Source organism: Mesorhizobium sp. P3_A2, assembly GCF_056403115.1.
Genome location: NZ_JBFUGC010000010.1, coordinates 220,521 through 278,191 on the forward strand (window position 1 = coordinate 220,521; position 57,671 = coordinate 278,191).

Consider the following 57,671-nt stretch of genomic DNA (forward strand, 5'->3'; position numbering starts at 1 on the left):
GCTGCGCGGCCTGCACGAAAAAATCGTCATCTATGATTGCCACTCGATCCGTTCGGTGCTGCCGCGTCTGTTCTATGGCACGCTGCCGGTGTTCAATCTCGGCACCAATGACGGCCAGACCGCCGACCCGGCGCTGCAGGCGCTGGTCGGCCAGATCATGGCCGAAAGCGGCGAAAGCAATGTCATCAACGGCCGTTTCAAGGGCGGCTGGATCACGCGCTATTTCGGCAACCCGCAAGGCGGCTACCATGCGTTGCAGATGGAACTCGCCGATCGCGGCTATCTGCGCGAGCCCGAAGGCAAGGGTGAACCCGATAATTGGCCGGTGCCATACGATGCCGAGTTCGCCGCACCGATGCGTGCCACACTGACGAAAATCCTCCAAACCGCCATTGACTGGGCCGGGCGCTGAGACGCCGCCTTACGCGAAAGGGACAATGATGAACAATCCTCGCCACAACATCCGCGAAGTGCGCGCGCCGCGCGGCGACAAGCTCAACGCCAAATACTGGACGACCGAAGCGCCGCTGCGCATGCTGATGAACAACCTCGATCCGGACGTCGCCGAAAATCCCAACGAACTCGTCGTCTATGGCGGCATCGGCCGTGCCGCGCGCACCTGGAACGATTTCGACAGCATCGTCGCCTCGCTGAAAACCCTCAATGAGGACGAGACGCTGCTGGTGCAGTCGGGCAAGCCGGTCGGCGTCTTCCGGACGCACACCGACGCGCCGCGCGTGCTCATCGCCAACTCCAACATCGTGCCGCACTGGGCGACCTGGGACAAATTCAACGAGCTCGATAAGAAGGGCCTGATGATGTACGGCCAGATGACGGCCGGCTCCTGGATTTATATCGGCACGCAAGGCATCGTGCAGGGCACTTACGAGACCTTCGTCGAAGCCGGCCGCCAGCACTACAATGGCAACCTCAAAGGCAAGTGGATCCTGACCGGCGGTCTCGGTGGCATGGGAGGCGCTCAGCCATTGGCCGCCGTCATGGCCGGCGCCTGCTGCCTCGCTATCGAATGCAATCCGGACTCGATCGATTTCCGCTTGCGCACCCGCTATGTCGACGAGAAGGCCGAGACGCTGGACGAAGCGATGGAAATGATCGAGCGCTGGACCAAGGCCGGCGAAGCGAAATCCGTCGGCCTGCTCGGCAATGCGGCCGAGATCGTGCCGGAAATGTTCCGCCGCGGCATTCGCCCCGACATGGTCACCGACCAGACCTCGGCGCATGACCCCATCAACGGCTATCTGCCCAAGGGCTGGACGATGGCTGAGTGGCGCGAGAAGCGCGTCTCAGATCCCAAGGCGGTCGAGAAGGCGGCGCGCGCGTCGATGCGCGAGCATGTGGAGGCGATGGTCGCATTCTGGAACGCCGGCGTGCCGACGCTCGACTATGGCAACAACATCCGCCAGGTCGCCAAGGACGAAGGCTTCGAGAACGCCTTCGCTTTCCCCGGCTTCGTGCCGGCCTATATAAGGCCGCTGTTCTGCCGTGGCATCGGCCCGTTCCGCTGGGCAGCTCTTTCGGGCGATCCCGAGGATATCTACAAGACCGATGCCAAGGTGCGCGAGCTCACCCCCGGCAACACCCATCTGCACAACTGGCTCGACATGGCGCGCGAGCGCATCGCCTTCCAGGGCCTGCCGGCGCGCATCTGCTGGGTTGGCCTTGGCGACCGCCACCGCCTCGGCCTCGCCTTCAACGAGATGGTAGCCAAGGGCGAACTCAAGGCGCCCGTCGTCATCGGCCGCGACCACCTCGATTCCGGCTCGGTCGCTTCGCCGAACCGCGAGACGGAAGCGATGAAGGACGGCTCCGACGCCGTCTCCGACTGGCCGTTGCTCAACGCGCTGCTCAACACCGCGTCGGGCGCCACCTGGGTGTCGCTGCACCATGGCGGCGGGGTAGGCATGGGCTTTTCGCAGCATTCCGGCATGGTCATCGTCGCCGACGGCACGCCGGACGCCGCAAGGCGCCTGGAGCGCGTGTTGTGGAACGACCCGGCGACCGGCGTCATGCGCCACGCCGATGCCGGCTACGACATCGCCATCGCCTGCGCCAAGGAGCACCAGCTCAATCTGCCCGGCATTCTCGGCTGATTGGCTGAACCGATGCGCATCCTTCGTGCCGCCGACTACCGCACCATGCCGTGGAAGAATGGCGGCGGCACGACCACCGAAATCACCGTTTCGCCTGACGGCGCCGGGCTCGACGATTTCGACTGGCGCGTTTCGATGGCGCGTGTCGAGGGCGGCGGCCCGTTCTCGGGCTTTGCCGGCGTCGACCGCACGCTTGCCGTGCTGGAAGGCGGGGGCATCGTCCTCGATATTGGCGGCCGGCCGCCGGAGCGGCTGACGGGAGCCTCCGCACCACTGTCGTTCCCGGCCGATGTGCCGACCACGGCCGCGCTGATCTCTGGTCCGATCACTGACCTCAACGTCATGACCCGCCGCGGGCGGGCGACCCATACGGTCGAGCGCCTCATGGTTTCAGCCCCGACCGATATCCGTCCGACGACCGCAACGACCCTTATCCTGCCGCTCGACGGCGAAGTCGGCGTGACCGACCCGATACCGTCCCGGCTTGGACCTCGTGACACGCTCGTGATCGGCCCAGACCTCGCGCAATTGCACGTGGAACCGGTGCGGCCGACGACCGTGTTCGTGATCCGGATCGCCAGCCTGGGCTAGCCGCGCTAGCAGCAACGATTAACGCCTGTTGCCAAACATGATCGCACGCCGGAGAAATCTGGCGTAAGCTGTTGCCGGGATCACGAAAAAGCCTGAATCCTTCCGTCGTTCCAAGGCGGACGGGAGGGCAGGGGTGCTCGTCCTTGTTTGTCGAAAGCCCCTCCTTGAAATGTCGAAGGGATAACGCCCCTGGCGCGCTGCGAAGCAAAACTTTCGGCCAGTGTAATCATGCAACCAATTGCATTTGAATCGGTTTTAGGGACATTGCCGTGGCGGTGACGCCGCATCGCGTCCCCCATGCGGAATTTTCAATGAATATCCAGACGAATCCTGCCCAGATCGAAAAGACCAGCGCCAGCTTCCCGGCCATCACTGAAGAGCCGATACGCTCCAATTTCCTGCCAGAAGAGCGTCTGCGCGCGCTGGGCGACAGCCTCGCCAAGGGCGACGTCAAGGACCTGTTCGGCCTGACGCCGTTCGAGTTCCAGGCCCGCATCCGCGACAGCGCCAAGAAGATTCTCGAAGTTTACCGTTCGACCAATGCCGCGCAGACCAGGGGCGAAACCATCACGCCTGCCGCGCAGTGGCTGCTCGACAACAATTATCTGGTCGAGGAGACCATCTTTCAGGTCAAGCGCGACCTGCCGCGCCGTTTCTATCGGCAGTTGCCGACCCTGAAACTGTCCGATGGCGCGGCTGTGCCGCGCGCGCTGGCGCTCGCCTGGAGCTATGTCGCCCATTCCGACAGTTCGGTCTCGGCGACCATGTTCAAGGCCATCGTAGAGGGCTTTCAGTCGGTCGAGCCGCTGAAGATCGGTGAACTCTGGGCGCTGCCGTCGCTGCTGCGCTTCGTGCTGATCGAAAACCTGCGCCGCATCGCCGTGCGCGTCGACCGCACCAGGCAGATGCGCCACATCGCCAATGAGGTTGCCGACCGGGTTCTGGCGACCGACGACAATGCCGACCGGCAGAAGATCCTGTCGAGCTATAGCGCCCATGCCCAGGACACCACCTTTGCCACGCAGTTGCTCTACCGCCTGCGCGACGGCTCGCAAAATGCCGGCAGGGCGCTGGAATGGCTGGAGGTCGAGCTCGAGAAAACCGGCTCCGACGCCGAGGAAATCATTATTTCCGAGCATCGCACGCTGTCCAGCGGCAATGTCACCACCGGCAACATCATCCGCGGCCTGCGGCTTATCAACGACGTCGACTGGACGGTCTGGTTCGAAGGCGTCAGCCGCATCGACACGCTGCTGCGCGAGCGCACCGATTTCGCCGCGCTCGATTTTTTTTCGCGTGACCAGTACCGCACGTCGATCGAGCAACTGGCGCGCCGTTCCGACCTTTCCGAATTCCGCGTCGCCGAAAAGGCGATCGAGCTTGCCAGCCATGTGCCGGGCGTCACCGATGCCTCCGGCGTGCCGGATGCATCAGCCGATCCGACCATGCATACCGATGTCGGCTTCTTCCTGGTCGGCCCGCGCCGGCCGGATCTGGAAAAGGCAATCGGCTACCGGCCGCCTTTCTATGTGACGTTCAAGCGCGCCTTTACCAGCACAGGCTGGCTCGGCATCGTCGCGCCGGTCTTCCTGCTGACGGTGCTGCTGCTGGTGCTCTCCGGCAATGCGCTTGCCCATCTCGGCCTCTCGGTTCCCTCGATCACGTTGATGCTGGCGCTGTTTGCTGTGCCGGCCAGCGAAGGTGCGCTCGCTTTCTTCAACACCGTCGTTTCGCTGTTTCTGAAGCCGACGCGGCTTGTCGGCTATGACTACAAGCACGGCATCCCGACCGCTTCACGCACGCTGGTCGTGGTTCCGTCGCTGATCGGCTCGCGCGACGATGTCGAGGAAAACATCCGCAACATCGAGGTGCATCACCTCGCCAATACGGCCGACGAGATCCATTTCGCGCTGCTCTCCGATTGGCCGGATTCCAAGACTGAGATCGATGCCGCCGACATCGAGATCCTGCAATATGCGCGCGACGAGATCGCCAGGCTCAATGCCCGCTACCCCTCCGAAGGCGCGCCGCGTTTTTATATCCTGCATCGCCGCCGGCTCTACAACCAGGCGCAGGGCGCCTGGATGGGCTGGGAGCGCAAGCGCGGCAAGCTGCACGAGCTGAACCTTCTCTTGCGCGGTGACAGCGACACCACGTTCCTGCCGCTCGACGTGCCGCTGCCGGAAAAGGTCGTCTACGTCATGACGCTCGACGCCGACACGCGCACCACGCGCGACGCCGTGTCGTCGCTGGTCGGCAAGCTCGCCCATCCGCTCAACCGGCCGCATTTCGACGCGGCAAAGCGTGTCGTCACCGCCGGCTACACCATCCTGCAGCCGCGCATCACGGCCTCGCTCACCAGCGGCGACGACGCCTCCTTCTTCCAGCGCGTCTTCTCGGCCAACAGCGGTCTCGACCCTTACGTCTTTGCCGTCTCGGATCTCTACCAGGACGTCTTCAGCGACGGCTCCTTCACCGGCAAGGGTCTCTATCACGTCGACGCCTTCGAGGCGGCGCTGAAGGGACGCATCGAGGAAAACACCATCCTCAGCCACGATCTGCTTGAAGGTGCGCTGGCCCGTGCAGCGCTCGTCACCGACGTCGAACTGGTCGAGGACTATCCGACCCGCTATTCGGTCGACGCCTCGCGCCATCACCGCTGGGCGCGTGGCGACTGGCAGTTGCTAAGCTTCATCTTCAGCCCGCGTTCCGGGGTGCCGGCGCTGTCGCGCTGGAAGATGATCGACAATCTGCGCCGTTCGCTGACCCCGATCTTCTGGGTGATGGCGGCGATCGCCGGCTGGACGCTGCTGCCCTTCACGCAGGCCGCGCAATGGCAGGCGCTGCTCATCCTCTCGCTGTTCATGGCGCCGACTTTCGATGTCATCAACGCCATCTTGCCCAAGAGCGGCGACCAGACGCCGCGCGGCCATTTCTCGGCGCTGGCGCGCGACACCGTCTTCGGCACGGCGCTGGTCGCGCTGAAAGTGCTTTTGATGGCGCACAATGCCTGGATGATGGGCGATGCCATCGTGCGCACGCTCTACCGCCTGTTCGTCAGCCGCCAGAATCTTTTGGAATGGCGCACGGCGTCGCAGGCGCATAAGGGCGGCGACAACGACCTCGGCTCCTATTACAGCATGATGTATGGCGCCGTGATCATCGGCGTCGTCGGTCTCGCTATCCCCGTGCTGGCCGATTCCACCGGCGCCTTCGTTGCCTTCTTCTTCGCTTTGTTCTGGATCGGCTCGCCGGCGGTTGCCTGCTGGATCAGCCGTTCTGCCGAGACCGAGGACCGCCTGCGCATATCGCAGGCCGACATCCATGCGCTGCGCACAGTGGCGCGCCGCACCTGGCATTATTTCGAAACCTTCGTCACCGCCGAACACCACAATTTGCCGCCCGACAATTTCCAGGAAAGCCCGGCGCCGGTGGTGGCGCCGCGGACATCGCCGACCAATATCGGCGTCTATCTGCTGTCGGTGGTATCGGCGCGCGATTTCGGCTGGATTGCGCTCTCCGACGCCATCACCCGCATCGACGCGACGATGACGACCATCGAGAGCATGCCGCGCAACCGCGGCCATCTCTTCAACTGGTATGACACCACCACACTGAAGCCGCTCTATCCGCTCTACATCTCGGCGGTCGACAGCGGCAATCTCGCCGGCCATCTGGTCGCGGTGGCGGCAGCTTGCGCCGAATGGGCGGAAGCTCCGTCCGTCCATCTGCAGGGCGATTTCGAAGGCGTCCTCGACACGGTGACCATCCTCGACGAGAGCCTCGAGGACCTGCCCGATGACCGCCGCCAGCTCCGCCCGCTGCGCCAGCGGCTCGCCGACCGCCTCGACGGCATGCGGCGTGCCGTCCTGACCATCAAGGCGCAGCCGGAGATGGCCTCGATCCGCACCATCAATCTGGCCGTGCTTGCCGGCGAAATCCGCAAGCTCGCCACCGCCATCCACACCGAGGCCGGATCGCAGCGCAGCGACGTCATCGCCGACTGGGCAGCGCGGTTGGAAGCGACCTGCGAAGCGCATGTGCACGACTCGCACAGCGACGAGAACGCCGTCGAGGCCTTGCGCGCCAAGCTGCTCGCGCTGCGCGAGCGCTGCCGCCGCTATGCCTTCGAGATGGATTTCTCCTTCCTGATGCGGCAGGAAAGAAAACTGCTCTCGATCGGCTACCGGGTCGAGGAACACCAGCTCGACGAGAGCTGCTACGATCTGCTGGCGTCAGAGGCGCGGCTGACCAGCCTGTTTGCCATCGCCAAGGGCGACCTGCCGACCGAGCACTGGTTCCGGCTCGGACGTCCCATTGTCGAGATCGGCTTCCAGGGCGCGCTGATGTCCTGGTCGGGCTCGATGTTCGAGTATCTGATGCCGCCGCTGGTGATGAAGGAGCCGCAGGGCTCGATCCTCAACCAGACCAGCAAGCTGATCATCAAGCGCCAGATCCAGTATGCGCGCTCCAAAAACGTGCCATGGGGCATTTCGGAAGCCGCCTACAACGCCCGCGACCGCGAACTGACCTATCAATACACCAATTTCGGCGTGCCCGGACTTGGCCTTAAGCGCGGTCTTGGCCAGAACACGGTCATCGCGCCCTACGCCACGATCCTCGCGGCGCAGTTCACGCCGCGCGAATCCGTGCAGAATCTGGTCAGGCTGCGTTCGATCGGCGCACTGGGAAGGCACGGCTTTTATGACGCCGTCGATTTCACGCCGCAGCGTGTGCCGGAAGGCACCGACCACGCCGTCGTGCTGAACTACATGGCCCACCATTCGGGCATGTCGATCGCCGCCGTTGCCGACGCCATCTTCGAAGGCCGGCTGCGTGACCGCTTCCACAGCGATCCGGTGATCGAGTCTGCCGAACTCTTGCTGCAGGAGAGGGCGCCGCGCGACATCCCGACCGCCACCGTCAGGACAGAAGCCGACGAGCGCTCGAAGGACGAGACCGAGGTCGAGAGCCCGGATTCACGCATTGTCCTCGACCCGCTGAAGGCGCTGCGCGCCACCAGCGTCATGTCCAACGGCCGCTACTCCGTCATGGTCTCGGCGACAGGCTCCGGCTACAGCCGGTGGGGTGAACTGGCTGTCACCCGCTGGCAGCCCGATCCGACCGAAGACCGGCTCGGTTCCTACATCTTCCTTAGGGATGCCGGCACCGGCGACTGGTGGTCGGCCACCGCCGAGCCGCGGCAGGCGACCGGCGAGAGAGTGCAGACGCTGTTTTCCGACGACAAGGCGAGCTTCGTCAAAACGGTCGGCTCGTTGCGGTCGGAGGTCGAGTGCATCGTCATCTCGGAAGGCAATGGCGAAGGACGGCGCGTCACCCTTTACAATGACGGCGCTACCGACCGGCATATCGAGGTTACCTCCTTTGCCGAGCTGGTGCTGGGCAATGAGGCCTCGGACAACGCCCATCCGGCGTTCTCGAAAATGTTCGTCGAGACCGAGATATCAGCCAACAACGGCGCCATCTTCGCCACCAGGCGCAAGCGCGACAAGAACGAGCCCGACCTCACCATGGTGCATTTCGTCACCGATCCGTCGGGATCGGCACGCGATGCCGAGGCCGAGACCGACCGCCGCGCCTTTATCGGCCGTGGCCGCACCATCGCCGAGGCCGCCGCTTTCGATCCGGGCGCCAAGCTCGGTGGCCATCATGGCTTCACGCTCGACCCGGTCGCGGCACTGCGCCGGCAGGTCCGCGTGCCGGCCAACAAGAAGATATCGCTGACCTTCTGGACCGCCGTCGGCGCCAACCGCGCCGAACTGGACGAAGCCATCGCCAGGCTCGACCATCCCGAAAGCTTCGCTCGCCAGGCGATGCTCGCCTGGACGCGTTCGCAGGTGCAGACCAGGCATCTCGGCCTCAGCCTGACCGACGCCGCCAATGTGCAGAAGCTGGCACGCTATCTGATCTATCCCGATCCGTTCCTGCGCCTGCCGGCCGAATCCATTGCTTCGGGATTGGGCAAGCAGTCCAGCCTGTGGCCGACCAGCATCTCCGGCGATTTCCCGATCTTCCTGGTCCGCATCGGCGACGTGGCCGACCTCGAAATCGTCGCCCAGGCGCTGCGCTTCCAGGAGTATATGCGCGCCCGCGGCATGATGATCGACTTCGTCGTCGTCAACGAGCAGGCCTCATCCTATGTGCAGGACCTGCAGCGCGCAGTCGAGACGCTGTGCGAAAACAGCCGCTTGCGCGGCAAGGAGCTCGGGCCGCGCCAGCATATCTTCGCGGTGCGCCGCGACCTGATGGACGAGGCGACCTACAAGACGTTGCTGGCCGCCGCCCGCGTCGTGCTGCACACCCGCAATGGCACCATCTTCGACCAGATCGAGCGCGCCGAGGCGGCAGCCTTGCAGGCCCGCGATGCCTTGCAGCCGGCGGGTGCTGCGACCCTTCGCGAAACGGCTCTGCCAGTGCCGGTGGCGCCTGCATACCATGCTGCGTCTGACGCCAGTGCCGACGGCAGCGGCCTCAGCCAATGGAACGGCTTCGGCGGCTTCGAAGGCGATGGTCGCCACTACGTCACCCGCCTTGCCGGCCGGCGCACGACGCCGCAGCCCTGGATCAACGTCGTCTCCAACGCCTCGTTCGGCTTCCATGTCTCGGCCGAGGGGGCCGCCTTCACCTGGAGCCGTAACAGCCGCGACTACCAACTCACGCCGTGGTCGAACGATCCGGTCACTAACCGACCGGGCGAGGGCGTCTACATCTATGACTATGCAAGCGGCAAGGCGTTCTCGCCGCTTGCCGCCGTAGTCCGCGATCCCTCGATGACTTACGAGACATGGCACGGCCAGGGCTTTTCGACCTTCCGGTCGAAGCGCGGCCCGCTGTCGATGGATCTGACGCATGTGGTCGATCCCACCGATCCGGTGAAGATCACGCGGCTGCGCATCCAGAACTCGGGCTCGGCACCGGCGCGGCTGCGCGTCTATGCCTATGCCGAATGGGTTCTCGGCAGCCATCGTTCGAGCACGGCGGCCACCATCGTCCCGTCGAGGGATTCGGCGACCGGCGCGCTCTTGGCGCAAAACCCGTACGGGCTCGATTTCGGCGACCGGGTGGCCTTCCTGGCCGCTGCCGGGCCGGTGCATTCGGTGACAGGCGATCGCGGCGAGTTCATCGGCAGGCAGGGCACCAGCGCCTTCCCGCACGCCGTGGTCAGCGGCGCCGGCCTGTCGGGCCGCGTCGAGGCAGGCGATGATCCTTGCGCGGCTGTCGCCAGCGACGTCGACATCCCCGCCGGCGGCGACGTCACGCTCGTCTGGCTGCTCGGCGATGCCGCCAATCAGGCCGAAGCGAGCGCGCTGGTGCAGACCCATTCGGGCAAGGATTTTGACCAGCGGCTGGCCGACAATGAACGCGTCTGGCGCGGCTTCCTCGACACCATCCAGGTCGAGACGCCGGACAAGGCACTCGACGCCATGGTCAATCACTGGTTGCCCTATCAGAGCCTGGCCTGCCGCATCCGCGCCCGCTCGGCCTTCTACCAGGCAAGCGGTGCCTTCGGCTTCCGCGACCAGCTGCAGGACACGCTGGCGCTGCTGGCGCATGATCCGAAGCTGGCGCGCGACCAGATCCTCAACGCGGCGCGTCGGCAGTTCCCCGAAGGCGACGTCCAGCATTGGTGGCTGCCGCGCACCGACGCCGGCGTGCGCACCCTGATCTCGGACGACGTGGTCTGGCTGGCGCACGCCACCAACAGGTATATCGAGGTGACTGGCGATACAGGGATCCTCAAGGAGCAGCTGCCCTTCATCGACGGGCAGGTTCTGGGCGAGGGCGAGCATGATGCTTTCTTCACCCCCGAGATCTCCAAGACGCATGCCTCGCTCTACGACCATTGCGCGCGGGCGCTCGACCTTGCGGTCAAGCGCAGCAGCCCGGCCGGGCTGCCGCTGATCCTCGGCGGCGACTGGAACGACGGCATGAACCGCGTCGGCGAGCAGGGCAAAGGCGAGAGCGTATGGCTCGGCTGGTTCCTGCTGAAGACGCTTGGCGACTTTGCCGCTGTCGCCAAGGGGCAAAGCGACACCAAGCGGGCGCAGGCCTGGACAAAACACGCTGACGTGCTGAAGCGAGCACTGGAAAGCACCGCTTGGGATGGCCAATGGTACCGGCGCGGCAGCTACGATGACGGCACGCCGCTCGGCTCGCACAATTCGGACGAGTGCAAGATCGACTCGATCGCGCAGTCGTGGAGCGTGCTCTCCGGCGAGGGCGACCCGGCGCGCTCGACCACGGCGATGCAGCAGGCGACGAACCTGCTGGTCGACGACAAGCTCAAGATCGTCAAGCTGTTCACCCCGGCCTTCCAGAAAACGCAAAAGGACCCCGGCTACATCAAGAGCTACCCGCCTGGCGTGCGCGAGAACGGCGGCCAGTACACCCATGCAGCGACCTGGTTCGTCATCGCGCTCGCCGAAATGGGCCGCACCGACGATGCCTATCGCTGCTTCTCGATGCTGAACCCGGTCAACCATGCACTCGACGATGCGTCGGCCGAGCACTACCGGGTCGAGCCCTACGTCGTCGCCGCCGACATCTATTCGGGTGAAGGCAAGGGCGGTCGGGGTGGCTGGACCTGGTACACGGGCTCAGCCGGATGGCTCTACCGTGCTGCCGTCGAAGGCATTCTGGGCATCGAGCGGCGCGGCAAGCAGATCACGTTCCGGCCCAAACTGCCCAGCCACTGGGACGGTTACTCGGCAACGCTCAAGATGCTGGGAGCCGAGGTCAAGGTTCGCGTCATCCGCGACAAAAAGGCCAAGACCATCTCGCTCGAAGTCAATGGAACCAAGACAAAGTCTTCCGGCTTTGAGCCGAAAGCCGGTGACAAGACCGAGGTGGTCGTCAAGATACCCGCGTAAAATCAAAGGTTTGAACCAATTTGCGCGCGCCTTTCGGGGCGCGCGTTTCTATTTGGTCATGCGCGTGGCGCAAAGCAGCCCTGCTTCTTATGTATTGGCGCTGCGGGGTGTGGGTGATTAAAAATGTGGCAGCCTTGGGCACGTGCCATGATTTTGCCGCAAGACTGACATTTCACCTTTTATCTCAAACCGTTAGGTGATCACGGCAGATTTCGCAACGTCGTCATCTTTTGTTCGCAGAATGGGAACGGAAGAGCTAGACGGGCATTGTTTTGCGACCCGTTAACCGATACGTGTCAAGAAATGGTGCAGTGCACAATGAATGTTTGGGCGGAGTAGCTGAAGTGTCACTTCTGCAAATCTACTGGAGAGCGCTGGGTTATCTCGCAGCCGACAGGAAACGCGTTGCGTTGATCTGCGGTGCGAATGTCGCGCTTGCCATCATCGCTATCCTCGAGCCGATCATGTTCGGTCGGGTGATCGACGCCATCTCCGATAAGGGTTCGGTGTTTTCGACGCTGGCTCTCTGGGCCGGCCTCGGCGCCTTCAACATCATTGCCTTCGTGCTGGTGGCGCGTGGCGCCGATCGTTTTGCCCACAAGCGCCGCAGCGAAGTGCTGTGCCAGTCGTTCGAGCGCGTGATCACCATGCCGCTTGCCTGGCACCATCAGCGCGGCACCTCCAACGCGCTGCACACGCTGCTGCGCGCTGTCGAGACGCTGTTCAGCCTGTGGCTTGAATTCATGCGCCAGCATCTGTCGACGGCCGTTGCGCTTGCCCTGCTGATCCCCACCGCGATCAGCATGGATCTGCGCATGTCCATGGTGCTGATGGGCCTTGGCGTTCTCTATATCGTCATCGGCCGCCTGGTGATGAAGCGCACCAAGGCAGGCCAGGCCGCCGTCGAGCGCCACTATCACAAGGTGTTCGCGCATGTGACCGACTCGGTCAGCAACGTCGCCGTGCTGCAGAGCTACAACCGTCTCGGCCATGAGGCCGATACGCTGCGCCGCTATGTCAAGAACCTGCTCGATGCGCAGAACCCCGTGCTCGACTGGTGGGCGATGGCCAATGCGCTGCACCGCCTGTCGTCAACCATTTCGATGATGGTCGTGCTGCTGATCGGCGCTTATCTCGTCACCCATGGCCAACTCAAGATCGGCGACGTCATCGCCTTCACCGGCTTTGCCACGCTGCTGATCGCTCGTCTCGACCAGATGTCGGCTTTCGCCAACCAGATTTCGGAAGCCCGCGCCAAGCTGGAGGACTTCTATCATCTCGAGGATTCGGCCGCTGACGCCGCCGAGCCCGATGGCTTGCGCGATCTCACCAACGTCACCGGCCACGTCCGCTTCGAGAATGTCGGCTTCGAGTTCGGCAATTCGGGGCAGGGCATCGACGACGTGTCGTTCGAAGTCCAGGCCGGCCAGACCGTTGCCATCGTCGGCCCGACCGGCGCCGGCAAGACGACGCTGATCAATCTCTTGCAGCGCGTATTCTCGCCGTCCCATGGCCGTATCCTGATCGACGGCATCGACACCCGCACGGTGACCCGCAAGTCGCTGCGCCACTCGATCGCCACCGTGTTCCAGGATGCCGGCCTGCTCAACCGCTCGATTGAGGACAACATCCGCGTTGGCCGCGCCGAGGCGACTTATGACGAAGTGCATGCCGCAGCCGACGCTGCCGCGGCGCAGGACTTCATCCTGGCCAAGAGCGAAGGTTACGATACCGTCGTCGGCGAGCGTGGTGGCCAGCTCTCGGGCGGTGAGCGTCAGCGTATCGCCATTGCCCGCGCCGTGCTCAAGGACGCCCCGATCCTAGTGCTCGACGAGGCGACCAGCGCGCTCGACGTGGAGACCGAGGACCGCGTCAAGGAAGCGATCGATGAACTGCGGCGCAACCGCACCACCTTCATCATCGCCCACCGCCTGACCACCGTTCGCGACGCCGATCTGGTCGTGTTCATGGACAAGGGCAAGGTGGTCGAGATGGGCGGCTTTGCCGAACTGTCGCTGCGCAACGGCCGTTTCGCCAGCCTGCTGCGCGCCGGCGGCCTGCTCAACGACGAGGAAGTCCGCCGCCTCAGCCGCACGGTAAATATCGAAGCGGCGTAATCCGCCGCCCGGCCCCTCGCAGGCCCAGGGTGCTCGAAGCTCGAAAAGCCAAGCAGTTGGCTTTTCGTCCGCTAGCGGACCGCTTCTCACCCTGCGACACTCCTCGATTGCCCCAAGCGCCCCGTCGGTCTATTTAGGTCCGCATGAGCGACACCTCTTCACGCCTCACCGGCTGGATCGACCTCGCCAACCCGACACGCTTCGTCGGGCTGGCCGACAGGCTGGTGCCGTGGCTGGCGTCCATCGCCGCGATCCTGCTCGCCGTTGGCCTCTATATGAGCTTTGCCGCGCCTGAGGATTTCCAGCAGGGCATCACGGTGCGCATCATGTACATCCACGTGCCTTTCGCCTGGCTCGCCATGATGTGCTACACGGTCATGGCGGTTGCGGCGCTCGGCACGCTGGTCTGGCGCCATCCGCTGGCCGATGTCGCGCTGAAATCGGCCGCCCCGATCGGCGCCACCTTCACCGCGCTTGCGCTGGTCACCGGCTCCATCTGGGGCAAGCCGATGTGGGGCACCTGGTGGGTGTGGGATGCGCGCCTGACGTCTGTGTTCGTGCTCTTTCTCATGTATCTCGGTATCATCGCGCTGACGCGCGCGCTGGATGACGCCAGCCGCGCCGCCTGGGCTGCCGCCATCATCACGCTGGTCGGCTTCATCAACATTCCGATCATCAAATTCTCGGTCGACTGGTGGAACACGCTGCACCAGCCGGCTTCAGTGTTCCGGCTCGGCGGCCCGACCATCGATCCCAGCCTGCTGTGGCCGCTGCTGGTGATGGCGCTCGGCTTCACCGTGCTGTTTTTCGCCCTGCATTTGACGGCGATGCGCACCGAAATCCGCCGCCGCCGGGTGATCGCCATGCGCCGTGTCGCGGCGCGACAGGCTAACTGAGCTCCCCTTCTCCCACAGGGGGAGAAGGGAAAGCGCTAGTCACCCCATCCGTCCACGCGCCATCACCGGCAGCGTCTCCAGCACCTTGTCGCCATCGATGAGATGCACCTGGTCGAACAGGTTGGTCACCACGCAGCAGTGGTCCGGCACCACGCGCACGCGCTCGCCGATGCGAAGGCTCGCACCGTTTCCAAGCGTGACCGTGCCGTGCTCCTCGCTCAGGCCGGTGACGCGGGCGCCGGGCATACCGAGCAACTCGCCAAACTCGGGCAATCCCAGCGTGTCGCTGGACAGCGCCTTGCTGCCGCTGTCCAGAATGGCGCGGGTCGGCGTCGGATGGCTGACCACGGTTGCAAGCACCGTCAGCGCGCAGTCGTCGAGCGTGCCGACGCCTTTGGCGACCTGATAGCGGTCGAGATAGATGTAGGTGCCGGGACGGTATTCGGTGACCACGCTGTCTTCGCCGGAGCGCCACATGTCAGGCGTGCCGCCGCTGGAGATACGACCACAGGCGAGGCCCGACGCCGCAAGCGCCTGCTTGGCGCCAACCAGCCATGTCTCGGCCTCCGTTGCGCGGCCAGCCGCGGGGTAGGTCATCAGCCCGCCGAAGGTGAGCCCCTTGGCTTGATCGATCACCTTTGCCAGCGCCAGGGCCTCGGCGGCGCTCTGTACACCGCAGCGGCCCATGCCGGTGTCGCATTCGACCAGAACGGGCAGGGGATGCCCGGCATCGGTGAAGGTGGCGGCGAGCCCTTCCAGCGTTTCACGGCTGTCCGCCGTCACCGACAGCATAATGCGGCCATGCAACGCCTTGAGCCGCTCCAGCTTGGCGCGGCCTAAGATGTTGTAGGGCAGAAAAATGTCGGAGAGCCCGGCATTGGCCATCACCTCGGCCTCGCCGATCTTTTGGCAGGTGATGCCGACCGCGCCCGCCGCCATCTGCTTCTTCGCCCAGTAGGGCAGCTTGTGGGTCTTGATGTGCGGCCTGAGCTTCAGCCCGTGGCGGTCGGCATGCGCCTGCGCTCGTGCGATGTTGGCTTCGGCGCGGGCCGCATCGATCAGGATCGCCGGCGTATCGAGGTCGTCTATGCCTTGCATGAATGTCACCTTGGGAAATTTGGCTGGACTTATGGCCCCGATCGGCCCGGATGTCATGGGGCCAGCATGCAGTTTGCGTCGACACCGCAACGCTGTTCGGCTATGCGCTTTAGGCAGGAACGCGACGCCAAGGGATCACGACCATGAAACGCTCCACCGTCAACGACATCATCCGCGATGCCGACGCCTTCATCCGCTCGTTCGGCTACATCATGCCGCCCTTCGCCTACTGGTCGCCGGAGGAGATGAAGGCGCGCAAGGCTGACTCCGCGGCTATTTTCACCTCGCGGCTGGGCTGGGACATCACCGATTACGGCCAGGAGAAATTCGACGAGCTCGGCCTGTTCCTGTTCACCGTGCGAAACGGCGTCTATGCCGACATGAAGAAGGGCATGGGCATGCTCTATGCCGAGAAGATCATGATCTCGCGCAAAGACCAGCTGTCGCCGATGCACCGCCACAACATCAAGGCCGAGGACATCATCAACCGCGGCGGCGGCAAGCTGGTGCTGGAGCTGTTCATGCACGATCGCGACGGCGGCATCGATCCAAAGGCCGAAGTGTCGGTGCCGGTCGACGGCACCATCCACAGGCTGCCGGCGGGCGGGCTGTTGAAGCTCGACCCCGGCCAGAGCGTCACGCTGATGCCCGGCGTCTGGCACGCCTTCTGGGCCGAGGGCAAGGATGTGCTGATCGGCGAGGTCTCTACCGTCAATGACGATCTCACCGACAACGTCTTCCGCGAGCCAATCGGCCGCTTCTCCAACATCGACGAAGATGTTGCGCCAGTGCATCTGCTGGTGTCCGACTATGAGAAATGGGTGGGGTAAGCGAGAGGCACTCCATTTCATCGGCTGGTGCTGCCCGTCATTGCCCTGCCGGGCATTTCTCCCCGTATAGCGACGGGGAGAAAGATGCTGTCGCGGATGGTTTCGCCAATATCCAGCTTTGCAGAATAGGCGCGGCGCTGCGGCAGCTCTCTTCTCCCCGTCACTATACGGGGAGAAGGTGCCGGCAGGCGGATGAGGGGGCAGCGCTGGCGTTCTGTGATTGTTACCAGGCGCTTAGAGTGCCTTCCTACCGCTGATACTTGTCCGCCTTGCGGGTTCCCAGCAGAAGCTTGCGTTCGAGTTGTGCCCGCAGCTCGCCATAATAGGCGGTGAGGAAGGCCCGGGAATCTCCCGGCTCGATCATTATGCCGATCTTGCGCCCGATCGTCTCGGCCACGGCTTTCAGCGCGAAATAGTCGTCGCGGCGCAGCACCTCTTCCAGCTTGTGCAGTTCGGCAATGCCATAGGCATCGAGCTGCGCCTGGGTGAAGCGGAAGGCGCGTGCGTTCTGGCGTTGCGACAGGTCCTCGACCAGCGCCAGTTTCGGCGCTTCGACCACCCAGGTTCCGGCCAACAGGTCGCCGATCCGCATGCGGTCGCGGTTGAACAGCGGGAACAAGGCAAACAGCAGCGCCCAGACCAGTCCGAAGATCGTCGACAGCGTGTCGGCAAACCCCATCTCGCTGCGGCCAAGGATGATCGACAGCGGCAGGAAGATCTCGATCTCGCGCATCAGATTGCGGGCGATGACTTGGTCGACCGAAAGGCCGGCGCCGCTGCGCGACGCCACCCGGATGCCGAGCATCCGTTTGCCTGGCGTGGCAGCGCGGCGGCCGGCCTCGAAGACGATGAAATAGGCGTTGCGCAGGAAGAAGATCAGGATGATCCAGACGATGAACAGCGGCTGCGCGCCTTCGCCGTTGAGGCCGGCCAGCCCGAACAGCGCGACGATCGTGATCACGATTGCGGTGACGATGATGATGACGAAGTCGAGCAGGAAGGCGGCGGCGCGTGTGCCGGCATCGCCGAGTTTGATCCTGAGATCGACACCTTCCGGCGTGATCAGCGGCCGTATCGTCGAGACGGCAGCGCGCCTAGCGGTCGCCATGCCGCACCACCCTGAACAAATAGAAATAGCAAAGCCACAGCGTCAGCATGCCGCCGCCGATGGCATAGCGTGTGGCGTCGCTGGTGATCACCTGTCTGCCGATGCCTTCGAGCAGGCCGGCACACAAAAGCATGATCGTCACCCCGACCATCGTGGTGGCGGCCACGCGCCCGGCATCGGCTGCTGCCGTCATTCGCGTCAGTTCGCCGGGAAAGGCGATGCGCGTGCCGATGCGCATGCCGGCGGCACCCGCCAACGCGATTGCAAACATCTCGGTGGTGCCATGGATGGACAGCCATCCGCCCAGCTCCACGCCAAGCCCCTTGGCGACGTAGATCTGGAACATCGCGCCGAGCAGGCAGCCATTCATCAGGATCAACAGCACGCTCGGCACCGCGAAGGCAAAGCCAAGCGCGAAGGCCAGGATCGCCACCTGGACATTGTGCGTGAACAGATAGGCGGCGAAGCCCGACAGGAAATTGCTATCGGCGCCATCATAAAGCACCTGGCGCAGCACTTCGACGGATGCGTCCGGATTGCGCCCGCCGGCGAGACTCGGCGGGATGATGGCGTCGTACCAGCCCTTATCTTTCGTCACCAGCCAGTAGCCGGCGCCGAAGCCGACAAAGGTCAGGACAACCGACAGCAAGGTCTCCCGCCACAAATCGCGAATGGCATGCGGCCAGTCATGCAGGAAGAAATCGCCAATGCGCTGCCGGAGGCTCCGGCGCGCGCCATAAAGGTAGAAGTAGCCGCGCAGGCAGAGCGCTTCGAGATAGCCGACCAGCGCATTGTCGAGCGAGGTCGCCCGCGCCACCGAGAGCGAGGACAGCGCCGAGCGGTAGAGCAGCGGCAGCGACAGCAGCTCATCTTCGGACAATGTCCGCGGCGCGCGTTTCTCGACCCGGGCAAGCAGCGCCTCGAACGCCTTCCAGTCGGCCTCGCGCTCCGAACGGAAGCTGGCCAGCGACTGGCGCACGGCATCCTTGCCGACCAGCGCGTTCACAACAGATCCTCCTGCTTGAGTTCGAGATAGCGCTCGACCAGCGCCGGTCCGAGCCTCTGGTGGTCGGCCTCGATGACATGCGCGCCGAGCAGCCGCAGCCGTCCGATGACGACCTGCCTTTCGCGCAACAGCCCACCGGCGACGACCGCGCGCGCCACATCCTCTGGTGTGTCCGGCGGCATGTCGGCCAGTGTCTCCAGCTCGACATCCTTCATCATCATGAACAGCACCAGATGCCGTTCGGTCAGCCGGCCGACGGTGCGCAGCATCAGTTCGGCGCTGATCGGATCGACGAAATCGGTGAAGATGATCACCAGCGAGCGCCGGTCGAGCCGCGCCGCAAGCGTGGTCAGCGCCAAGGTGAAGTTAGTCTCTTCGGTGGAATAGTCGATCTCGGCCGCGCGCTTCTGGATCATGGCGAAGCTGGCCGAGCCGCGCACGGCGCCGCTGGACACGCGCGGCCGCGCATCGAAACCGAACAGGCTGATCATGTCGCCGCCCTTCAGCGCAATGAACGCCGTCAGCAAGGCGGCGGTGACGGCGCGGTCGACCTTCGGCACGCCGTCGACGGGCTCGCACATCAGCCGGCCGCTATCGATGGCCAGCACGATGTTGTTGTTCTCCTCGATGCGGAACTCGCGCGCCAGAAGCCTGCCGTGGCGGGCGCTGCGCTTCCAGTCGATCATGCGCCGGCCCATGCCGGGCTGGTAATCTTTCAGCGCCTCGAATTCGCGGCCCTGGCCGGCGCGGCGTTGCGCATGGCCGTCTGGCAACGACTGGCGCTGCAGAAGCGTGATCGCCTCGTCGCGGGCGCTGCGGATGTCAGGCAACACCGCGACCTTGTTGTCCATCGGCAGCACGACCTGGTTCCAGACCAGACCGAACGGCCCGCGCCAGCGCACCCACAAGCGGTCGAACCTGGCCATACCGCGCCGCAGCGCCTGGAATTTGAGGTCGAGCGATGCGCTGCCGGCCTCGGCAGCCAATGCTCCGCCTGTGCCGCCCAGCGGCTCCAGCCGCTCATCATGGCCGAGACGCGCCTGCACCGCGCGCGGACGTCCGCTGAGCCTGGCGGTGACATTGACAGTGAACTGGCCGCCGACGCTAACCTGCGGCGGCGCATGGATGGTGGCGTCCAGGGAAGCGCGTCCGCGCCCGGCGGCAGCGTCCACAGCCAGGAACGCAAGCAGCACGCAGATCCACAGCAGGCCGAGATACCATAGCGACGGCAGCGCGAGTGCGATCAGGAAGGCCGGTATTGCACCTGCCGCACCTGCCCAGACTGCCCGGCCGCTCGGATAAATCAACGTGGCGCTTCCGTCTGGTCGACAAGGTCGGTGACGATCTGCTCGACCAGGCGGCCGTCGATCTGCGCCGCCGGCGAAAGGATCACGCGATGGCGCAACGCCGGCACGGCAAGCGCTTTGACGTCGTCGGGGATGACATAGGCACGCCCGTCGAGCGCTGCCCGGGCGCGTGCGGCTCTCGCCAGCATGGCGCCCGCGCGCGGGCTGGCGCCAACTTCGAGGTCGGGGCTGGCGCGCGTCGCCCGCACCAGCCTGGCGATATAATCGACGACATCGTCGACAAGCGTGACCTCGCCGACTGTCGCCAGCGCCTTTTCCAGCGTCTTGCGGTCGGCCTGGGCGGTGATGCCGTACTGCTTGATATCGTGCGAGGCGGTGCCGCCGCCGTGATGGATGATGATTGCCTTTTCCTCTTGCGCGTCGGGATAGCTCACCCGGTGCTTGAACAGGAAGCGGTCGAGCTGGGCCTCGGGCAGGGGATAGACGCCCTGGTGTTCGATCGGGTTCTGCGTCGCCACCACCATGAAATTCTGGCCGAGCGAATGGGTGGTGCCGTCAAAGGTGACGGCATGCTCCTGCATCGCCTCCAGCAGGGCGGCCTGGGTCTTTGGCGGTGTGCGGTTGATTTCGTCTGCAAGCAGCAGGTCGCAGAAGATTGGACCGTGCGTCAGCGTGAATTGCCCGGTCTGGAAATTGTAGATGTTGGAGCCGACGATGTCGCCGGGCATCAGGTCGGGCGTGAACTGGATGCGGCCATAGGCGACGCCCAGCGCCTGGGCAAAGCAGCGCGCCGTCATCGTCTTGGCCGTGCCCGGCGGTCCCTCGAGCAGAATATGCCCGCCGGCGAACAATGCCGTCAGCATCAGATCGACCGTATCGTGTTGCCCGGTGATGGCCTTGGCCACCTCTTCCCTGATCTGTGTCGCCAGGGCCTTTACATCATCGACGTTCACCGAGCCTCCTTGCCGTCCAGTCGTGCAGCTTTTCGGCTGCCTCATGCATTTGTGTCAGGGTCTTTGCCGCGTCGGCGGCCTGCAGGCGGGTCGTGAAACCGCCGGTTTCGTCCTTATCGCGGGAATCGAGCCAGCGGTCGAGCGCTTCGCCCTGCAAACCATGCGGCGCACCAAGCAAAGCGCCGGCACGCACCCGCGCCAGCGCGCCGTAGCGATCGCCCAGCTCCTCCAGCCGGCCGGCGCGGCGCAACAGCATCGCCGTGGTGTCGACCAGCGCGCGCTTGCCGAAGGCGATGGCGCGCTGATCGGCCCGCGGCGGACCGAACCGGCCAAGGCCATGCAGGAACGCCAGCGCCGCCGCCGCCAGAATGGTCAGCGTCAGCGCCAGGAAAGGCGGTTCGACCAGAAGCTTGGCGAGGTCGTATTTTCGCCCGAAACCGTGCAGCGTCAGGTCGAACGTCACCGGACCCTCTTCGGACTGCAGGAACTCGATCAGCTTCAGCGCCGCCGCTGCCTTGTCGGGATCCTTGAGCGCGGCATTGTTGATCAGGTCGGGGTCGGTCAGGATATAGAACCGTTCGTCTTCCACCTCGGTCAGCACCGCCTTGTCGTTGCCGGCGGCAATCAGCGGGTGTTCGTCTGCTACCCACTGCAATTGGTCGGGAACGTTGACCATCTGCCCTGAGACGTCGATTTGTTTGACCGTGATCTCGCCTCCGCCGAGCTTGGCCTTGGCGATGCGGCCGAGCCAGTCGTTCACCACGACGGCCGGTAGCCGCTCGATCTTCATCTCCCAGCCCTCATGCTGGAACAGCGGCAAGGTCGCCCATTTGGGCAGCACGAACAGCGTATCCATACCCTTGCGAAGCTTGATGATGTTGGCGAGCGCATCCGGATCGCTGTCGGGTGAGATGGTGACGACCAGCAGCATTTCGGTCTCGAGGTCGCTGTCGGACCGCGCCATGTCGGGGGCTTCGCCGGTAAGCTCCAGCCACTCCGCCAGGCCCGCATAGCCGATGCCGCTCTTCGACAGTGGCGTCGCGCCGCCGACGCTGGGCTGACGGAAGTCGGGGGCATAGGTGGACAGCAGGAAGAAGCCCGCCGCCGCGAGCAAGCTGGCAAAAATGCCCCAGAACAGCGTCCTTCGGCTGAACGGTTCCTGCTGGGCGATGTCGGCGGTCGAAGCACTCACACCCAGGCATCCCTGAAGACGAATCGCTCATAGGCGCCGCGCGCCTCCTGCCAGCCCTCTGGGCCGACCGGCCGGCGCGCGAAAAGCGCCGCCTCGACGATACGCGCGATCTGGGTGAAGGCGCTGCGCGCCCGTGTCGGGATCGAAGCTGCACTGGCGATGTCGCGCGCGGTCAGCGACGGGCGCAGAAAGTCCGGCAGGCGCCCGGCAATGTCGGCGACACTGCGGCGAAGCAGGAGATGCACCGCCTCGTCATACTCGCCGCGGGCAGCCAGCGCATCGGCTTCCGACAACAGGATCTGCGCCGCACCGACGTCGGGACGCCACGTCGCTTCAGCCTCGGTCACGCTCTTCTTGCGCCGCCAGGGCAGGCGCCAGGCGACGCCTTTCACCTCGAGCAAAATCAGCAACAGGATGATCGCGGCACCTGTGATCACGGCGCCCCAGAACAGGTAGATCATGTAGGGGCCAAGCCATTTCAGGAACTCGCCAAACGGCTTCAGCCACTCGGGTGGCTGGGGCTGCACATAGGCCGGCAGGTCGAACTGGATCGAATCGTCCGACAGCAACTGCTTGTGCAGTTTGGCCAGCCATTCGGCTTGCGCAGCGTCCGGCTGTGCAGCAGTCACCTTTTCGCCCCCATGCAACCCGCAGTTCGCGCGCCGACACTGACAATGCAGCGCAACATTTGCAAGTGGGCTAGACGCCGCTCGCCAATCTTGGCAAATTTACTACTGCGGTCGCCGGACAATATTCGGCGGGGGAACAGGGGGCGCATCATGACTTCGGCAACATTTGCACGGCCCGAGAAATTTCAGATCGGCAGGGTCTTCAACAACAGCTTCTCCGTCATCGGCCGAAATATCGTCCTGACGGTCGGATTGGCCTTTCTGTTTTCGGGCTTGCCGACGATCTTGCTCCAGCTGTGGACCGATTCTCGCATGCAAGCGCTCCTGCAGGCCGATCCTGGCGCCGCGGCCGATCCCACCTTAATGTTGCGCAATTCCTGGGTCACGGTTGTCGCCATTTTCGTCAACTCCATTTTCGCGCTGTTGCTTCAGTCGGCGCTTGTGCGGGCCACGATCGAGGACCTGAACGGCAAGCGTCCGACCCTCGGCGACAGCCTGCAGATCGCCATTCGCTTTCTGCTGCCGACCCTGGCGATAGGTTTCCTCGTTGCTTTGGGATCGGGCCTGGCGATGATCGCCTTGATCGTGCCCGGCATCATCCTGTGGCTCGGCTGGTCGGTCTCGGTGCCGGTTTTGATCCAGGAGCGGCTTGGCGTGTTTGGCTCCATGTCGCGCAGCCGCGCCCTGACCAAGGGCAGCCGCTGGTCGCTGTTCGGCCTGTTCGTGGTGCTGTTGATCATCGCCATGGTCATCCAGGGGGCGGTTGGCGTGGTTGTCTACCTGTTTCACGGCACCGCCGCTACGATCGTGGCGGGGCTGGTGCAGAGCGTGACGTCGATGCTGCTGTCGGTCGCCGCCGCGGTCAGCTATGTCGAGCTGCGCCAGGTCAAGGAAGGCACGAGCGTCGATGAGCTGGCGGAGATTTTCTCGTAAGGCGACGCCGCTGCGGTCGGCTGGGCTTCAATGGCAGCAGCTTGGCCCTGCTTGCGCGCTCGTCCGGCACGGGCATGACGAGGTGATCGCCACATCCGCCTTGGCCAACGCAGCTGCAAGCTTCTCCTGCAGTCCCGCCAGTTCCGCGCTCTCGCCACGCCGCTTCAGGCACTCGACCAGCCCGTGCAGCGCCCAGACATTGTCGGGGTGCTGGGCGCAGCGCTGTACCTTGCCGCTGAGGCCCAAATCGTCGCGATAGACCTGCTCGGCCTCGTCGGCATGGCCCTGGTCGAGCAGCAGGGCGGCCAGCGCATGGCGCGGCGGATGCATCCAGGCCCAAGGCTCGGTGTAGGACAGATTGTCGTCGAGCTCGACTGCGTGGCGCAGATGCGTATAGGCCTCGTCATGCTGGCCCTGGTGGTAAGCAAGCTCGCCATCGAGCAGGGCCGCACCAACGGCCAGCGAAGCCCGCGTCGGATTGCTGAGGAAGCGCCGTTCCGGTGGGATGCTCTCGACCTGCCTGCGAAAGTTTTCGCGCTCGCGCTCGGCGGCCGTGAATTGCTTGAGCGTGGCATGAGCGACGCCCTTGGCGTAGTGCTGCATGGCTGATGTCAGCACGTACAGTTCCGGCTCTGCCACCATCGGCTCGTCGATGATCTCCTGCCAGCGGCCGAAGCGCACCTGCACATGCGCGCGCATGGCGTGATAGCCTTCTACGGTCTGCGTCAACTTCGGCCGGCCCTGGATGGCGACCACGTCGCGCGCGACCAGGCTGCGCACCTTGTCGGCCGCCCACAGCGCCGGCTGGTACTGGCCAAGGAACATGCAGGTGAACATCATCAGATGCAGGTCGTGGCAGCAACCGAGGAGGTCGTCTCACTGGCATAGGCGAGGTAGAGATCGTTGGCCCGCACTGCCTTTTCGCTGGCAAGCTTTGCCTTCTCGTATTCGCCGCACAGCACATGGATGTGGCCTGGCATGTGGTTCATGTGGCCGGCATCGGGACACATCGTGCCAAGCAAATCGGCCGAACGTATGCCGCGCTCCGGCTGCGTCGACATTTCCAGGAGATGGATGTGCAGATGCAGGATCGCCGGATGCGGCGCAGTGCCGGCTTCGTCCGACAGCCGGATCGAACGCTCACAGACTTCCAGCGCCTCCAGCACATCCGAATTCGGCGCCGGTCTGCCAGTCTTCAAATCCCACAGCCGCCGCACCGTGCGCATCATCAGCGCCTCGACGGTGAGCGCCATCACGTCATGGTCGTCGGGAAAATCGCGATAGACCTGCCGCATCGCGGCGGCATAGGCATTGTCCCATTGTTCGAATTCCGCGGGCGTGACGCCATGAGGCTGCTGGAAGCGGGCGGCCAGCGCCTCGATCAGCCGCTGCTCGACGGGGCTGGCGCTCGCAGAACCTGCCCGCGCCAGCTGCACATGATCGAAGCAGCGGCGGGTGGCACGGTTCGCCTCGTCCTTGCCGTGCTCTTTCCAGGTGAGGTTGTAAAAAGGCCCGGCGGCATAGGCGATGCCCCAATGCACGAAGGCGCAATCAGGGTCGGTTTCCAGCGCCTTCTCGAAGCACTTTATGCCTTCCTCATGGTTGAAGCCGTAACACCAGTTCAGCCCGATATCGAACCAGCGCTGCGTCTCGGCCGAGGCGGTGGAGATGGGACGGCGATAGGTGCCGAGGTCGAAGTGATCCATGCCTGATTCGCTCTGAGCCGAAAGTCGGTCAGGCGCAATCTGTGCCAAAATTCGTGGCGATGGCAAATGGCATTCGGCCGGCACGGCTCATTCGAACCGCGCCGGCCCAAGAGTCCCGGGAGGGATTAGCTTTCCAGCCACACCTTCTCAAAGTGCTGCTCCAGCGACTGGTGCTGTTCGCAGCCTTGCACACCCTTGCGGTAGGTGCGGTAGACCGAGCGCCAGTAGGGCTGGATGATGATGCCGGCATCGCGCAGATTCTGCTCGATCTTGGCCATGATCTCCTTGCGCTGGGCGGCATCCGGCGTTGCCAGCGCCTTGTCGAGAAGTTCGTCGAATTCTTTGTTGGCGTAGGCGCTTTCGTTCCAGGCCGCACCCGATTTGTAGGCAAGCGCCAGCACCTGGACGCCGAGCGGGCGGCCGAGCCATTCGGTGGTGGAGAAGGGGTATTTGCTCCAGTCGTTCCAGAAGGTTGCCGCCGGCAGCACGGTGCGCTTGATCTTCAGGCCGGCCTCGCGCATCTGCGCGGCGATCGCGTCGCCGGTGCTCTTTTGCCATTCGACGTCGACCGAGATCAGGTCGAATTCGTGGTCGGCTTTGCCGGCCTCGGCGAGCAGTTTCTTCGCCTGGTCCATGTCGCGCTTGGCCGGGCCGATATCGGCGAACTCCGGGTGCATCGGGCCGACATGATGGTTGTCGGCAGGCTTGCCGCGACCGCCGAGACCAAGCGCCAGCACGGCCGAATTGTCGACGGCAAGCTGGGCGGCGCGGCGCACCTTGACATCGTCATAGGGCGCGTTGCCGACATTGAAGCGGGCAACGATGGTCGAGCCGGTGGCGATCTCGGAATTTTGCAAGCCCATCTGCTCGGTCTGCGACACGGCATCCGAAGTGGTTTCGTGGTCGGTGTCGATCTCCCCGGATTCGAACGCCGACAGCATGGCGTTGGGGTCCGAGCCGTAATCGACCCATTTGATGCCGTCGAGATAGAAGTCGCCCTTCCACCAGGGCTTGTCCTTGCGCTTCACCTCAGCACTTGTCTCGGCACTCCAGCTGACCAATTCGCACGGACCGGTGGTGATCGCCAGTGCCTTCATCGGGTCGTCGCCACCCTCATAGGAGCGGTGCATGATCAGCGCCGGATAGTCGGCCATGCCGGCGATCAGAGAGATGTCGGGCTTCGGCAGATTGAGTTTTACGGTGAAGTCGTCGACCTTCTCGATACCGCCATCGACCGGCTTCTTGGTGTCGGCATTGACCAGCGCGCCCATCCGCGCGGCGACCGAATTGCCGGCAACTGACGCATCGCACCAGCGGGTCAGATTGTGGATGACATCGTCGGCGTTGAAGGTGTCGCCGTTAGACCAGGCGATGCCCTTGCGTACGTGAAGCGTGATTGTTTTGGCGTCGTCGCTGGTTTCCCAGCTTTCGAGCAGCCATGGCTCGAAGGTGAAGTCGCGGTTCCAGCGCACCAGATATTCGTTGCAGTGGCGCGCGACATTGGACATTTCGACGCCGTCGAAAGTGCGCGGATCCTTGAAGCCCTTGACGTTCATGGCGACGCGCAAGGTACCGCCGCGCTTCGGCTCCTCGGCCCGGGCAGGCGACGTGCTGAGGCCACCCAGCGCCAGCGCTCCGGCCGCGCTGACGCCGAAGCCGGCCATGATGGCGAGGTATTCGCGCCGGCTGACGCCGCCTTTCCGGAAATCATCGGCAACGGGTTTCGCCTGCGGGTGCAAACTACGGTCAGTCAGCATGAATTTCATCGTCGTTCCCTCTTTTGTTGGGCGCCCCGACGGATCGCGTCCGCTGGGGGCAGATGCGATTGCCGGGGCGCCGTTGCCTGAGCAGACAATGATAGGGCGAGCTTACGCAGGGAAATGTTCGCCTTTCCGCAATTCTTGTGCGCTGCTCCGCAAGGGGGGCCTTCGCTAGGTCCGGAGCGCTACGAAGCTCAATACGGCCAGTCGTTCTTGCCGAGCACGGCGACGGCGGCGATGGCCGCAAGCGTGCACAAAAATGCCTCGCCGGCGCGCGGAACGCTTTTGCGGGCACGCAAGAAACTGTGCACCAGCCGCGGCTCCTCATACCACCAGGCGCGGCCGCCGGCGGCGACGATGCGGTCGCGATAGGTCTCGCCGTCGGATGACAGCGGATCGCACTCGGCTGTGACGATGACCGTCGGCGGCAGGCCGGAGAAATCGCTGTCTTTAAGCGGCGAGAATGTCGGGTCGTCATTCGATTGCTGCGGGCCGCAGCGGATGGTGCGATAGGTCTCGATGTCGCGCAGCGTCAGCAGCGGCGCGTGCGCATGCTCGACATACGAGCCGGCAGTCTCGTCGCCGCCGAGGCCGGGATAGATCAGCACCTGGCCGACGGCGTGACGCGGGTAGCGGCGCGACGCATGCGCGACCGCGGCGGCAAGGTTGCCGCCGGCACTCTCGCCGACGAGCACGATTGGCAGGTCAGTCGTCTGCGCCGCCCATTCGAACGCGGCAAGCGCATCCTCGAAGGCAGCCGGATGCGGATGTTCCGGCGCCAGCCGGTAGTCGGCGGAGATGACGTCGAAGCCGGTGCCGGCGCAGATTTCGGCGCAGATGTCGTCATGACTGTCGAGCCCGCCCAGCACAAATCCGCCGCCATGAAAATAGACGACGAGCGCGCGTAGCGGCTTGCCCGCCATGCGGTAGTGGCGGATGGGAATAGCGTGCCCTTTATCGCCGGCAATGATGCCATCGTTTGCGGTGACGCCCTTGGGATAACCCTGATGGAAGGCACGGCACATGGCGTCATAGACCGACCTCTGCTCGGCAATCGGAAGTTCGGCGATTTCGGGCGGAAACCAGTCGTTGACCAGGTCGATGTAATCCCACAGCGCCGGGTCGAGCAGGGTGGCGTATTTTCCCCGCCCGGTTGTGTTGAGCTGGTGGAGTGTGCCCATCCTGTGCCTCAGAGTTCGCCGTACAGCCGGCCGGCGTTTTCAAAGGTGAAGCGCAGCGGCACCGAACCCTCGACCTGCCATGCGCTGACGGTATCGCCCGCCATCAGCCGGCAGGCGTCGATGGTGTTGGTGACGGCGCCGCCATAGAGCCGGTTGGCAAGGTTGAGGATGGCGGTCTGGTGCATGGCGGCACTGCCGCTGCCGCATGCATCCTTGACCAGCAGCACGCGGAAGCCGGATGCCACCGCGTCCTTCACGGTGGCGTCGACGCAGGCCTCGGTCCACACGCCGGCGACGATCAGCCACTCGATCCCGCCGGATTTGAGGTCGCGCGCCGCCGGCCCCGAACGGAAGGCGCTGGCCTCCGCCTTGATCAGCAAGGCTTCGCCATTGGCCGGTGCCACCTCATGACAGATTTCCGTCAGCGGATCGCTCTTGTCGGAAAAGGCCGACTTGCCGTCGGCATCGAGCGGATGGAACGGCCGCGCCTTGGCGGTGTCGACAATATAGGCCCAGTGGTAGAGCGGCACGAAGTTGCGCCGCGCCGCCGCCTGCAGGCGCTGGACGTTGGCCAGCACCTCGCCATAGCCTTCGACCAGATAGCGCTTGTCCTGCCGGTGCTCCTCCTGGAGGTCGATAAACACCGCAGCCACCGTGCCGCGTTTGATCGAGATGGGGCTTTTCATGCGGATGCGCCTTTGGCTGCCAACGCCGCTCTGTTCAGCAAATTGGCGCAAGCCTTTGAGATTGGCTCAGAAGTCCTCGCGACTTCGTCATCCACGGGCGAAGCAGGAGCGAAGCTCCGTCGCGGAGACCCGAGGATCCATGCCGTGACGTTAGCCGAGGAACACAGCGGAGCAGAATTCAGCACCGTCGCGGCGCTCGGGAGTCCCGGCATGGATCCTAGGGTCTGCGCCGCGTCGCTGCGCTCCTTGCTTCGCCCTAGGATGACGAAGGCATGGGTGCCACGGCTATTCCCGAAGGTTTGCGATATCGCATAGAGGTCGATGGGGGACGCAGGCATCAAACCTGCTTCTCCAGAAACTCATCCTCGTAGGGAAAGCGCGACAACAGTTCGGTGCCGGTGTCGGTGATCAGGATCTCGTCCTCCAGCTTGACGCCCTCGCGGCCGCCTTTCTCGCCGATATAGCTTTCCACGCTGACCACCATGCCGGGCACGATGACGCCGTCGCGGCCATAGGTTTCGTAGTCCATGGCATGCGCAATAAACGGCGTCTCGCCATGCATGCCAACACCATGCATCACTGAGGTATAGCGCTGGTCGACGAAACGGTCCGGGATTTTCCACGCTCTTTCGGCGATCTCGCGAAACGCCATGCCCGGCTTCACGATCGAAATATTGTGCTGAACCTGGTCGTGCGCCATGCGGTAGAGCGATTTCTGGTAGTCGGTCGGCTTGCCCGGCCCGCAGCGGAAGGTGCGGGAAAAATCGGAATAATAGCCGTAGCAGCCGATCGTGTCGGTATCGAGCGCCAGGAGCTCGCCCGGCCGGATCTTGCGGCCGCTGGCCTCGTTGAACCACGGATTGGTGCGCTGTCCCGAAGTGAGCAACCGCGTCTCGATGAACTCGCCGCCTTGGCGGATCACCTCGCCATACATGATGGCGAACAGCTCGTTTTCGGAAACGCCGGGCTTGATCGCCTCGCGCACGGCATAGACAGCCGCCTCGGCGCCGGCCATCGAAACCTGCAGGCATTTCACTTCCTCAGGCGTCTTGACCGCACGCACCGCCAGGATTTCACCCTGACAATCCCTGACCTCGCAGCCGCGCTTTTCCAGAGCCAGCGCCTGCAGATGGCTGCAGCGGTCGAGCCCGAGCTTCATCGAGCCGCCGCCATGCTTCTTCAAAAGCTCGGCGATCTCATCGGCGAACGGGCCGGCGGTTTCGTCGTCGCGGCCCGACACCGAAGACCACACCAGCTTGGACGGACGTGCCTCGTCGATCGTGTCGAGCACCATCGAGACATGGTAGCTCTGCGGATATTCGAACAGCACGATCGGCCCGTCGGTCGGGATGAAGAAATAGCGCGTCGAGTTGCGCAGGAAATAGCCGAACATGTTGCGCGAGCCGGTGGCGTAGCGCTGGTTGTACGGGTCGAACAGCACGACGCCGCCATAGCCGGCCTCGCGCATCCAGCCGCGCAGTTTCGCAAGCCGGCCCTTGCGCAACGCGTCGGCATCGATGAAGGAGGGCTCCGTGTCGGACAGCCACATGCCACCGGCAGAGTCCGCAGCCGCCGGATGGCGCATGCGATCCTTGAAATCCACGTCCTCGGTGCTGTCGGGATCGAAAACGACGATGCTCATTGGGTGCGCCTCCTGAAGGCCCGAACATAGCCGTGCGCTAGACAAAGTCTGTGCGGAATCCCGCAAATGTCGTGCGAAATGCCGCTGGCGTCAGCGAAGCACCACTAATGCCGCCGCATGGCCTTCGGCGCATGCCCATGCTCTTCGCGAAAAGCCCTCGCAAAACTCGACATCGACGCAAAACCGCAGGCCAGCGCCACGTCGCGCACCATCAGTGTCGAATGCGCCAGAAGGTCGGCGGCGCGCCGCAGCCTGAGGCGCCGGTAGTAGCCGTTGGGCGAAATGCTGAGCTCGGTGCGGAAATTGCGCTCCAGCTTGTCGGAGGAGACGCCGAGTCTTGCCGCCAGTTCCGTCATGCCGAGCCGCTCTTCCACCGCATCCTCCATGATGGCGATGGCCGACAGCACCAGCTCGTTCTGGACGCCGGTGCGCAGCCTGAGTGGCATCAGCTTGCGGTCCACACTGGAGCGCAAAGGGCTGTGCACGAACCATTCGGCGACGCCTGCCGCGAGCTCGCCACCATAATCGTTGGTGATGATCTCCAGCATCATGTCGAGGCTGCCGACGCCACCGGCCGAGGTGAAGCGCTTGCGGTCGATGACGTAGAGGTCGCGCCTCAACTCGATGTCCGGAAACGCCTCGGTGAAGGCGGCCTGACTGGTCCAGTGCAAGGTGCAGGCATGGCCGTCGAGCAGGCCGGCCCTGGCGAGGAAGAAGGCGGCATCGGCCACCGCGCCGATATGGGCGCCGCCCCGCAGGCTCTTGCGCATCCAGGCAACCGCATCGTCGGCGACAAGCAAGTCGGCATTGCCGCCCGAGCAGACGACGATGCGGTCGACCTTCGGCGCGCCTGAGGCTGAGAATCCCGGTTGTATGACAACCCCATTGGACGCCTCGACCGTGCCCTTGTCGGCGCCGACGATCACCCAGCGATAGCACTCGCGCTTGGCCAGCACATTGGCGGCGCGCAGCGGCTCGATCACCGAACTGAACGCCATCATCGGAAAGCCGGGAAACACCAGCACGGCAAAGGTGAGAGGGCCTTCGCTCGCTTCGGGCTGCACCCGGTCCTGTCTTCTGCTGGCATGGACGGTATTCACAATTGTGTATTTCCCAGGCGCGTCATTGGTGGCAGACAGGGATATAGCGGGCATCCTGGTCCGCCGGCAACGGAGACGAACCATGTTTGCGGCTCAGACCATCGACAGCACCGACAAGCCAGTCTTCTACCGCGAACTGGCCACCCAGTTGAAGGCGCTGCTGGAGGGCGAGAGCGACTCGGTCGCCAACGCCGCCAACACATCGGCGCTGATCTTCCAGATGGTGCCCGACCTCAATTGGGCCGGTTTCTATTTCCTGGCCTCCGACGAGGAGCTGGTGCTCGGTCCCTTCCAGGGCAAGCCGGCCTGCGTGCGCATCGCCGTCGGCAAGGGCGTGTGCGGTACCGCCGTCGATCTCGAAATGTCGATGCTGGTCAAGGATGTGCACGAGTTTGCCGGCCACATCGCCTGCGACGCCGACTCGCGCTCGGAACTGGTCGTGCTGCTCAGGGACAATGACGGCGTCTTCGGCCTGATCGACCTCGACAGCCCGACACCCGGCCGCTTCGACAAGGACGACCAGGCCGGCATCGAGGCGCTGGCCGCGATCTATGTCGCGGCAAGCTCCTTCGAGGACTGAGCGGGCTTCAAGCGAACTTCACCAGCGTCAGGCTGAAGCAGCCGATGAACAGGAAGGCCGAGAAGGCGAGCGCCAGCGGCCGCAGGCCGCGCGAGCGCAGCTGCGAAATGTTGGCCTGCAGTCCCATGGCGGCGAGCCCCATGGTCAGCATGATGGTGGTGGCGAGCGCCATCGCCGACTTCACTTCGGCCGGCACGGTGACCAGGCTGTTCAACGCCACGACGGCGACGAAAGCGGCGACGAACCACGGCATGGGCGGCCGTGCCGCCGATTGATCGCTCGACCGGTCGCTGCTGGTCTTGCGGCGCGCCATCAGGCCGAGCGCGATGACCATCGGCGCCAGCATGGCGACGCGGGTGAGCTTAGCGACAGTGGCGATCTCGCCAGACTGGGCGCCGTTCTGGAAGCCGGCGCCGATGACCTGGGCCACCTCATGGATCGAGGCCCCAGCCCACAGGCCGAACGCGTGCTGGTCGAGGCCAAGCACGGGCGCCAGCAGCGGGAAGCCCAGCATGGCGACGGTACCGAACAGCGTGATCGAGGCGACGGCGTAGGTAACGTCCTCGTCGCGCGCATCGGTGACGATGTTGGTGGCAACGATCGCCGAGGCGCCGCAGATCGAAGTGCCGGCGGCAATCAGCTGCGCCAGCTTGGCGTCGACGCCGAGCAGCCGGCCGAGCGTGATGGTGAAGACGAAGGTCGCGCCAAGGGTAGCCGCAACAATGCCGACGCCGCTGGCGCCGATCGAGACGACCTGGCCGAGCGTCAGCTGGAAGCCGAGCAGCACAATGGCAAAGCGCAGCAGGCGCTTTTGCGAGAAGGCGATGCCGGCCTTGGCGTGGGCCGGTGTGCCGAGCACGTTGGAATAGATCATGCCGGCGACGACGGCGAGGATCATCGGGCTGAACAAGCCAAAGCCGGAGACGTTGTGGGCCGAGAAGGCCACTGCGGTGATCATCGCCACCAGCACGATGCCGGGGATGACGCCATTCCACGCCGAATCGAGCCGCTTGCGACCCGCGGCCAGATCGGCCGGTATCAGGCTTTTCGGAATTTCGTTCGCGATGTGGGTGACGGAAGACAATGCAATTCTCCAGGCGGGTACGTCGGAGGAATGCCATTCCCGAACCGATCTTTCCAACGAATTGTTTTGGTTAGAATGATCGATTTTTACGAACGATCGGTTTTGAACCGACGAGAGAGCACCTCCCGAATTCGACAGGCTGGGCCAATCTCAAAATCTTGACGGGCCGAACTTCCTGTTCCAGCGTGGCGCCATGTTCGTTTTTGCACTCGCCATCACCAAGCGACGTCGCCTTTGCACGATGTGGAGCGGTAAGCCGACTGCGCGACGACAAAGACCGGCACGATAGATCCGGTTTGTTCGTTCCCGCCCCGCCGCGACATCCGCCGGCGGGGTTTTCATGTCTGGAGCCTTGTCATGACCAATTCTTCCATCCGGTTTCGGCCGGCCGAGCGCGCTGATGCCGCCGCGATCAGGGATATCGTGCGCGCCGCCTATGCCAAATGGGTGCCGGTGATCGGCCGCGAGCCGCTGCCGATGCGTGCCGACTATGACAAGGCGGTTGCCGAACATCCGTTCGATCTCGCCGTCGAGGGCGACCGGATCGTCGGCATGGTCGAGACCATGCTGGCCGACGACCATCTGTGGATCGAGAATGTCTGCGTCGCGCCGCAAGTGCAGGGCCGGGGGATCGGCCGGCTGTTGCTCGAACGGGCCGAGCGGAAGGCGCTCGAAGCAGGCCGCACGGAGCTGCGCCTGCTGACCAATGGCGCCTTCGAGGCCAATGTGTTGTTGTACAAAAGGCATGACTATACGATCGACCGGGAGGAGCCGTTCATGGGCGGCATGACGGTCTATATGAGCAAGAGATTGACGCGATAGCGGGCAATCGGAGGCATGGACACGACGATGGCAGTCAGGGTCCGGTTGAAGCCACTCTCGGGGCGGTATGCGGTTTCGCGCCTCGAAGCAAATGAGGGCATTCCCGGCTGGGCCGACGGGCCGGGCTTCGTCAGCATCACCAGGACCGAGGACGAGCTTTCGGTCGTCTGCCTGCAGGAGCGGGTGCCAGACGGGGTGAAGCACGACAGGGACTGGGTCGCCCTGAAACTCCAAGGTCCCTTTGCCTTCGACGAAACTGGCATCGTGCTGTCGGTAATAAAGCCATTGTCGGAAAACGAACTCGGCATTTTTCTGGTATCCACCTTCGATGGCGACCATCTGCTTGTCAAAGTGAAGGATGAAGCTGCGGCAAGGGGCCTTCTGGTCGCGGCGGGGCACACGCTTCTGTAGCCGCCTGGCTCAATCGCCCACCCTTGCGTTTGACATCGCTCTTGCCGCATCGTTATCTCTGACGCGATACGACGATCCGGCGATCGCCCCCCAATCACATCAGATATCCCGCCCAAGGAGAAACCATGTCACACAATCTGCAGTTCTATATCGATGGCGTGTGGGTCGATCCTGTTGTGCCCAACACACTCGACGTCATCGACCCCTCGAACGAAGATGCCTTCGCGCAGATTTCGCTCGGTTCCAAGGCCGATGTCGACAAGGCGGTTGCCGCCGCCAAACGCGCCTTCGACACATTCGGCTTCACTTCGGTCGAAGAGCGGCTCGACATCCTCAACCGCGTCATCGACATCTACAAGAAACGCAGCCCCGATCTGGCGCTGGCCGTGTCGCGCGAGATGGGTGCGCCGCGCCGGATGGCGCTCGACAGCCAGGTCGGCGTCGGCCTTGCGCATCTGCAGAAGATGGCGCAAGTGCTGAAGTCGTTCGAATTCCGCCACATCAAGGGCTCGTCCCTGATCGTCAAGGAACCGATCGGCGTCGTCGGCCTGATCACGCCATGGAACTGGCCGCTGAACCAGATCACCTGCAAGGTCGGTCCCGCGCTCGCCGCCGGCTGCACCATGGTGCTGAAGCCCAGTGAAATCGCCCCGCTCGACGCCATCATCTTCGCCGAGATCATCGACGAGGCCGGCGTGCCGAAGGGCGTCTTCAACCTCGTCAATGGCGACGGGCCGGGCGTTGGCCAGGCTTTGTCCAGCCACCCCGACATCGACATGATGTCATTCACGGGTTCGACCCGCGCCGGCATACTGGTCGCCAAGGCGGCCGCCGACACGGTCAAGCGCGTGCATCAGGAACTCGGCGGCAAGTCGGCCAACATCCTGTTTCCGGATGTCGACCTGGAAAAGGCCGTTAGCAAGGGCGTCGCCGGCTGCTTCAGCAACTCGGGTCAGTCCTGCAATGCGCCGACCCGCATGTTCGTGCCGCGCGACCGCCACGACGAGGCTGCCGGCTATGCCAAAACGGCGGCGGAAAAGTTCACCGTCGGCCCGGCCGATGCGGCCGGCACCAAGCTCGGCCCGGTGGTCAGCCAGACCCAGTTCGACAAGATCCAGGACCTGATCCAGGCCGGTATAGGCGAGGGTGCGACGCTGGTCGCGGGAGGCCCCGGCCGTCCGGCCGAACTCAACCGCGGCTACTATGTCAGGCCGACTGTCTTCGCCGACGTCACGCCGGACATGCGCATCGCCAGGGAAGAAATCTTCGGGCCGGTGCTGGCGATCATGCCTTATGACACCGTGGAGGAAGCCATCGGCACTGCCAACGACACTGTCTATGGGCTGGCCTCGTACATTCAGGCCAAGGACATCCAGAAAGCCCGCGAAGTCGCCGCCCGCATGCGCACCGGCAATGTCTACATCAACTATCCCCAGTGGGACGCCGGCCTGCCCTTCGGCGGCTACAAGCAATCCGGCAACGGCCGCGAATACGCCGAATACGGGCTCGAGGATTTCCTCGAGATCAAGGGCATCGCGGGCTACGAGGCGGCAGAGTAGGGCAGGGAGACAAGGCCCTCGCTAGCTCCAATGCAATCGAAGGGGCGCGGTCTCGGCCGCGCCCTCGCTAGTCTCGTCAACCGGGTCGCCGCCCGGAGATGGACCGCCGCTTGTCATAGCCGCGGTTTGTCTCGATGATTCCAACCATGGCGCGGGTGAATTCGACCATGCTGTTTGCTGTGATGGCTGCATCGTCGGGACTCTGGCCGACATGCTCGGCGGCTCCGCAACATGATCGGCGGATGCTGTCGTAGTGCGTAACTCTTTCATCGTCAGGCAACGCCGCCAGATTGAGGGCGCGACCGTGGATCATGCGCAATAGCTGCGCCAGTGCGGTTTCGACACTCATGCGTTTTACTCCGCATCGGTCGAGCGTCGCGGCACACAAATAGTGCCGGATCGTCGATCGGAAATTGGTCCCGATACGCAAAGGCTCGATCATACTTATTAATATATCGTTGAATGCTAATATGCGTGGCCGTACCGATTGAGTGCGGAGACGTTGCGAGCAGATCGGCGCCGCCAACGACACCGTCTATGGGCTGGCCTCCTACATCCAGACCAAGGACATGAACAAGGCCCACGAAATCGCCGCGCGCATGCGCACCGACAACGCCTACATCAACTTCCCCACCCCGGGACGCTGGCCTGCCGTTCGGCGGCTACAATGCCGAATACGGGCTTGAGGATTTCCTCGAGATCAAGGGCATCGCCGGCTACGAGGCGGCGGAGCTGGAGCTACCCCTTCGGGTCGGCAACCAGCCGGTCCCGATGCTTCAGCTCTCAAAAGTCCGCCGTCATTCTTCCCGGAAAGCTTTTTGGATCTGATCCGACAGCGGCTTCACCAGATAGGAAAGCATCGTCCGATCGCCCGTCGGGAAGAACACTTCGGCCGGCATGCCGGGCGCCAGCGCCAGCCCGCGCAGCTTGGCGACCTCCGTTTTCGGCAGCGTCACCCGCGCAACGTAGAAGGCTGCTCCGGTGCGCTCTTCGGTGGTGAGATCCGCCGAGATCCGCGACAGCGTCCCGGTCAGTTCCGGCGTGGTTTGCCGATTGAAGGCCGACAGGCGCAAAATCGCACTCTGGCCCATCGTCACCTGGTCGATATCCTGCGGTGCAATATGCGCTTCAACGGTCAGGTCGTCCGTTACCGGCACGATCTGCATCACCTGTTCGCCGGGCGTGATGACCCCGCCGATCGTATGCACGGCCAACTGCAGCACCACGCCATCCTGCGGGCTGCGCAGATCGATGCGCTTCAACTGGTCCTCGGCCGCTACCTTGCGTTCGACGAACTCGGAGATCTTCCCTTGCGTTTCGCGTAAATCGGTCGCGACCTCGCTGCGAAGATCCTGGTCGATCTGGATGATCTGCAGTTCGATCTCGGCCGCCTTGCCTTTCACCTGGGCTATTCCCGCGGTCAACTGCCCATGCTCGCCTTCGAGCCGCACCGCGTCCCGTTCCAGCGCCGTCATGCGCTCGATTCCTATCAGCTTGCGACGCCACAGGGACCGCACGCCTTCCAGCTCGATCTGGATCAGCTCGATCTCGCGGCGTTTCGCCTGCAACTGCTCGGTCAGACCGGCGGTCTCCTGCGTCAACTGGGCGATCCGTTCGCGCAATTGCGATCGCTGGCCGGACCGCGCCTGGCGTCGGAAATCGAACAGCGATTGTTCTCCGGCCATCGATGCGGCGACACCGGCTTCGTCGCGCCGCGATGTCAATACTTCCGGAAAGCTGATCGTGTCCTTGCCGTCACGCTCTGCCTCCAGGCGCGCCAACCGTGCATAAAACTCATCCAGACCTTTTGAGACGATCGCCAGGTTGGCGCGCGTTGTCGTCTCATCCAGGCGCACCAGAATATCGCCCGCTTTGACCCGGTCGCCTTCACGCACCCTGATCTCGCCGACCACGCCACCCGTCGGATGCTGAACCTTCTTTACATTGGAATCGACCACCAGCCGGCCAGCTGCGATCACCGCACCCGACATTTTGGTCACTGCCGCCAGGCCGCCAACACCGCCGACGAGCAGCAGACAGGTAGCAACCCCAGCCACGAGATAGCGGTGGACCTGCCTATGATGCAAAGCGGCTCTGTCCTCGCTCATGCCGGAACGCCTCGCTCGGTGGCGGCAACGACCTTGAGCGGTGCTGCCGATCGGAACACCTTGTTCAGCACCTCATCCTTCTGACCGAAGGCCTGCACATGCCCATTGGCCATCACCAGCACGGTATCGACATTGGCCAGGACAGTGGACCGGTGCGCGACGACGATGACGATGCCGCCGCGGTCCCTGATGCCTTGGATGGCGGCGGACAAGGCGACTTCACCCTCTGAATCGAGATTGGAATTCGGCTCGTCCAGGATGACCATGAACGGATCGCCATAGAGAGAGCGCGCAAGGGCGATGCGCTGCCGTTGCCCCGCCGACAACGACGCGCCGGCTTCGCCAACCCGTGTGTCGTAACCGTCGGCCAGATGCACGACGAGATCATGCACGCCGGCGGCCTTGGCCGCCGCAAGCACCATATCGGATGACGTATCCGGGTCGAAGCGGGCGATGTTCTGCGCAATCGTTCCGTCGAACAACTGCACATCCTGCGGCAGATAGCCGATATGTTTGCCCAGCTCGTCGGTCGGCCACTGGTCAAGCGTCGCGCCGTCCAGCCGCACGGCGCCCCGCGCCGGCAACCAGACACCGGCAAGCGCACGCACCAGCGACGATTTACCGGAAGCGCTCGGGCCGATGACTCCCAGACCCGCTCCCTTGGCCAGTGAAAAATTGGCGTCCCACACCACCGGCGTCCGTTCGCCCGGTGGCGCGACACTGACATTCTCAACCGCCAACGCGCTGACAGGCGCAGGCAGGGTTACGCCGGTTGCGCCTTCGGGCAGCGCAGCCAACAGCTGCTTCAGGCGTGCCCAGCTTTGCCGCGCCGCAATGAAGCCCTTCCAATGCGCTATCGCCAGTTCGATCGGAGCCAGTGCTCTTCCCATCATGATCGAGCTTGCAATCATGATGCCGCCGGTCGCCTCTTGCTGGATGACCAGATAAGCGCCAATCGCCAGCATGGCCGATTGCAGCATCAATCGCAGGATCTTGGAAATCGTGCCAAGCGTTCCCGCCACATCGCTGGCTGCCGCATGGGCGTTCAGGTACTCGGCATTGACGGCATGCCATCGCTCGGCGATACGCCCGCCAAAACCCATGGCTTGCATGGCCTCGGCATTGCGCCTTGTCGCCTCGGCCAATGTGCTGCGGACGGCTGCGTGCTGTCCGGCGATCCTTGTCGGGCCGCGGGTCCGGAATTCGGCCAGAAGCGTCAGTGCAAACAGGACAACGGCGCCAGCAAGCGCGGTGACGCCGATCCAGAAATGAAAAATGAAACAGATGCCGATATAGAGCGGCATCCATGGCAGGTCGAACAGCGCGGTCGGCCCGGGACTGCCGATAAAGGCGCGAACCTGATCCAGATCCCGCAAGGGCTGCAGTCCGTCACCGGAAGGCTTGGCGCGCAGCGGCAGGCGCATCAGCGCCGAATAGACCGACGGGCTCAGCTTTGCGTCCAACCCCTGTCCCAGCCGCACCATGAGGCGAGAGCGGATCAGCTCCAGCACCCCTTGAAACACGAACAGTGTTCCCGCCAGCACCGCCAGGCCGACCAGTGTCGGCACGCTGCGACCCGGAACGACCCGGTCATAGACTTGCAGCATGAAGAACGAGCCGGTCAGGGTCAGCACGTTCACGACCCCGCTCATCAGGACAATGCCTGAAAAAGCACGTCGAAACGACGCCAGAATTCCGACCAGCGTAAGCGGCGGCGATGGCGTCAGCTGCATGCGAGCTCGCAATCAGGATATGGCATCTCGCCCCTCAATACGTAACTGCCTTGAGTGTGACATGGACGGGTAAGCCCGCCTCGAACTGGGCGCTGCCCCGCGCCACCAGCCAGCCGTCCGCACGCTCCAGGCGGGCAACGACCTGCAGCGTCGGTGAAGCCGTCGAGTTTGCGGGCAGGGGCAACGAAAATTCTATCGTCTTTGACCCGCCCTCGCTTTTGAGACTGGTTTTCGCGGCCCGACGTCGCGCACTGTCCTGAATGGCGAGGTCCTCGAGATAGATCTCGAGACGACCTTCCGGGATAGCCTTGCCGCCCACGAACGTGACTGCGCCGCGAATATCTGTCGACTGCGCAGCGGCTGCTCCGGCTGCCCCGGCGGCCGCGGCGACAGCCGCAACTCCTGCGGCCATCAATACTGTGCGGCGGTCGGTCATTGCGTCCTCTCCCTTTTCGCTGCGGCGACGCGCTTCAGGAGGGAAGCCTGAAAGCCCCCCTCCTGGTAACGCGTTAGATGACAATGAAGTCCGCAGCCGAAAGATCCAGATTTGTGTTCAGGTGCGCAAATTGAATGGCTGCTTCCTGTCCAGAACCATCGGCGTCGTAAGACAATATTCCATTGTCGGTATCGTAGATGATGCGGTCGTCGGCATCATGAGCAGCACCGGCTGCACTCTTGTAGAATGAGCCCCGGGCGAGGGCGCCGTCGCCGCCAACGCTGGCAAAGATCAGGTTGTCCAGCAGGATCGTATCGTCGGCGACCTTGAAGTCCTTGATCCAGTCGATATTGCCGTTCCCGAGTTCTGTCGAGAAGCGGAAATAGTCCTGGCCCGCGCCGCCGGTCAGCGTGTCGGCAGCCAGCCCGCCATCCAAAAGGTCGTTGCCGCCGCCGCCGTTGAGCGTATCGGCGCCCGCAACCCCCGGCTGAGCCGGCGCGGGCGGGAATTCGACCGATACGTTCAGCTTGTATGTCGAGCCGTCCGGCACCTCTTCCACCCAGCCATCGCCCGGAGCCGTGTCCGACCAGCGGCCTTCCAGAATATAGTAGGTTCCGGTTTCCTGAACGATGAAGCTCGTGCTCGAATCCCGGCCGTTGTTGGAGCCCGGGTCGTTGCCGCCATCGTCGTTCTGGGCGACGACATTGCCGTCGCTGTCCAGTAGCCTGACGATGCTGTCATGGACATTGGGGTCGGCAATTCCATCGATGTCGATGGTGATGATCGTGCCGGCAGCCAGGTTGATGCTGTAATATCCGCCCAGGCCGTTCCCGGTGGCGTCGACGGTGGTGTGAAGGGTGGTCGTCGAATCGAAGATGTCGGGGTCGGCGGCCAGCGAGAAGTTGTTCGAGATGTCGAAGGCGGTTGAGGTCGAATTGTTCGTCGCATCGGGTCCGAGCGTGGCGTAGCCGGTGCCCATGCCCGGGCGGGGCGGAGCATCGCCCTGATAGGCGAAATCGCCGAGCAGTGTGTCATCGCCGCCGCCGCCGTCGATCTTGTCCACGCCGCCCTGGCCGGTCAGCACATTGGCCGAACCGTCGCCCGTCAGGCGATCGTTGAAGCCCGAACCGGCCAGATTTTCGATCGAGATATAGGTGTCGCCGCCGGATTTGCCGCCACCCAGCTTAAGGCTGAGCCCGCTGGTCGCGTCGGCGTAGTCCGCCGTGTCGCTGCCGGCGCCGCCATTCAATGTGTCGGCGCCGCCACCGCCGGTCAGCGTGTCGTTGCCGGCGCCGCCGGAAAGTTTGTTGGCCTGGGCGTTGCCGATGAGATGGTCGTCGAAGAAGGAACCGACGGCGTTTTCGAAGCCGGCGAGGATGTCGTGCCGGATAACGGTGCCGCGCCCGACGATCTGCACCGGGCCATCGCCGTCGCCGCCGCTGGCCGTGCCATTGGCGAGGTCGATCGTGACACCCGAGGAACTGCCTTCGTAGACGACCGTATCGATACCGGCGCCCCCATCCAGATAGTCCTGGCCGGCGCCGCCGATGATCGTGTCGTTGCCGGCCTCACCGTACAGGATGTCGCCGTCATTGCCGCCATCCAGTATGTCGTTGCCGCCGCCGCCGTTGAAATAGTCGCCACCGCCCCGGCCCCAGAAATGATTTGCCGCCGACGTACCGATGAAGCGGTCGATGCGGTCATCGGAGCCGATCAGGTTCTCGATGCTGTAGAAGGTGTCGCCCGTGGCGGTGCCGCCATTGGCAACATTCGTCTCGAGGTTGACGAGCAGCTGGAAGGGGCTCTCCTTGCTGAAGTCGACCGTGTCGACGCCTGCGCCGCCCCTGAATATGTCGATGCCGTCCTGGCCGCTCAGCGTATCGTCGCCGGCGCCGCCGTCGAGGATGTCGTTGCCCTGGCCGCCGAGGATCGTATCGTTGCCGCCGCCGCCATAGAGCGTGTCATTGCCGTCGTCGCTCTCGGTCTGGTCTTCAAGGTCGGCGACGTCGATGGTGTTGTTGATGTCGCGGCTGGCGAGCGAGTCGCGGCCGCCGATGATGAGGTCATCGCCGCCCTGACCGAAGATCGTGTCGTTGCCGGCGCCGCCGTCGAGCGTATTATTCCCATTGTCGCCGAAGATGACACTGGTCATCGTGTTGTCGCCGATGATGGGAGGCGTTTCGCTGCCGCCATCTCCCGGTTGGAGTGTCGACTCGTCGGCGTAGATGATGTGTTCGACGTTGGCGATTTTCCGGATATTCAAGTTCCGGGACAGCAGAACGACCGTGTCATTGCCACCATTGGCTTCCTCGCGCACGATGTCGTCGAGGGAGTCGACGAAATAGATATCGTCGCCGCCATTGCCGGCCATGCGGTCGCCGCCGCCGCGGCCATCCAGCACGTTGTTTCCGTCATTGCCGATCAGGACGTCGTCATGACTGCTGCCGATGCCGTTCTCGATGTAATAGTCGGTCCCATCGGCGTTGTGCCCGGCAAAGATCGACACATTGTTGCTGTGGCCGTTGACGCTGGAGAATTGTCCGGCGCGCAGGTCAAGGATCGTGCCCGCTGTCGAGCCGGAGAAGTCGATCGTGTCGGTTCCGCCGGTGTCATGGATGACAAAACCGAAATCGTGTTGCATGCCCGAGGCGCTGAGCCGGTAACCATCCACGGTACTGCCGAAGCCGTAGACATTGTCGCCCGTGTTGAGGTCGATATGCTGATAGGTGCGCACCCCGTTCTCGTCGACGGTCGAGAAAAAGCGGCGGATGACAGCCTCGATGTCGGCCATCATCGGCGTTGACGCCGACCAACGGGTGGTTTCACCGACATCGATCCCGTCGAAATAGGACATGACGCTGTATTGCTGACGGTCGTAGGTCCAGGTCGCGTTGTTCAGATAGTTGATCTGGACGCCGCCGGGACCGCTGTAATTGTAGAGGCCGGGATGGTTCAGGCCGAACTCATGACCGAATTCATGGATGAAGGAATCGAAGACATAGCCCCCAATGGCCGTCTTGTTTTGCTCGGTGTCATGGAAACGCTGACCTATGCTGACATAGCGGTCGTTGGAATAGGCGCTGCCGTCGTCTTCCTCGCCCAGTTCGGGGCTGACAACCTGCATCCAGTCCGTTGCGCTGTTGTAGGGCGCATCGTCGACGATTTCGAACTTCAAAGGCGTGACAAGCGCCCACATCTGCAAGGCGCCGATCGCGGCGGCCTTGTACTCGGGATGATCATTGAGCTCGGTGACATTGATCCTAAGCGTTCCCGCCGCGATCGCCGGCGTCAGCGACCGGTCCAGCGCTCCAAGGTAGTCGAGGTAGGACTCGTAATCTTCGCTTTTGCCATACGGGTTATCCGGCGTCTGGTCGTTGACCCACCATTGATCGCTGGTCTGGCTCGGGTTCGGCATCCTTGGGACTCCTTGTCTTACAACCGTGGCAATTGCGGCTGTACGGTTTAGCTGTTGCCAACCACCGACAAGCATCGTTAGCGCTTGCCAGTCGAGCCCCGTCCCAATGCCAACAATGCTATTGGAATCTTCGCTTGTCTACCCGCTATTCGCGCTCAATACATAAGAGATTATTGGCGCGCTTGTCTCGGCGGATTTTGAGATACTGGCTTGGCGTTGGTTAAGCTCGCGCTAATCTATGTTGGCACCTGCCCGACCTTAGCCAGCCTGCAAGGCCAAGGTGCTGGGACACTAGATGCCCGGCTGCTGCCAGAAGCTGGCAGCAAAAAGCGCAGGCGTGCTTCAGGAACCCGTCCGGCGTGCGAAATGTTCATACGTTACGCGCCAGGGGTCGCTCTCGGCGGATCTCTCCTCGCCGATCCAGTGAAAGCTGTCGGCGGTGATCTCGGTGAACCGCCACCGGGCCTGCAGACCGCGCGAGTCATCGCCGATCTGGACAATGTCCTTGCCCTCGGCCCGCCCGATCTGGCGCGAATAGTCCTGGTTGAGCGGATCGCTCCAGATGATGTGCCAGCCACCGATCCCGGGATCGAAGACGCGCAAGGTCGTGCCATACATGGTGGACTGGGAAGGGCGCCTGGGCCTGATCCAGATGTCCTGAATGGCGCGGCCTTCCAGCACTCAGCCAAAGTGACATTCGCCGTCCATTTTCTCAGCTGTGCCGTCGTTGCGGTGGTGGATCGTCTCCATGTCCCAGCTGCCAACCAACCATCCATAGAGGTTCATCTCTTTCGCCCGGTCGGCCGGGGGACCTTCAGATCCGAGAGCGGTGAGAAACGTCATCATGCTGGTCTCCGGGGCAAGCCGCGCCAAGACGCCGGGTCACAACCATTGCAGCGTTGAGGGTTCCCTCGTCTTGGGAAAAATTGCTGTAGTGCCGCGGCTGCCAACCTTCCGCGTTCGCGCCATTCCAGGTCAATGCGCGAATGCTAATGTAGCGATGGCGGGTACCCCAATGCCCGCCTGGCCGGCGCCTCCTCGGGCAATCTCTTGGATGAGCGGCGCCGGCCGCCGGCTTGGGCGGCGACCATATTCCTGCCGCAGGAATGTCAGACCTGGTAGGTGGTTATTGCTGGGCAGTTTTGGCAGGCATTCCGATATCGGTCTGTATTCCCAGAACGTCCGCAGCCCAATCGCGCAGTTCCGGAGAAGCATCGCCCGATTTCATGATCGACACGGCCAGTGCTGCCATGTCTGCGGGCGGCTTTTTGCTGGAGGTCGCAAAGGCGAAATAGCCGGCCATGATGGCGCATCCTACCGAAATGACCGGTGGGACGATCTGGAGTGTCGTCAAAGCTATTACGCGCCAGCGTCCGGATCGGCCGGGTGCTGGAACCTCATCCTCATCCACAAGGTCGACCATGCTGCTCTGTCCAAAAGCCGCGAGAACACAATCCGTAAGGATGATCTACATTAGTTAAAATGCGGATAAATCTTTATTGGCTGTCGTCGCCCTGGTCGGTCCGTTTTGGCGGGGCTTCACCTTGCCATCCGGCCAGCTCCGGCAGGTCGTCAAGCCAGCTCTTCTCTGTCAACGTGGATTCGCCGGCCACAGGAACAGCCTCGGTGGCGTTTTGAATGAGCCAGTCCATCCACTTGCGATAGGCAATCGGGGTCAATTCGGGCGGCAGCACCTTGGCCTTGGCCAGCATGCGTTTGCGGAAACTGAGCTGCCGGCGCAGTTTGGTCGTCGTGAATTTTATCGCCTTGCCCTGGTATTCAACCGTCCAGCGCCCATCGCCGTGGCTGGTGAGCCTGTCGATGGCGAAACCGGCATCGACCGGCCTGTCGCGCCAGGGAAGCTCGACGGCATTCCGCCTCAGATCGAGTGCCCATCGCCTGTAGTCGGCCCCTGCGCGCTGGGGCGGCAGCACACCGGCCTGTTCGAGGATTTTCCTGCGGAAAGTAGGCTGCTTCTTGATCTGCCCGGTGGTCAGCTCGATGCGATGCCCACACAATTCGACATGCCAGCGGATCCTGCCATTGCCGACATACTTCACCAGCCTGTCGATGACGAACTCCTCATCGGAAAGCGTCACGCAGCCTTGGCGCATGCTTTCGAGAATGTACTGGCTATCGGTGGGCATGACGCGGCCTTGGGGAGGAACCTTTGACGAAGCTTAGCCAGTACCACAAACCAGCCGCCACCAATCTTTTTCGCTCCGGGAATCTCGCCCCGAGCGGCCGGTTTGCGGCTGGCCATCTGTGATACACTTCATTGACGCAGCGTGTCGCCCGGTGCTGTAGTATTGGGCACGAAGAGCCTTGATGGCGACCCCATGAGCGACACCAGCGCGAACAGCAAAGAGGTCGACGCCACCGCGACGCGGGCCTTCGGCATCGAAAAATATCTGTTCAAGAAGATCCCCTGGGCGCTGGGTTTCATGGCTCTTGCCATCCTGGTCCTGTTTCTCGCGCGCGGCGGCGACAGCAGCGACGATAGCGAGGCGAGGGTGGTCGCATTGTTCATCATCTTTGCCAGCCTCGTCTACATCGGCTTTGCCTTTCATCGTCGCAACAGCCCTCGAAAGCCGATGCTCGAGCTGTCTCCCGCCGGTATCCTGTTCCGTATCGCAAAGAACAAGGAACTCCGCATTCCGTGGAGCGAGATCCACGGTCTCGAACTGATCGACATCAGGGGGGCGAAGGGTCATATCTTCCGCGACGTGACGGCCGCGCTTGTGTCGCGGGAATTTTTCGACGCCAACAATCCGGTCAAATCGTGGTGGGGGCGGGGTCCCGGTTGGGACGTCCACTTCGTTCCCAGGGACGAGATGGTGCAAGTCGCCTTCCACCACGACCTGCTGACCGTAACGGCCGACGAGTTGTGGCAGGAAATAGAGACGCGCTGGCGCGTATTCAGCGGCAGCCCGTCTGCGCCGCTGCTGGCGACGCCGCGCGTGGTCAGGGAGCGCGGCTGGATTTTCGGCTGGAAGCCGACACCGCCGCAGCAGCGCGCCGGTGCCGCCATGCTGGCCGTCGCAGCTGTGGTCCTGATCTATTTCTGGCAATATCTGCACGCCTGGATCACCTTTCCCGATTTCAACGGGGATACCGGCACGTATTATCTGAGCCAGGCATTCGACCAGACCGGCGTTTATGCACGCCTCCCCGGCAAGGGCGTGGTTATCCTGCGCCGTAGCGATTTTTCCGGGATCGGCGTGACGCGCTGCCGCAGCGACGTCGAGCGCGATGCGGCCCGCAGCGGGCTGACCCCAGCCTACACCGCTTTCGCCATCTGCTCGACGGAAATGCCGCACGTGTCAGGCGTAGCGGTTCGAGCCATCTTCAAGCTCGCCGGGCGGACGTTCACTTCGAAGGACTGGCAGGACAAGCCGGTCGAATACAGGGCGATCTCGCCGGTGGAAATGAGCGTCGAGGAGGCCAACGCCAGGCTTTGCGAGCTCGGCGTCTGCGCGGACGCATAGCAGCCGAAAAACTCCCTCGCGTTAGGGTTTTGACCGCCGGACCTGCCAGTAGCCCAGAGCGTTTCACCGTTTAACGAAAACGGCGAAAAGCTCTATCTCTTTGTTTTGACGCAATTCCCGACGGAAAACCGCTCACACTTTTCCTGGAATTGCTCTAGGTCAACGGTTCAGTGTTCTACGATCCCAGGAGCCGAACGCTGCTATCGCGACGCAGTTCGGAATCGGCGCGGTCGACGCCTTCAACCGTGATCGCGATTGTCCCGTTCTCAATTCTTGCGATCCATCCCTTCGCCTTCATGTACCAGAGATGGAACTCGAGATGCTCTCGCGGACAGCCCAATAAGCGTTCGATTTCGACGTCGCCAATGCCGGGATTGCTGACATCCTGGCGGCGCTTCACATAGAGCAGAGAAAGCAGTTTGGCCTGGACCACAGCGTCCTTCTGAATGCCTTTGCCGTCGCTTGCTTCCTCGGCCAATTGAAGGCGCAGACCGGCATGCTCTCGATAGGAGATGTCGTATTGAGCGCGCTTGACCGGATCTTTCAGGACGTTGTGTGCTTCAACTATTTCACTGAAGCGGGCTTCATTTCCGGTTTGCTGATTGTCGGGATGATAGCGCATCGCAAAATAGCGAAATATTCGCTCAAGCGTCTCCGAGTTGGCGTTCGGGCTGATCTCCAAGAGTTCGTAGTAATCGACGAACAATGCGCTGCTCCCTCAAACATCGCCCCCGAAAAGCCAGGAGCCTGGGCCGCCTTATCTGTTGTGATCCAGGCCCTCAACCGTCGGGTTTTCTCGGCGATGTTGCACTTGCTTAAGGCGGGTCACAAGCCGGACTTTGGTCCCGGCCTGGTGCCAGATACCGGCAAGGCAATAAACGCGCTCGCCTTGTCCTGATAATCAGCGGCAGGCGGCCAATCCGGCCCGGTGGTGTTCCACAGGATGAGCTCTGCCTTCTTGCCGGTGATTTTCCCCATCGATTTTCAACAGTGGCTCATGGACGTCAACTGCAAGGCGGTAAAGAAGCAGCTGAAGAATGACTCGTCCGGCGATGCCTACGCAAAACATCAACATATGCCGAGCAGTTAAACAAAGGGCCGCTATACGGGGCTCTCTATCTTTGCCTCTGGGGAAGCGACTTGGCTGGGGAACCTGGATTCGAACCAGGACTAACGGAGTCAGAGTCCGTGGGTCTACCGTTAACCTATTCCCCAGCAGGCGCTGTCGCGCTGGTGGGCCGCCGATGCGGCCGCGCGTGCCTTGTAGCCGCCGCCGGAAAATAGTCAAGCCTGCGTTGCGTTTCAATCATGGGCTTTTGGTTTGCTCCGTCGATGCGCGGCGGGCAGGGCGCTACGTCTCGCCGCGGCTGTATTGCGAATGCTCGAAGAACAGCACCACGCCAAGCGCGATCAGCAGCGGGATGATCAGGTAGAACAGGCGGAACACCAGAAGTGCGGCCAGCACGCCGACCGGGTCCATCTGCGACAGGCCGGCCAGGAACACGACCTCGAACACGCCGAGTCCGCCCGGCGCGTGCGAGATCTGTGCCACCGAGAACGACACCAGGAACACGCCGAGGATGACGAAATAGCCGGGATTGCCGGCCACGGGCAGGGCAAAGAAGATGATCGCCGCCGCCGCCAGAAGTTCGATCGGCCCGATCAGCAATTGCCGCACCACGATCGGCAGCGCCGGGTAATGCAGCTGGAAGCCGGCGATTTTCAACGGCTTCAGGTGCAGCCAGCTGCCGAAGATGTAGGCGCCGACCAGAATGAGCAAAGCGATGCCGGCGACGATCGCCAGCCCGCGGTGGGGCGCGCCGGAAAAGCGGCCGATGATTGCAGGCTCGAACACCAGCACCAGGCCGCCGACCAGCAGGCTGGAGAGCACGAAGGTGATCCAGCAGATCGCCACCAATATGCCGACATCCTGGCCGGTCAGCCCCCTGGTGCCATAGGCGCGGTAGCGGATCACCGCGCCCGATAACACCGAGCCGCCAATATTGTGCGACAGCGCGTAGGTGGTGAAGGAGCAGAAGGTGACGAACAGCCACGATACCTTTTTGCCGATGTGCAGCAGTGCAATGTGGTCGTAACCGGCAAGCGAGGCATAGGCGACCACCGAACTCAGCGCCGCCAGCACCCAGCCGCGGGTGGGGATGGCGACAATGCCATCCCAGACATCGTCGAGCGAGATACCGCGTAGCTCATGCCACAGCAACAGCAGCGAGAAGATCACCGCTGCAATGCCGATGACCGGCCACAGATAGCGCCTCCAGTTCATGGAGTTCTCGTCATGCGTTGCTGCCCATCGCCCAGGCGGGCGTGAAAAAATCCGCGATTCACCAATATTGCCCCTCATTTCAGAAATGCCTCATTGAAGCCGGCTATTCAACCGGACGGGCCCGCTATTCAACGCCGCAGGCATTGCCGCTGCATGATGCCGGCAAAATTTGCCCCGCTGCTCTTGGTGATCCGGTCCCGCACTGCTACTCTGGCGGCAACTTAAAACATTTAGGTGCCTGCTGCGTCCGGTTTCCCGGTTCGCGCGGCGCCGGAAGGACCCGAAGTGGAAGACCACGACACCGGCGCAGGCGCGCCGGAAGTGGGCGTGTCCAGGGCTTCGCCGCCGTCAGGCGGGCCAAGCCCATCCGCCGGGCGGCCCCGCCAGGCGGGGCCCCAGTCTGGTAACGGACAGGCCGGTGACGCCCAGCCTCAACGAGGCAAAACGAGAAAGCGGCGCAAGCGCCGGCGTGGACGCAAGGTTTTTGCACGCGATGAGCTGGCGGTATCAGCCCATCTCGTTGCGGCCGGCCCGCCGGCCGTCAGCATCGCCCCGACCCCTGTGGCCGCGCCTCCGGCTCCGCAGCCCAAGCCCGAACAGCCAATGCATCGGCCACCGATGCAGGAACTGCCGGTGTTTGCCGCGCTCGATCTCGGAACCAACAATTGCCGTCTTTTGGTCGCGGTGCCGCAGCGGCACGGCCAGTTCCGTGTCATCGACGCCTTTTCGCGCATCGTCAGGCTGGGCGAGGGGCTGACCGCCAACGGGCACCTGAGCCAGGCGGCGATGGACCGCGCCGTCGAGGCGCTGAAAATCTGCGGCGACAAACTGCGCAACCGCAAGATCAAGAAGGCGCGGCTGATCGCCACCGAAGCCTGCCGCACCGCCGACAATGGCGTCGAGTTCCTGCAGCGCGTCGAGCGCGAGGCCGGCTTGAAACTCGAGATCATCGACCGCCAGACCGAGGCCCGCCTTGCGGTGTCGGGCTGCGGCTCGCTGGTCGAGCGCGACACACAAGGCGTAGTGCTGTTCGACATTGGCGGCGGCTCGTCCGAAATCGCGCTGATCGACCTCACCGGCCAGCGTTCGCCGCGGCTTGCCAACCACATCGTGTCATGGACGTCGCTGCCGGTCGGCGTCGTCTCGCTGGCCGAGCGTTTTGGCGGCCGCACGGTGACGCGCGAAATCTTTGCCGCCATGGTCGAGGACGTCGCCGTGCGGCTGAGGTCCTTCGACGGCCGCGACCGGCTGAGCCATGTGCTTGCCAGCCCAAAATTCCATCTGCTGGGCACATCCGGAACGGTGACGACGCTGGCTGGGGTCCATCTCGACCTCGAACGCTACGACCGCCGCCGGGTCGACGGGTTGTGGATGGACCGTGACAGCGTCGATCGCATGGTCGAAAGACTGGTCGGCTGGGATTTCCAGCAGCGCTGCGCCAACCCGTGCATCGGCGCCGACCGCGCCGACCTCGTGCTGGCCGGCTGTGCTATCCTCGAAGCCATCCGCGCGGTATGGCCGTCGGAACGACTGCGCGTTGCGGACCGCGGTCTGCGCGAAGGCATTTTGAGCGAGCTGATGGCCGATGACGGCGTCTGGCGCAACAGTGGGCGTGGCCGAGCATGAACAGTCGACCCCCACTCCGTCGAGCTTCGCTCGACACCTCTCCCCCGATCGACGGGGGAGAGGAAAGGCGCGAGCTTAGGCTGGCCGGCTCCCTTCCTCTCCCTCCGGAGGGGGGAGAGGTGGCGCCGCGAAGCGGCGACGGAGTGGGGGAAGCCCTTCGCGAAACGCGAAGCCGCCGAAAAACTGCCGCAACGCGGCGAGTGCAAAAACTCAAACAAGAAATAGCGTTATGACCAAGAAGCCAGAAAAGCCGGGCTCCGCAAGCATCCGCGTGTTGAAGACGCGGATCAAGAAAAAGAGCGGCCTGAAGGAATCGTCGCGCCGCTGGCTGCAGCGCCACATCAACGACCCCTATGTCCAGAGGTCGAAGGCAGATGGCTACCGCTCGCGCGCGGCCTACAAGCTGATCGAGATCGACGACAAGCATCATCTCTTGAAGCCCGGCATGAAGGTCATCGACCTCGGGGCCGCGCCCGGCGGCTGGTGCCAGGTGGCGGCCGCGAGGACGAAATCGACGGCGGAGAATCCACATGTCATCGGCATCGACTATCTCGAAATGGATGCTGTGCCCGGCGCTCCCGTGCTACTGATGGATTTCCTCGATCCCGAAGCGCCGCAAAAGCTCGCCGAAGCGCTGGGTGGCGACCCCGATGTCGTGTTGTCGGACATGGCAGCACCCACCACCGGCCACAAGCGAACCGACCACATCCGCACCATGCATCTGTGCGAGGTGGCAGCCGATTTCGCGCTGGCGGTGCTGAAGCCGGGCGGGCACTTTTTGGCCAAGACCTTTCAGGGCGGCGCCGAAAACGAGCTGCTTTCGATGCTCAAGAAGAACTTTCGCTCGGTCCACCACGTCAAACCGCCGGCGTCGCGCGATGAGTCGGTGGAGCTGTATTTGCTGGCGAAGGATTTTAAGGGGCGAGAGGCCGGTCCGCCGTCAGGTGGATCGGAACGTCCAGTGGACGTTCCGAAGGACTCGAGCGCCCGGAGCCATGGCGGAGGGCCGGGGGACGCCGACGCCTGATCGGGCCGCCGCTACTTCCCAGCCGTGCTCACCGACTCCAGCGTCTTCGGCCTCGTCAGCCGGCCATGCCCAGACACCCCGTTGCCGGCGTCCGGCGCCAGCCGCATGAACGATATTGACGCCGCCGCCGACACCGCCGCCACCATGAAAAACGCGATGTGGAAATCGCCAAGCGTCAGCGGGCCGCCATGGATCGAGGTCGACACTTCCAGTATGCCGCCGGCCAGCGCCACGCCGAGCGCGATCGACAGCTGCTGGAACACCGCCGTGATCGGCGTTGCCTTGCTGGTGTCCTCGGCCGACACTTCGGCATAGGAAAGCGCGTTGACGCCGGTGAAGAACATCGAGCGGATGAAGCCGCCGACCAGCAATATGGCCAGCATCAGTGCGTAAGGCGTCTCCGGCGTGAACAGGCCGTATATGGCGATCGATGCGGCGGCGATCAGCGAGCCCCAGATCAAAACGCGGCGGAAGCCGGCTAGCCGGAAGATCAGCGCCGTGACGAACTTCATGCCGATGGCGCCGATGGCCGAGACGAAGGTGATCATGCCCGACTGGAACGGCGTCAGCCCGAAGCCGATCTGGAACATCAGCGGCAACAGGAACGGCACCGCGCCGATGCCGATGCGAAACAGCGAGCCGCCGAGCACCGAGGAGCGGAACACCTGGTTGCGGAACAGTTCCAGCGCCAGCAGAGGGTTTTTGGCGCGCCGCGCATGCAGGAGGTAGAGCACGCCCGAGAGCAGGCCGACCGCCACGGTGATGAAGCCGATCGCCGGCGGCAGGTAGGGCAGGCTGACCACCGACAGGCCGAAGACAACGCCGGAGGCCGCCAGCCCGCTCAGCACGAAACCGACGAAATCAAGCGGCGGCGTCTCCATCGATTCCGTCTCCGGCAGGAAGCGCGTCGCCAGCCAGATGCCGATCAGCCCGATCGGCACGTTGATCAGGAAAATCCAGTGCCAGGTGAAATAGGTGGTGATGAAGCCGCCGATCGGTGGTCCCACAAGCGGCCCGACCAGCGCCGGCACCGTCAGCCATGACATGGCGGCGACCAACTCGCTTTTCGGCGTCGCGCGCACCAGCACCAGGCGGCCGACCGGCGTCATCATGGCGCCGCCTATGCCTTGCAGGAAGCGCGAGACAACAAAGGCCGGCAGCGAATTGGAGATGGCGCACGCGACCGAGCCCAGGATGAACACGCCGATCGCCGCCCGAAACACGTTCTTGGCGCCAAACCGGTCGGCCATCCAGCCGCTGATCGGAATGAAGATCGCCAGCGACACCAGATAGGCGGTCAGCGCCAGCTTGAGCGCGATCGGGCTGGTGTGGATGTCGACGGCGATCGCCGGCAGCGATGTCGCGATGACGGTCGAATCCATGTTTTCCATGAAAAGAGCGACCGCCAGTATGAGCGGAATGATGCGGTTCAACGAACGCGTCCGAACTGGGCAAAAGGTGCGTGCTGACCGGGGCAAGCCGACACGAAAAGGCGGTTATCACGCCTTTACCCGTATGTCGCATGAATTTGCTGTCACTTTTGTGCGACCGCCTGCTCACGCGGGCATGGCAGCGTTCCAAGGCAAGCAGAGAGGAATAGCTCTTGCGAAAGGCGACGCGACGCATTATTGTAGTGAATATAACTACTATATGGGCTTTTTCATGGAAGAGGCCGTTTCGGCAGCCGATGCCAACCGCAAATTCTCGCTCCTCCTGCGCGGTGTTCGGGAAGGGCAAAGCTATGTCGTGACCAGCCATGGACGACCCGTTGCGCGGATCGTGCCCGCAGGGCAGCCCGACGCCGTGGCTTCCCGCTCGCGCACCGCGCTGCTGTCGCGCCTCGAACGCCAGCCTGTATTAGAGGCCGGGCGCTGGACCCGCGACGAGCTTTACGAGGACGAGCGGTGAAGGTCGCGCTTGATACCAACATCCTTGTCTATGCGGAGGGGATCAACGGAGCCGAGAAGCGTGACATCGTGTTCGATCTGCTGCGCGACATGGCGCAGGAGGCCGCCATCATTCCGGTCCAGGTGCTCGGCGAGCTGTTCACCGTTCTGACACGTAAGGCCGGACGGTCGCGCACGGAAGCCCGTGACGCCTTGTTGAGCTGGCGCGACGCGTTTCCGGTTGTCGGCACCACACCGGAGGTGATGACGGTGGCGGCCGATCTCGCGACCGATCACCATTTCGGCATCTGGGACGCAACTATCCTTTCCGTTGCCTCGCAAACCGGTTGCCGGCTGCTGCTGTCGGAAGACCTGCAGGACGGCTTCACCTGGGGCGGCGTAACGGTTGTCAATCCTTTCGCATCGCCGCGCCATGCCCTGCTCGATGCTCTGCTGGGCAAGTCCGCCGAATAGGCAATCACCCGCTTTTCATCGGCGCCGCGACGTGTTACCAGCCAGCGCCAATCCTGAAAGGGAAGAAACGAGTCGGCGCTGTCCATTGCGGTCCAGCGCTTTTTTGTATTCTCCCAGCGCTTTTTCGTATTCGAAGGACTGGCCATGGCAAAAATCATCGAAACGTCCACCGGCGCGCTGGCGCTGACCTTTGACGACGTGCTGTTGCAGCCCGGCCATTCCGAGGTCATGCCCGGCGAGACCGATATCCGCACCCGCATCGCCACCGACATCGACCTCAATGTGCCGATCCTTTCGGCCGCCATGGACACTGTCACCGAGGCGCGGCTTGCCATCGCCATGGCGCAGGCCGGCGGCATCGGCGTCATCCACCGCAATTTCTCGCCGGCCGAACAGGCCGAGCAGGTGCGCCAGGTCAAGAAATTCGAATCCGGCATGGTCATCAATCCGGTCACCATCGGCCCCGACGCCACGCTTGCCGACGCGCTGGCGCTGATGCGCACCTATTCCATCTCGGGCATTCCGGTGGTTGAGAATGGCGGCACCGGTGGCCAGAAGATCGGCCGCCTGGTCGGCATCCTGACCAACCGCGACGTGCGCTTCGCCTCGGATCCGGGGCAAAAAGTCTACGAATTGATGACCCGTGAGAACCTGATCACGGTCAAGGAGAATGTCGACCAGGACGAAGCCAAGCGGCTGCTGCACCAGCACCGCATCGAAAAGCTCGTCGTCGTCGACAAAAAGGGCAATTGCGTCGGCCTGATCACCGTCAAGGACATCGAGAAGTCGCAGCTCAACCCGCACGCCACCAAGGACGCGCAGGGACGGCTGCGCGCCGCCGCCGCCACCAGCGTCGGCGATGACGGCTTCGAGCGCGCCGAGCGGTTGATCGACGCTGGCGTCGACCTGCTGGTCATCGACACCGCGCATGGCCATTCGCAGCGCGTGCTGGATGCCGTGACCCGGGCCAAGAAGCTTTCGAATTCCGTGCGCATCCTGGCCGGCAATGTCGCTACCGCCGAAGGCACGCAGGCACTGATCGATGCCGGCGCCGACGCCGTCAAGGTCGGCATCGGCCCGGGTTCGATCTGCACCACGCGCATCGTCGCCGGCGTCGGCGTGCCGCAGCTTTCGGCGATCATGTCGGCGGTCGAGACGGCGCACAAATCCGGTGTGTCGGTCATCGCCGATGGCGGCATCAAATATTCGGGCGACCTGGCCAAGGCGCTCGCCGCCGGCGCCAGTGCGGCCATGATCGGCTCGCTGCTCGCCGGCACCGACGAAAGCCCGGGCGAGGTCTATTTGCACCAGGGTCGCTCCTTCAAGGCCTATCGCGGCATGGGGTCGGTCGGCGCCATGGCGCGCGGCTCGGCCGATCGCTACTTCCAGGCCGAGGTGCGCGACACGCTGAAACTGGTCCCGGAAGGCATTGAAGGGCAGGTGCCTTACAAAGGACCTGTGTCTGGCGTTCTGCACCAGCTTGCAGGCGGGCTAAAAGCCGCTATGGGTTATGTCGGCGGCCGCGATCTTGCCGATTTCCGCGAGCGCGCCACCTTTGTGCGCATATCCAACGCCGGACTTCGTGAAAGCCACGCCCATGACGTCACGATTACCCGCGAAAGCCCGAACTATCCCGGCGGAGCCTGAACAGCAGCCGGAGCGGCACTTGCTCTGGCGCAACCAGGCGGCAATCGTGCTGCGGCTGTCGCGTCATGCCGGCGCGCTATGCGTTGCCTCCGCGGCGGTTTTCATCGCCATGACGCTGCTGGAGTTCTTCTATTTCCGCCAGTTGAGCGGCGGCCTGCCGTCGCTCGACGTGCGCTTTGGCGGTTTTACGCCGGATGAGGGCATGGCCTGGCTGACCGCACTCGGCCGGCGCGGCAGCGAGATCATCCTCGTCTGGCACTATCTGACCTTCGACCTTATGTTCCCGGCGCTGCTGTCATTGACCATGGTCAGCCTGATCCTTGCCACCGGGCGGCGGGTGAAGCTCTTTCGCACCCTGCCGGTACAGTTTCAGTCGCTGTTGGCGCTGGCTGTGGTGCTTCCATACACCTGCGCCGACTATGCCCAGAACATTGCGGTGGCGCGGCTTTTGTCCGATGCGCTGTCGGCCAATCCGGATTCACTGTCCTTCGCCTCGTCTCTGATCGTCACCAAATTCGCGCTTCTGGCGATACCTGTCGCCGTCATCGCGGCTTTCATCGTCGCCAGCCAGCGGCGTCCACAGGCATGAACAACAAAGTACGGGCAACGCCATGAGCCAGACGGCAATCTTCTGGCCGATGCTGGCGCAGGTGCTGCTGGTCTATATCGTCTATGTGGTAATGGGCCGGCGCCGCTACGGTGCGGTCAAATCAGGCGAAGCCAAGGTCGGTCAATACAAGACGCGCACGACCGAGCCGGCGTCCAGCGTAACCGTCGCCAACAATCTCATCAACCAGTTCGAACTGCCGGTACTTTTCTACGTGCTGTGCCTGGCGCTGCACGCGACCAATGGCGTCAATTATCTGACCCTGGCTCTGATGTGGATTTTCGTGATTTCCCGCTATGCCCACGCCTGGGTCCACCTGACCAGCAACAATCTGCGGTTTCGCAGCCGCGCCTTCTACCTGGGCGCGATCATTCTCTTGCTGGCATGGATCTGGTTCGCGCTGCATCTGCTCGGCCTGGTTTGAGCAGGCCGGCAAGTCTCTACAAATCGAACACCGCGATCTTGCGCTTGTCGAACTTGATGCCGATTTCGCCGCGCACCAGCTTCAGCGCAGCCTCGCCGAACACGGCGCGCCGCCATCCCTGCAGCGCCGGCACGTCGGCGGCTTCGCCTTCGGCAGCGATGCGGTCGATGTCGTCGCTGGACGCCAGCACTTTCGAGGCGACGCCTTCCTTCTCGGCGACGATCCGCAACAGCACTTTCAGCAGCTCTGCAGCCGCGCTCGAACCCTCGGGCGGCTGAAAGCTCTTGGGCAGCTTCGGCATCTCTTCCCGGGGCAGAGCGAGC

The 57,671-nt window shown here is 63.5% G+C and carries 48 protein-coding genes, 1 tRNA gene and 1 pseudogene (2 of these 50 cut by a window edge); 21 read left to right on the forward strand and 29 right to left on the reverse strand.

The annotated features are described in order from the left end of the window. From hutG to AC1DXM_RS23270, 6 genes are all read left to right on the forward strand, one after another. Positions 1 to 412, forward strand: the 3' portion of a protein-coding gene (gene hutG / locus AC1DXM_RS23245; protein WP_477236548.1) for an N-formylglutamate deformylase. The gene continues 401 nt to the left of window position 1, outside the view; the window shows 412 of its 813 coding nt (coding positions 402–813); the start codon falls outside the window, past its left edge; it ends in the stop codon at positions 410 to 412. A 28-nt stretch (positions 413 to 440) separates the two neighbouring features. Next, a complete protein-coding gene (hutU, locus tag AC1DXM_RS23250; RefSeq protein WP_477236648.1) occupies positions 441 to 2,111 on the forward strand; it encodes a urocanate hydratase in 1,671 nt (556 codons plus the stop codon). 12 nt (positions 2,112 to 2,123) lie between these two features. Then, positions 2,124 to 2,702 (forward strand): HutD/Ves family protein, encoded by a 579-nt coding sequence (locus AC1DXM_RS23255; RefSeq protein ID WP_477236550.1) that lies wholly within the window; start codon positions 2,124 to 2,126, stop codon positions 2,700 to 2,702. Between the two features lie 311 nt (positions 2,703 to 3,013). Next, complete coding sequence (locus AC1DXM_RS23260; RefSeq protein ID WP_477236552.1) at positions 3,014 to 11,593, forward strand: glycoside hydrolase family 94 protein; 8,580 nt, start codon at positions 3,014 to 3,016, stop codon at positions 11,591 to 11,593. Between the two features lie 344 nt (positions 11,594 to 11,937). Next, on the forward strand, positions 11,938 to 13,710 hold the full coding sequence (locus AC1DXM_RS23265; protein ID WP_477236554.1) for a glucan ABC transporter ATP-binding protein/ permease: 1,773 nt from the start codon (positions 11,938 to 11,940) through the stop codon (positions 13,708 to 13,710). Between the two features lie 143 nt (positions 13,711 to 13,853). Beyond that, positions 13,854 to 14,606: a heme ABC transporter permease gene (locus AC1DXM_RS23270; protein WP_477236556.1), complete on the forward strand. Its 753-nt coding sequence runs from the start codon at positions 13,854 to 13,856 to the stop codon at positions 14,604 to 14,606. 39 nt (positions 14,607 to 14,645) lie between these two features. On the opposite strand, the gene AC1DXM_RS23275 is transcribed toward AC1DXM_RS23270, so the two are convergent. Beyond that, positions 14,646 to 15,704: a D-TA family PLP-dependent enzyme gene (locus AC1DXM_RS23275; protein WP_477236558.1), complete on the reverse strand. Its 1,059-nt coding sequence runs from the start codon at positions 15,702 to 15,704 to the stop codon at positions 14,646 to 14,648. A 143-nt stretch (positions 15,705 to 15,847) separates the two neighbouring features. Here AC1DXM_RS23275 and AC1DXM_RS23280 point away from each other — a divergent pair, with 143 nt between their 5' ends. Continuing rightward, complete coding sequence (locus AC1DXM_RS23280) at positions 15,848 to 16,534, forward strand: D-lyxose/D-mannose family sugar isomerase (RefSeq protein ID WP_352764602.1); 687 nt, start codon at positions 15,848 to 15,850, stop codon at positions 16,532 to 16,534. Positions 16,535 to 16,781: 247 nt separating this feature from the next. Here AC1DXM_RS23280 and AC1DXM_RS23285 read toward each other — a convergent pair whose 3' ends face one another. Genes AC1DXM_RS23285 through AC1DXM_RS23310 form a run of 6 tightly spaced genes read right to left on the reverse strand, consistent with a single transcriptional unit; the run spans position 16,782 to position 22,729 of the window. Then, the gene (locus AC1DXM_RS23285) at positions 16,782 to 17,642 is read right to left on the reverse strand and encodes an RDD family protein (RefSeq protein WP_477236560.1); all 861 of its coding nucleotides are present in this window, start codon (positions 17,640 to 17,642) and stop codon (positions 16,782 to 16,784) included. Continuing rightward, positions 17,629 to 18,648, reverse strand: a complete 1,020-nt coding sequence (locus AC1DXM_RS23290) for a stage II sporulation protein M (RefSeq protein WP_477236562.1) — start codon at positions 18,646 to 18,648, stop codon at positions 17,629 to 17,631. Before AC1DXM_RS23290 ends, AC1DXM_RS23285 begins: the two co-directional genes overlap by 14 nt. After that, positions 18,645 to 19,955, reverse strand: coding sequence for a DUF58 domain-containing protein (locus AC1DXM_RS23295; RefSeq protein WP_477236564.1), 1,311 nt, complete (start codon positions 19,953 to 19,955; stop codon positions 18,645 to 18,647). Before AC1DXM_RS23295 ends, AC1DXM_RS23290 begins: the two co-directional genes overlap by 4 nt. Next, a complete protein-coding gene (locus AC1DXM_RS23300; protein ID WP_112563586.1) occupies positions 19,952 to 20,908 on the reverse strand; it encodes an AAA family ATPase in 957 nt (318 codons plus the stop codon). Before AC1DXM_RS23300 ends, AC1DXM_RS23295 begins: the two co-directional genes overlap by 4 nt. Further along, on the reverse strand, positions 20,895 to 22,100 hold the full coding sequence (locus AC1DXM_RS23305) for a DUF4350 domain-containing protein (protein ID WP_477236567.1): 1,206 nt from the start codon (positions 22,098 to 22,100) through the stop codon (positions 20,895 to 20,897). Before AC1DXM_RS23305 ends, AC1DXM_RS23300 begins: the two co-directional genes overlap by 14 nt. Beyond that, positions 22,097 to 22,729 carry a DUF4129 domain-containing protein gene (locus AC1DXM_RS23310; RefSeq protein WP_436259551.1) on the reverse strand — a complete coding sequence of 211 codons (633 nt, stop codon included), beginning with the start codon at positions 22,727 to 22,729 and terminating at the stop codon, positions 22,097 to 22,099. The genes AC1DXM_RS23305 and AC1DXM_RS23310 overlap by 4 nt, the downstream gene beginning before the upstream one ends. A 150-nt stretch (positions 22,730 to 22,879) precedes the next feature. On the opposite strand from AC1DXM_RS23310, the gene AC1DXM_RS23315 reads away from it, so the two are divergent. Beyond that, the gene (locus AC1DXM_RS23315; protein ID WP_477236569.1) at positions 22,880 to 23,662 is read left to right on the forward strand and encodes a hypothetical protein; all 783 of its coding nucleotides are present in this window, start codon (positions 22,880 to 22,882) and stop codon (positions 23,660 to 23,662) included. A gap of 27 nt (positions 23,663 to 23,689) precedes the next feature. Here AC1DXM_RS23315 and AC1DXM_RS23320 read toward each other — a convergent pair. The 6 genes and pseudogenes from AC1DXM_RS23320 to AC1DXM_RS23345 all read right to left on the reverse strand — a co-directional run bounded on the left by AC1DXM_RS23320 (position 23,690) and on the right by AC1DXM_RS23345 (position 31,638). After that, positions 23,690 to 25,368 (reverse strand): annotated as a pseudogene (locus AC1DXM_RS23320) (tetratricopeptide repeat protein). A gap of 125 nt (positions 25,369 to 25,493) precedes the next feature. After that, positions 25,494 to 27,134, reverse strand: a complete 1,641-nt coding sequence (locus AC1DXM_RS23325) for an ABC transporter substrate-binding protein (protein ID WP_477236571.1) — start codon at positions 27,132 to 27,134, stop codon at positions 25,494 to 25,496. A gap of 188 nt (positions 27,135 to 27,322) precedes the next feature. Further along, positions 27,323 to 28,309 (reverse strand): alpha/beta hydrolase, encoded by a 987-nt coding sequence (locus AC1DXM_RS23330; protein ID WP_477236573.1) that lies wholly within the window; start codon positions 28,307 to 28,309, stop codon positions 27,323 to 27,325. 8 nt (positions 28,310 to 28,317) lie between these two features. Then, on the reverse strand, positions 28,318 to 28,995 hold the full coding sequence (locus tag AC1DXM_RS23335) for an isochorismatase family protein (protein ID WP_477236575.1): 678 nt from the start codon (positions 28,993 to 28,995) through the stop codon (positions 28,318 to 28,320). A gap of 337 nt (positions 28,996 to 29,332) precedes the next feature. Continuing rightward, on the reverse strand, positions 29,333 to 30,637 hold the full coding sequence (locus AC1DXM_RS23340) for a M24 family metallopeptidase (RefSeq protein WP_477236577.1): 1,305 nt from the start codon (positions 30,635 to 30,637) through the stop codon (positions 29,333 to 29,335). 104 nt (positions 30,638 to 30,741) lie between these two features. Beyond that, positions 30,742 to 31,638 (reverse strand): GlxA family transcriptional regulator, encoded by an 897-nt coding sequence (locus AC1DXM_RS23345; protein WP_477236650.1) that lies wholly within the window; start codon positions 31,636 to 31,638, stop codon positions 30,742 to 30,744. Positions 31,639 to 31,819: 181 nt separating this feature from the next. Here AC1DXM_RS23345 and AC1DXM_RS23350 point away from each other — a divergent pair, with 181 nt between their 5' ends. After that, positions 31,820 to 32,317, forward strand: coding sequence for a GAF domain-containing protein (locus AC1DXM_RS23350; RefSeq protein ID WP_477236579.1), 498 nt, complete (start codon positions 31,820 to 31,822; stop codon positions 32,315 to 32,317). Positions 32,318 to 32,324: 7 nt separating this feature from the next. On the opposite strand, the gene AC1DXM_RS23355 is transcribed toward AC1DXM_RS23350, so the two are convergent. Next, positions 32,325 to 33,401 carry a YeiH family protein gene (locus tag AC1DXM_RS23355; RefSeq protein ID WP_477236581.1) on the reverse strand — a complete coding sequence of 359 codons (1,077 nt, stop codon included), beginning with the start codon at positions 33,399 to 33,401 and terminating at the stop codon, positions 32,325 to 32,327. Between the two features lie 357 nt (positions 33,402 to 33,758). Between AC1DXM_RS23355 and AC1DXM_RS23360 the strand changes: the two genes are divergently transcribed. From AC1DXM_RS23360 to AC1DXM_RS23370, 3 genes are all read left to right on the forward strand, one after another. Next, positions 33,759 to 34,223, forward strand: coding sequence for an N-acetyltransferase family protein (locus tag AC1DXM_RS23360; protein WP_477236583.1), 465 nt, complete (start codon positions 33,759 to 33,761; stop codon positions 34,221 to 34,223). 27 nt (positions 34,224 to 34,250) lie between these two features. Beyond that, positions 34,251 to 34,634: an ACT domain-containing protein gene (locus tag AC1DXM_RS23365; RefSeq protein WP_477236585.1), complete on the forward strand. Its 384-nt coding sequence runs from the start codon at positions 34,251 to 34,253 to the stop codon at positions 34,632 to 34,634. Between the two features lie 125 nt (positions 34,635 to 34,759). After that, positions 34,760 to 36,193, forward strand: coding sequence for an aldehyde dehydrogenase family protein (locus AC1DXM_RS23370; RefSeq protein ID WP_477236587.1), 1,434 nt, complete (start codon positions 34,760 to 34,762; stop codon positions 36,191 to 36,193). Between the two features lie 76 nt (positions 36,194 to 36,269). Here the strand turns inward: AC1DXM_RS23370 and AC1DXM_RS23375 are convergent, their stop codons facing one another. Next, a complete protein-coding gene (locus AC1DXM_RS23375) occupies positions 36,270 to 36,542 on the reverse strand; it encodes a hypothetical protein (RefSeq protein ID WP_477236589.1) in 273 nt (90 codons plus the stop codon). 142 nt (positions 36,543 to 36,684) lie between these two features. Between AC1DXM_RS23375 and AC1DXM_RS23380 the strand changes: the two genes are divergently transcribed. Continuing rightward, positions 36,685 to 36,879, forward strand: a complete 195-nt coding sequence (locus AC1DXM_RS23380) for an aldehyde dehydrogenase family protein (protein WP_477236591.1) — start codon at positions 36,685 to 36,687, stop codon at positions 36,877 to 36,879. 111 nt (positions 36,880 to 36,990) lie between these two features. Here AC1DXM_RS23380 and AC1DXM_RS23385 read toward each other — a convergent pair whose 3' ends face one another. The 8 genes from AC1DXM_RS23385 to AC1DXM_RS23420 all read right to left on the reverse strand — a co-directional run bounded on the left by AC1DXM_RS23385 (position 36,991) and on the right by AC1DXM_RS23420 (position 46,032). Next, on the reverse strand, positions 36,991 to 38,301 hold the full coding sequence (locus AC1DXM_RS23385; RefSeq protein ID WP_477236593.1) for an HlyD family type I secretion periplasmic adaptor subunit: 1,311 nt from the start codon (positions 38,299 to 38,301) through the stop codon (positions 36,991 to 36,993). Then, positions 38,298 to 40,034 carry a type I secretion system permease/ATPase gene (locus AC1DXM_RS23390; RefSeq protein WP_477236595.1) on the reverse strand — a complete coding sequence of 579 codons (1,737 nt, stop codon included), beginning with the start codon at positions 40,032 to 40,034 and terminating at the stop codon, positions 38,298 to 38,300. The genes AC1DXM_RS23385 and AC1DXM_RS23390 overlap by 4 nt, the downstream gene beginning before the upstream one ends. A 34-nt stretch (positions 40,035 to 40,068) precedes the next feature. Beyond that, on the reverse strand, positions 40,069 to 40,470 hold the full coding sequence (locus AC1DXM_RS23395) for a hypothetical protein (RefSeq protein ID WP_477236597.1): 402 nt from the start codon (positions 40,468 to 40,470) through the stop codon (positions 40,069 to 40,071). A 73-nt stretch (positions 40,471 to 40,543) separates the two neighbouring features. After that, positions 40,544 to 43,885 (reverse strand): M10 family metallopeptidase C-terminal domain-containing protein, encoded by a 3,342-nt coding sequence (locus tag AC1DXM_RS23400; protein WP_477236599.1) that lies wholly within the window; start codon positions 43,883 to 43,885, stop codon positions 40,544 to 40,546. A gap of 342 nt (positions 43,886 to 44,227) precedes the next feature. Then, positions 44,228 to 44,503, reverse strand: a complete 276-nt coding sequence (locus AC1DXM_RS23405) for a hypothetical protein (protein WP_477236601.1) — start codon at positions 44,501 to 44,503, stop codon at positions 44,228 to 44,230. Between the two features lie 63 nt (positions 44,504 to 44,566). After that, complete coding sequence (locus AC1DXM_RS23410; RefSeq protein WP_477236603.1) at positions 44,567 to 44,731, reverse strand: hypothetical protein; 165 nt, start codon at positions 44,729 to 44,731, stop codon at positions 44,567 to 44,569. A 280-nt stretch (positions 44,732 to 45,011) separates the two neighbouring features. Further along, positions 45,012 to 45,188 carry a hypothetical protein gene (locus AC1DXM_RS23415; RefSeq protein ID WP_477236605.1) on the reverse strand — a complete coding sequence of 59 codons (177 nt, stop codon included), beginning with the start codon at positions 45,186 to 45,188 and terminating at the stop codon, positions 45,012 to 45,014. A 193-nt stretch (positions 45,189 to 45,381) separates the two neighbouring features. Continuing rightward, on the reverse strand, positions 45,382 to 46,032 hold the full coding sequence (locus AC1DXM_RS23420) for a hypothetical protein (protein WP_477236607.1): 651 nt from the start codon (positions 46,030 to 46,032) through the stop codon (positions 45,382 to 45,384). Positions 46,033 to 46,224: 192 nt separating this feature from the next. Between AC1DXM_RS23420 and AC1DXM_RS23425 the strand changes: the two genes are divergently transcribed. Further along, positions 46,225 to 47,373 carry a hypothetical protein gene (locus AC1DXM_RS23425; RefSeq protein WP_477236609.1) on the forward strand — a complete coding sequence of 383 codons (1,149 nt, stop codon included), beginning with the start codon at positions 46,225 to 46,227 and terminating at the stop codon, positions 47,371 to 47,373. 175 nt (positions 47,374 to 47,548) lie between these two features. Here AC1DXM_RS23425 and AC1DXM_RS23430 read toward each other — a convergent pair whose 3' ends face one another. The 4 genes from AC1DXM_RS23430 to AC1DXM_RS23445 form a co-directional block, all read right to left on the reverse strand. Then, on the reverse strand, positions 47,549 to 48,079 hold the full coding sequence (locus tag AC1DXM_RS23430; RefSeq protein WP_192253100.1) for a J domain-containing protein: 531 nt from the start codon (positions 48,077 to 48,079) through the stop codon (positions 47,549 to 47,551). 119 nt (positions 48,080 to 48,198) lie between these two features. Further along, positions 48,199 to 48,351, reverse strand: a complete 153-nt coding sequence (locus tag AC1DXM_RS23435) for a hypothetical protein (RefSeq protein ID WP_477236611.1) — start codon at positions 48,349 to 48,351, stop codon at positions 48,199 to 48,201. A 163-nt stretch (positions 48,352 to 48,514) separates the two neighbouring features. After that, positions 48,515 to 48,588 (reverse strand) — tRNA-Gln (locus tag AC1DXM_RS23440). Positions 48,589 to 48,724: 136 nt separating this feature from the next. Beyond that, positions 48,725 to 49,657 (reverse strand): lysylphosphatidylglycerol synthase domain-containing protein, encoded by a 933-nt coding sequence (locus AC1DXM_RS23445; RefSeq protein WP_477236613.1) that lies wholly within the window; start codon positions 49,655 to 49,657, stop codon positions 48,725 to 48,727. A gap of 285 nt (positions 49,658 to 49,942) precedes the next feature. Between AC1DXM_RS23445 and AC1DXM_RS23450 the strand changes: the two genes are divergently transcribed. Together AC1DXM_RS23450 and AC1DXM_RS23455 are read left to right on the forward strand one after the other, a co-directional pair. After that, positions 49,943 to 51,283: a Ppx/GppA phosphatase family protein gene (locus AC1DXM_RS23450; RefSeq protein WP_477236615.1), complete on the forward strand. Its 1,341-nt coding sequence runs from the start codon at positions 49,943 to 49,945 to the stop codon at positions 51,281 to 51,283. Positions 51,284 to 51,512: 229 nt separating this feature from the next. Beyond that, on the forward strand, positions 51,513 to 52,310 hold the full coding sequence (locus tag AC1DXM_RS23455) for an RlmE family RNA methyltransferase (protein WP_477236617.1): 798 nt from the start codon (positions 51,513 to 51,515) through the stop codon (positions 52,308 to 52,310). Positions 52,311 to 52,321: 11 nt separating this feature from the next. Here the strand turns inward: AC1DXM_RS23455 and AC1DXM_RS23460 are convergent, their stop codons facing one another. Further along, positions 52,322 to 53,743, reverse strand: a complete 1,422-nt coding sequence (locus AC1DXM_RS23460) for an MFS transporter (protein ID WP_477236619.1) — start codon at positions 53,741 to 53,743, stop codon at positions 52,322 to 52,324. A gap of 229 nt (positions 53,744 to 53,972) precedes the next feature. Between AC1DXM_RS23460 and AC1DXM_RS23465 the strand changes: the two genes are divergently transcribed. The 5 genes from AC1DXM_RS23465 (at position 53,973) to AC1DXM_RS23485 (ending at position 57,348) form a co-directional block, all read left to right on the forward strand. After that, a complete protein-coding gene (locus tag AC1DXM_RS23465) occupies positions 53,973 to 54,218 on the forward strand; it encodes a type II toxin-antitoxin system Phd/YefM family antitoxin (protein WP_112563531.1) in 246 nt (81 codons plus the stop codon). After that, positions 54,215 to 54,670, forward strand: coding sequence for a PIN domain-containing protein (locus AC1DXM_RS23470; protein WP_477236621.1), 456 nt, complete (start codon positions 54,215 to 54,217; stop codon positions 54,668 to 54,670). Before AC1DXM_RS23465 ends, AC1DXM_RS23470 begins: the two co-directional genes overlap by 4 nt. A 144-nt stretch (positions 54,671 to 54,814) precedes the next feature. Beyond that, positions 54,815 to 56,317, forward strand: coding sequence for an IMP dehydrogenase (guaB, locus tag AC1DXM_RS23475; RefSeq protein WP_112563527.1), 1,503 nt, complete (start codon positions 54,815 to 54,817; stop codon positions 56,315 to 56,317). 43 nt (positions 56,318 to 56,360) lie between these two features. Then, positions 56,361 to 56,906: a hypothetical protein gene (locus AC1DXM_RS23480; protein ID WP_477236653.1), complete on the forward strand. Its 546-nt coding sequence runs from the start codon at positions 56,361 to 56,363 to the stop codon at positions 56,904 to 56,906. 22 nt (positions 56,907 to 56,928) lie between these two features. Further along, complete coding sequence (locus AC1DXM_RS23485) at positions 56,929 to 57,348, forward strand: MAPEG family protein (protein ID WP_477236623.1); 420 nt, start codon at positions 56,929 to 56,931, stop codon at positions 57,346 to 57,348. A gap of 16 nt (positions 57,349 to 57,364) precedes the next feature. Here AC1DXM_RS23485 and rnd read toward each other — a convergent pair whose 3' ends face one another. Then, positions 57,365 to 57,671, reverse strand: the 3' portion of a protein-coding gene (gene rnd / locus AC1DXM_RS23490) for a ribonuclease D (protein WP_112563616.1). The gene runs 845 nt beyond the window's last position; 307 of the gene's 1,152 nt are visible here — the last part of the coding sequence; its start codon lies off the right edge, out of view — the gene reads right to left on this strand; its stop codon occupies positions 57,365 to 57,367.

Coding starts and splice junctions, on each gene's coding strand:
- AC1DXM_RS23335 (WP_477236575.1), bottom strand. CDS start 28,995: ATGAAAAGCCCCATCTCGATCAAACGCGGCACGGTGGCTGCGGTGTTT.
- AC1DXM_RS23270 (WP_477236556.1), top strand. CDS start 13,854: ATGAGCGACACCTCTTCACGCCTCACCGGCTGGATCGACCTCGCCAAC.
- AC1DXM_RS23385 (WP_477236593.1), bottom strand. CDS start 38,301: ATGAGCGAGGACAGAGCCGCTTTGCATCATAGGCAGGTCCACCGCTAT.
- AC1DXM_RS23280 (WP_352764602.1), top strand. CDS start 15,848: ATGAAACGCTCCACCGTCAACGACATCATCCGCGATGCCGACGCCTTC.
- AC1DXM_RS23330 (WP_477236573.1), bottom strand. CDS start 28,309: ATGGGCACACTCCACCAGCTCAACACAACCGGGCGGGGAAAATACGCC.
- AC1DXM_RS23435 (WP_477236611.1), bottom strand. CDS start 48,351: ATGGGGAAAATCACCGGCAAGAAGGCAGAGCTCATCCTGTGGAACACC.
- AC1DXM_RS23260 (WP_477236552.1), top strand. CDS start 3,014: ATGAATATCCAGACGAATCCTGCCCAGATCGAAAAGACCAGCGCCAGC.
- AC1DXM_RS23425 (WP_477236609.1), top strand. CDS start 46,225: ATGAGCGACACCAGCGCGAACAGCAAAGAGGTCGACGCCACCGCGACG.
- AC1DXM_RS23345 (WP_477236650.1), bottom strand. CDS start 31,638: ATGATGGCGTTCAGTTCGGTGATCGAGCCGCTGCGCGCCGCCAATGTG.
- AC1DXM_RS23445 (WP_477236613.1), bottom strand. CDS start 49,657: ATGAACTGGAGGCGCTATCTGTGGCCGGTCATCGGCATTGCAGCGGTG.
- AC1DXM_RS23315 (WP_477236569.1), top strand. CDS start 22,880: ATGACTTCGGCAACATTTGCACGGCCCGAGAAATTTCAGATCGGCAGG.
- AC1DXM_RS23405 (WP_477236601.1), bottom strand. CDS start 44,503: ATGTATGGCACGACCTTGCGCGTCTTCGATCCCGGGATCGGTGGCTGG.
- AC1DXM_RS23285 (WP_477236560.1), bottom strand. CDS start 17,642: ATGGCGACCGCTAGGCGCGCTGCCGTCTCGACGATACGGCCGCTGATC.
- AC1DXM_RS23395 (WP_477236597.1), bottom strand. CDS start 40,470: ATGACCGACCGCCGCACAGTATTGATGGCCGCAGGAGTTGCGGCTGTC.
- AC1DXM_RS23340 (WP_477236577.1), bottom strand. CDS start 30,637: ATGAGCATCGTCGTTTTCGATCCCGACAGCACCGAGGACGTGGATTTC.
- AC1DXM_RS23420 (WP_477236607.1), bottom strand. CDS start 46,032: ATGCCCACCGATAGCCAGTACATTCTCGAAAGCATGCGCCAAGGCTGC.
- AC1DXM_RS23465 (WP_112563531.1), top strand. CDS start 53,973: ATGGAAGAGGCCGTTTCGGCAGCCGATGCCAACCGCAAATTCTCGCTC.
- AC1DXM_RS23350 (WP_477236579.1), top strand. CDS start 31,820: ATGTTTGCGGCTCAGACCATCGACAGCACCGACAAGCCAGTCTTCTAC.
- hutU (WP_477236648.1), top strand. CDS start 441: ATGAACAATCCTCGCCACAACATCCGCGAAGTGCGCGCGCCGCGCGGC.
- guaB (WP_112563527.1), top strand. CDS start 54,815: ATGGCAAAAATCATCGAAACGTCCACCGGCGCGCTGGCGCTGACCTTT.
- AC1DXM_RS23410 (WP_477236603.1), bottom strand. CDS start 44,731: ATGATGACGTTTCTCACCGCTCTCGGATCTGAAGGTCCCCCGGCCGAC.
- AC1DXM_RS23275 (WP_477236558.1), bottom strand. CDS start 15,704: ATGCAAGGCATAGACGACCTCGATACGCCGGCGATCCTGATCGATGCG.
- AC1DXM_RS23360 (WP_477236583.1), top strand. CDS start 33,759: ATGACCAATTCTTCCATCCGGTTTCGGCCGGCCGAGCGCGCTGATGCC.
- AC1DXM_RS23400 (WP_477236599.1), bottom strand. CDS start 43,885: ATGCCGAACCCGAGCCAGACCAGCGATCAATGGTGGGTCAACGACCAG.
- AC1DXM_RS23390 (WP_477236595.1), bottom strand. CDS start 40,034: ATGCAGCTGACGCCATCGCCGCCGCTTACGCTGGTCGGAATTCTGGCG.
- AC1DXM_RS23415 (WP_477236605.1), bottom strand. CDS start 45,188: ATGGCCGGCTATTTCGCCTTTGCGACCTCCAGCAAAAAGCCGCCCGCA.
- AC1DXM_RS23325 (WP_477236571.1), bottom strand. CDS start 27,134: ATGAAATTCATGCTGACTGACCGTAGTTTGCACCCGCAGGCGAAACCC.
- AC1DXM_RS23365 (WP_477236585.1), top strand. CDS start 34,251: ATGGCAGTCAGGGTCCGGTTGAAGCCACTCTCGGGGCGGTATGCGGTT.
- AC1DXM_RS23485 (WP_477236623.1), top strand. CDS start 56,929: ATGAGCCAGACGGCAATCTTCTGGCCGATGCTGGCGCAGGTGCTGCTG.
- AC1DXM_RS23455 (WP_477236617.1), top strand. CDS start 51,513: ATGACCAAGAAGCCAGAAAAGCCGGGCTCCGCAAGCATCCGCGTGTTG.
- AC1DXM_RS23255 (WP_477236550.1), top strand. CDS start 2,124: ATGCGCATCCTTCGTGCCGCCGACTACCGCACCATGCCGTGGAAGAAT.
- AC1DXM_RS23370 (WP_477236587.1), top strand. CDS start 34,760: ATGTCACACAATCTGCAGTTCTATATCGATGGCGTGTGGGTCGATCCT.
- AC1DXM_RS23375 (WP_477236589.1), bottom strand. CDS start 36,542: ATGAGTGTCGAAACCGCACTGGCGCAGCTATTGCGCATGATCCACGGT.